The sequence below is a fragment of the Carnobacterium sp. genome, assembly GCF_040274945.1.
Taxonomy (GTDB): domain Bacteria; phylum Bacillota; class Bacilli; order Lactobacillales; family Carnobacteriaceae; genus Carnobacterium_B.
Genome location: NZ_JBEMAR010000002.1, coordinates 230686 through 286186 on the forward strand (window position 1 = coordinate 230686; position 55501 = coordinate 286186).

Annotated in this window: 71 protein-coding genes, 1 tRNA gene and 1 pseudogene (2 of these 73 running past the window's edge); 20 read left to right on the plus strand and 53 right to left on the minus strand. The window is 33.5% G+C overall.

Translation table 11 applies throughout. The features are described from left to right. From ABS916_RS03465 to ABS916_RS03475, 3 genes and pseudogenes are all read right to left on the minus strand, one after another. Window positions 1–559, minus strand: partial view of an N-acetylmannosamine-6-phosphate 2-epimerase gene (locus tag ABS916_RS03465; RefSeq protein WP_350450582.1) — the 5' portion only. It extends 134 nt beyond the left edge of the window; the window shows 559 of its 693 coding nt (coding positions 1–559); the start codon lies at window positions 557–559; its stop codon lies beyond the left edge, outside the window. 1 nt (window position 560) lies between these two features. Then, window positions 561–2099, minus strand: a complete 1539-nt coding sequence (gene ptsG, locus ABS916_RS03470; protein WP_350450583.1) for a glucose-specific PTS transporter subunit IIBC — start codon at window positions 2097–2099, stop codon at window positions 561–563. Window positions 2100–2408: 309 nt separating this feature from the next. After that, a pseudogene (locus ABS916_RS03475) lies at window positions 2409–2726 on the minus strand (YrhK family protein); the annotation flags it as partial. A gap of 202 nt (window positions 2727–2928) precedes the next feature. Here ABS916_RS03475 and ABS916_RS03480 point away from each other — a divergent pair. Next, window positions 2929–4587 (plus strand): peptide ABC transporter substrate-binding protein, encoded by a 1659-nt coding sequence (locus ABS916_RS03480; protein ID WP_350450584.1) that lies wholly within the window; start codon window positions 2929–2931, stop codon window positions 4585–4587. 70 nt (window positions 4588–4657) lie between these two features. Here ABS916_RS03480 and ABS916_RS03485 read toward each other — a convergent pair whose 3' ends face one another. From ABS916_RS03485 to ABS916_RS03495, 3 genes are all read right to left on the minus strand, one after another. Continuing rightward, window positions 4658–5593 carry a dipeptidase gene (locus ABS916_RS03485; protein WP_350450585.1) on the minus strand — a complete coding sequence of 312 codons (936 nt, stop codon included), beginning with the start codon at window positions 5591–5593 and terminating at the stop codon, window positions 4658–4660. A gap of 131 nt (window positions 5594–5724) precedes the next feature. Next, entirely contained in the window at window positions 5725–6999 is a 1275-nt protein-coding gene (locus ABS916_RS03490) for an MFS transporter (RefSeq protein WP_350450586.1), read from the minus strand. A 4-nt stretch (window positions 7000–7003) separates the two neighbouring features. Further along, a complete protein-coding gene (locus tag ABS916_RS03495; protein WP_350450587.1) occupies window positions 7004–8281 on the minus strand; it encodes an alkaline phosphatase family protein in 1278 nt (425 codons plus the stop codon). Window positions 8282–8923: 642 nt separating this feature from the next. Here ABS916_RS03495 and ABS916_RS03500 point away from each other — a divergent pair. After that, window positions 8924–9349, plus strand: a complete 426-nt coding sequence (locus ABS916_RS03500) for a hypothetical protein (RefSeq protein WP_350450588.1) — start codon at window positions 8924–8926, stop codon at window positions 9347–9349. Window positions 9350–9432: 83 nt separating this feature from the next. Here ABS916_RS03500 and gloA read toward each other — a convergent pair whose 3' ends face one another. From gloA to ABS916_RS03515, 3 genes are all read right to left on the minus strand, one after another. Further along, a complete protein-coding gene (gene gloA / locus ABS916_RS03505; RefSeq protein WP_350450589.1) occupies window positions 9433–9813 on the minus strand; it encodes a lactoylglutathione lyase in 381 nt (126 codons plus the stop codon). 77 nt (window positions 9814–9890) lie between these two features. Continuing rightward, window positions 9891–10271: an SMU1112c/YaeR family gloxylase I-like metalloprotein gene (gene gloA2 / locus ABS916_RS03510; protein WP_350450590.1), complete on the minus strand. Its 381-nt coding sequence runs from the start codon at window positions 10269–10271 to the stop codon at window positions 9891–9893. 22 nt (window positions 10272–10293) lie between these two features. Then, window positions 10294–10830 carry a GNAT family N-acetyltransferase gene (locus tag ABS916_RS03515; RefSeq protein ID WP_350450591.1) on the minus strand — a complete coding sequence of 179 codons (537 nt, stop codon included), beginning with the start codon at window positions 10828–10830 and terminating at the stop codon, window positions 10294–10296. Between the two features lie 206 nt (window positions 10831–11036). Here ABS916_RS03515 and ABS916_RS03520 point away from each other — a divergent pair, with 206 nt between their 5' ends. The 4 genes from ABS916_RS03520 to ABS916_RS03535 all read left to right on the plus strand — a co-directional run bounded on the left by ABS916_RS03520 (window position 11037) and on the right by ABS916_RS03535 (window position 14017). Beyond that, window positions 11037–11960, plus strand: a complete 924-nt coding sequence (locus tag ABS916_RS03520) for an AEC family transporter (RefSeq protein WP_350450592.1) — start codon at window positions 11037–11039, stop codon at window positions 11958–11960. Between the two features lie 958 nt (window positions 11961–12918). Further along, window positions 12919–13182 (plus strand): hypothetical protein, encoded by a 264-nt coding sequence (locus ABS916_RS03525; protein WP_350450593.1) that lies wholly within the window; start codon window positions 12919–12921, stop codon window positions 13180–13182. 88 nt (window positions 13183–13270) lie between these two features. Beyond that, window positions 13271–13582 carry an ssDNA-binding protein gene (locus ABS916_RS03530; protein ID WP_350450594.1) on the plus strand — a complete coding sequence of 104 codons (312 nt, stop codon included), beginning with the start codon at window positions 13271–13273 and terminating at the stop codon, window positions 13580–13582. A 78-nt stretch (window positions 13583–13660) separates the two neighbouring features. Beyond that, complete coding sequence (locus tag ABS916_RS03535; protein ID WP_350450595.1) at window positions 13661–14017, plus strand: helix-turn-helix domain-containing protein; 357 nt, start codon at window positions 13661–13663, stop codon at window positions 14015–14017. Between the two features lie 48 nt (window positions 14018–14065). Here the strand turns inward: ABS916_RS03535 and ABS916_RS03540 are convergent, their stop codons facing one another. Together ABS916_RS03540 and ABS916_RS03545 are read right to left on the minus strand one after the other, a co-directional pair. Continuing rightward, window positions 14066–14779, minus strand: a complete 714-nt coding sequence (locus tag ABS916_RS03540; protein WP_350450596.1) for a lysozyme — start codon at window positions 14777–14779, stop codon at window positions 14066–14068. A gap of 125 nt (window positions 14780–14904) precedes the next feature. Next, window positions 14905–15765 (minus strand): lysozyme, encoded by an 861-nt coding sequence (locus ABS916_RS03545; RefSeq protein ID WP_350450597.1) that lies wholly within the window; start codon window positions 15763–15765, stop codon window positions 14905–14907. A 381-nt stretch (window positions 15766–16146) separates the two neighbouring features. On the opposite strand from ABS916_RS03545, the gene ABS916_RS03550 reads away from it, so the two are divergent. After that, window positions 16147–16341 (plus strand): glycine zipper domain-containing protein, encoded by a 195-nt coding sequence (locus ABS916_RS03550; protein WP_350450598.1) that lies wholly within the window; start codon window positions 16147–16149, stop codon window positions 16339–16341. A gap of 29 nt (window positions 16342–16370) precedes the next feature. After that, window positions 16371–16592, plus strand: a complete 222-nt coding sequence (locus ABS916_RS03555) for a glycine zipper domain-containing protein (RefSeq protein ID WP_350450599.1) — start codon at window positions 16371–16373, stop codon at window positions 16590–16592. Window positions 16593–16634: 42 nt separating this feature from the next. Here ABS916_RS03555 and ABS916_RS03560 read toward each other — a convergent pair whose 3' ends face one another. The 26 genes from ABS916_RS03560 to ABS916_RS03685 all read right to left on the minus strand — a co-directional run bounded on the left by ABS916_RS03560 (window position 16635) and on the right by ABS916_RS03685 (window position 38671). After that, the gene (locus ABS916_RS03560; protein WP_350450600.1) at window positions 16635–17648 is read right to left on the minus strand and encodes a peptidoglycan-binding protein; all 1014 of its coding nucleotides are present in this window, start codon (window positions 17646–17648) and stop codon (window positions 16635–16637) included. Then, window positions 17648–17932 (minus strand): phage holin, encoded by a 285-nt coding sequence (locus ABS916_RS03565; protein ID WP_350450601.1) that lies wholly within the window; start codon window positions 17930–17932, stop codon window positions 17648–17650. The genes ABS916_RS03560 and ABS916_RS03565 overlap by 1 nt, the downstream gene beginning before the upstream one ends. Further along, a complete protein-coding gene (locus ABS916_RS03570; RefSeq protein WP_350450602.1) occupies window positions 17919–18395 on the minus strand; it encodes a hypothetical protein in 477 nt (158 codons plus the stop codon). Before ABS916_RS03570 ends, ABS916_RS03565 begins: the two co-directional genes overlap by 14 nt. Further along, window positions 18388–18813 carry a hypothetical protein gene (locus ABS916_RS03575; RefSeq protein WP_350450603.1) on the minus strand — a complete coding sequence of 142 codons (426 nt, stop codon included), beginning with the start codon at window positions 18811–18813 and terminating at the stop codon, window positions 18388–18390. Before ABS916_RS03575 ends, ABS916_RS03570 begins: the two co-directional genes overlap by 8 nt. A gap of 46 nt (window positions 18814–18859) precedes the next feature. Beyond that, a complete protein-coding gene (locus tag ABS916_RS03580; RefSeq protein ID WP_350450604.1) occupies window positions 18860–19330 on the minus strand; it encodes a hypothetical protein in 471 nt (156 codons plus the stop codon). Window positions 19331–19478: 148 nt separating this feature from the next. After that, window positions 19479–19883: a YomK family phage-derived protein gene (locus ABS916_RS03585; protein ID WP_350450605.1), complete on the minus strand. Its 405-nt coding sequence runs from the start codon at window positions 19881–19883 to the stop codon at window positions 19479–19481. Between the two features lie 70 nt (window positions 19884–19953). Then, a complete protein-coding gene (locus ABS916_RS03590; RefSeq protein ID WP_350450606.1) occupies window positions 19954–20196 on the minus strand; it encodes a hypothetical protein in 243 nt (80 codons plus the stop codon). A gap of 1 nt (window position 20197) precedes the next feature. Further along, a complete protein-coding gene (locus tag ABS916_RS03595) occupies window positions 20198–20638 on the minus strand; it encodes a DUF1617 family protein (protein ID WP_350450607.1) in 441 nt (146 codons plus the stop codon). Further along, window positions 20638–24966, minus strand: a complete 4329-nt coding sequence (locus ABS916_RS03600; RefSeq protein ID WP_350450608.1) for a phage tail spike protein — start codon at window positions 24964–24966, stop codon at window positions 20638–20640. Before ABS916_RS03600 ends, ABS916_RS03595 begins: the two co-directional genes overlap by 1 nt. After that, window positions 24967–25662 (minus strand): distal tail protein Dit, encoded by a 696-nt coding sequence (locus ABS916_RS03605; RefSeq protein ID WP_350450609.1) that lies wholly within the window; start codon window positions 25660–25662, stop codon window positions 24967–24969. Window positions 25663–25665: 3 nt separating this feature from the next. Next, complete coding sequence (locus ABS916_RS03610) at window positions 25666–29250, minus strand: phage tail tape measure protein (RefSeq protein WP_350450610.1); 3585 nt, start codon at window positions 29248–29250, stop codon at window positions 25666–25668. A 221-nt stretch (window positions 29251–29471) separates the two neighbouring features. After that, complete coding sequence (locus ABS916_RS03615) at window positions 29472–29819, minus strand: hypothetical protein (RefSeq protein ID WP_350450611.1); 348 nt, start codon at window positions 29817–29819, stop codon at window positions 29472–29474. Window positions 29820–29883: 64 nt separating this feature from the next. Beyond that, window positions 29884–30543, minus strand: a complete 660-nt coding sequence (locus ABS916_RS03620) for a phage tail protein (protein ID WP_350450612.1) — start codon at window positions 30541–30543, stop codon at window positions 29884–29886. 17 nt (window positions 30544–30560) lie between these two features. Next, window positions 30561–30971, minus strand: coding sequence for a hypothetical protein (locus tag ABS916_RS03625; protein ID WP_350450613.1), 411 nt, complete (start codon window positions 30969–30971; stop codon window positions 30561–30563). Beyond that, window positions 30972–31325, minus strand: coding sequence for a hypothetical protein (locus ABS916_RS03630; protein WP_350450614.1), 354 nt, complete (start codon window positions 31323–31325; stop codon window positions 30972–30974). Next, entirely contained in the window at window positions 31288–31662 is a 375-nt protein-coding gene (locus ABS916_RS03635) for a phage head closure protein (RefSeq protein ID WP_350450615.1), read from the minus strand. Before ABS916_RS03635 ends, ABS916_RS03630 begins: the two co-directional genes overlap by 38 nt. Then, window positions 31655–31963 carry a hypothetical protein gene (locus ABS916_RS03640; protein ID WP_350450616.1) on the minus strand — a complete coding sequence of 103 codons (309 nt, stop codon included), beginning with the start codon at window positions 31961–31963 and terminating at the stop codon, window positions 31655–31657. Before ABS916_RS03640 ends, ABS916_RS03635 begins: the two co-directional genes overlap by 8 nt. Before the next feature lie 42 nt (window positions 31964–32005). After that, window positions 32006–32254 carry a hypothetical protein gene (locus ABS916_RS03645; RefSeq protein ID WP_350450617.1) on the minus strand — a complete coding sequence of 83 codons (249 nt, stop codon included), beginning with the start codon at window positions 32252–32254 and terminating at the stop codon, window positions 32006–32008. 24 nt (window positions 32255–32278) lie between these two features. After that, window positions 32279–33421: a phage major capsid protein gene (locus tag ABS916_RS03650; RefSeq protein ID WP_350450618.1), complete on the minus strand. Its 1143-nt coding sequence runs from the start codon at window positions 33419–33421 to the stop codon at window positions 32279–32281. A gap of 1 nt (window position 33422) precedes the next feature. After that, window positions 33423–34148 (minus strand): head maturation protease, ClpP-related, encoded by a 726-nt coding sequence (locus ABS916_RS03655; protein ID WP_350450619.1) that lies wholly within the window; start codon window positions 34146–34148, stop codon window positions 33423–33425. Next, window positions 34117–35361, minus strand: coding sequence for a phage portal protein (locus ABS916_RS03660; protein WP_350450620.1), 1245 nt, complete (start codon window positions 35359–35361; stop codon window positions 34117–34119). Before ABS916_RS03660 ends, ABS916_RS03655 begins: the two co-directional genes overlap by 32 nt. A gap of 19 nt (window positions 35362–35380) precedes the next feature. Continuing rightward, the gene (locus tag ABS916_RS03665; RefSeq protein ID WP_350450621.1) at window positions 35381–37036 is read right to left on the minus strand and encodes a terminase TerL endonuclease subunit; all 1656 of its coding nucleotides are present in this window, start codon (window positions 37034–37036) and stop codon (window positions 35381–35383) included. After that, complete coding sequence (locus ABS916_RS03670; RefSeq protein WP_350450622.1) at window positions 37017–37334, minus strand: P27 family phage terminase small subunit; 318 nt, start codon at window positions 37332–37334, stop codon at window positions 37017–37019. The genes ABS916_RS03665 and ABS916_RS03670 overlap by 20 nt, the downstream gene beginning before the upstream one ends. 110 nt (window positions 37335–37444) lie before the next feature. Then, complete coding sequence (locus ABS916_RS03675; RefSeq protein WP_350450623.1) at window positions 37445–37768, minus strand: HNH endonuclease; 324 nt, start codon at window positions 37766–37768, stop codon at window positions 37445–37447. Window positions 37769–37795: 27 nt separating this feature from the next. Next, window positions 37796–38023 (minus strand): Gp49 family protein, encoded by a 228-nt coding sequence (locus tag ABS916_RS03680; RefSeq protein WP_350450624.1) that lies wholly within the window; start codon window positions 38021–38023, stop codon window positions 37796–37798. A 192-nt stretch (window positions 38024–38215) separates the two neighbouring features. Continuing rightward, window positions 38216–38671, minus strand: a complete 456-nt coding sequence (locus ABS916_RS03685; RefSeq protein WP_350450625.1) for a DUF722 domain-containing protein — start codon at window positions 38669–38671, stop codon at window positions 38216–38218. 367 nt (window positions 38672–39038) lie between these two features. On the opposite strand from ABS916_RS03685, the gene ABS916_RS03690 reads away from it, so the two are divergent. Both ABS916_RS03690 and ABS916_RS03695 read left to right on the plus strand, forming a co-directional pair. Continuing rightward, complete coding sequence (locus ABS916_RS03690) at window positions 39039–39281, plus strand: hypothetical protein (protein WP_350450626.1); 243 nt, start codon at window positions 39039–39041, stop codon at window positions 39279–39281. A 114-nt stretch (window positions 39282–39395) separates the two neighbouring features. After that, window positions 39396–39695 (plus strand): hypothetical protein, encoded by a 300-nt coding sequence (locus ABS916_RS03695; protein WP_350450627.1) that lies wholly within the window; start codon window positions 39396–39398, stop codon window positions 39693–39695. Window positions 39696–39735: 40 nt separating this feature from the next. Here the strand turns inward: ABS916_RS03695 and ABS916_RS03700 are convergent, their stop codons facing one another. The 9 genes from ABS916_RS03700 to ABS916_RS03740 form a co-directional block, all read right to left on the minus strand. Continuing rightward, entirely contained in the window at window positions 39736–40017 is a 282-nt protein-coding gene (locus ABS916_RS03700; RefSeq protein ID WP_350450628.1) for a hypothetical protein, read from the minus strand. Beyond that, window positions 40014–40226, minus strand: coding sequence for a hypothetical protein (locus ABS916_RS03705; protein WP_350450629.1), 213 nt, complete (start codon window positions 40224–40226; stop codon window positions 40014–40016). The genes ABS916_RS03700 and ABS916_RS03705 overlap by 4 nt, the downstream gene beginning before the upstream one ends. Continuing rightward, window positions 40223–40405, minus strand: a complete 183-nt coding sequence (locus tag ABS916_RS03710) for a hypothetical protein (RefSeq protein ID WP_350450630.1) — start codon at window positions 40403–40405, stop codon at window positions 40223–40225. The genes ABS916_RS03705 and ABS916_RS03710 overlap by 4 nt, the downstream gene beginning before the upstream one ends. A 13-nt stretch (window positions 40406–40418) precedes the next feature. Next, a complete protein-coding gene (locus tag ABS916_RS03715) occupies window positions 40419–40622 on the minus strand; it encodes a hypothetical protein (RefSeq protein ID WP_350450631.1) in 204 nt (67 codons plus the stop codon). Window positions 40623–40648: 26 nt separating this feature from the next. Then, window positions 40649–41245, minus strand: coding sequence for a Holliday junction resolvase RecU (locus ABS916_RS03720; RefSeq protein ID WP_350450632.1), 597 nt, complete (start codon window positions 41243–41245; stop codon window positions 40649–40651). A gap of 111 nt (window positions 41246–41356) precedes the next feature. After that, on the minus strand, window positions 41357–42304 hold the full coding sequence (locus ABS916_RS03725) for a DnaD domain protein (RefSeq protein WP_350450633.1): 948 nt from the start codon (window positions 42302–42304) through the stop codon (window positions 41357–41359). Window positions 42305–42423: 119 nt separating this feature from the next. After that, entirely contained in the window at window positions 42424–42579 is a 156-nt protein-coding gene (locus ABS916_RS03730; RefSeq protein ID WP_350450634.1) for a hypothetical protein, read from the minus strand. Further along, the gene (locus tag ABS916_RS03735; protein WP_350450635.1) at window positions 42560–42790 is read right to left on the minus strand and encodes a hypothetical protein; all 231 of its coding nucleotides are present in this window, start codon (window positions 42788–42790) and stop codon (window positions 42560–42562) included. The genes ABS916_RS03730 and ABS916_RS03735 overlap by 20 nt, the downstream gene beginning before the upstream one ends. A gap of 54 nt (window positions 42791–42844) precedes the next feature. Then, window positions 42845–43141: a hypothetical protein gene (locus ABS916_RS03740; protein WP_350450636.1), complete on the minus strand. Its 297-nt coding sequence runs from the start codon at window positions 43139–43141 to the stop codon at window positions 42845–42847. 100 nt (window positions 43142–43241) lie between these two features. Between ABS916_RS03740 and ABS916_RS03745 the strand changes: the two genes are divergently transcribed. Continuing rightward, complete coding sequence (locus ABS916_RS03745; protein ID WP_350450637.1) at window positions 43242–43406, plus strand: hypothetical protein; 165 nt, start codon at window positions 43242–43244, stop codon at window positions 43404–43406. A gap of 109 nt (window positions 43407–43515) precedes the next feature. On the opposite strand, the gene ABS916_RS03750 is transcribed toward ABS916_RS03745, so the two are convergent. Beyond that, the gene (locus tag ABS916_RS03750; protein ID WP_350450638.1) at window positions 43516–44238 is read right to left on the minus strand and encodes a Rha family transcriptional regulator; all 723 of its coding nucleotides are present in this window, start codon (window positions 44236–44238) and stop codon (window positions 43516–43518) included. A gap of 20 nt (window positions 44239–44258) precedes the next feature. Further along, window positions 44259–44513 carry a helix-turn-helix domain-containing protein gene (locus tag ABS916_RS03755; protein ID WP_350450639.1) on the minus strand — a complete coding sequence of 85 codons (255 nt, stop codon included), beginning with the start codon at window positions 44511–44513 and terminating at the stop codon, window positions 44259–44261. Window positions 44514–44657: 144 nt separating this feature from the next. On the opposite strand from ABS916_RS03755, the gene ABS916_RS03760 reads away from it, so the two are divergent. The 7 genes from ABS916_RS03760 to ABS916_RS03790 all read left to right on the plus strand — a co-directional run bounded on the left by ABS916_RS03760 (window position 44658) and on the right by ABS916_RS03790 (window position 49767). Continuing rightward, window positions 44658–45047: a helix-turn-helix domain-containing protein gene (locus ABS916_RS03760; protein WP_350450640.1), complete on the plus strand. Its 390-nt coding sequence runs from the start codon at window positions 44658–44660 to the stop codon at window positions 45045–45047. A 3-nt stretch (window positions 45048–45050) separates the two neighbouring features. After that, a complete protein-coding gene (locus ABS916_RS03765) occupies window positions 45051–45482 on the plus strand; it encodes an ImmA/IrrE family metallo-endopeptidase (RefSeq protein ID WP_350450641.1) in 432 nt (143 codons plus the stop codon). Between the two features lie 259 nt (window positions 45483–45741). Beyond that, window positions 45742–46275: an Ltp family lipoprotein gene (locus ABS916_RS03770; protein ID WP_350450642.1), complete on the plus strand. Its 534-nt coding sequence runs from the start codon at window positions 45742–45744 to the stop codon at window positions 46273–46275. 107 nt (window positions 46276–46382) lie between these two features. After that, the gene (locus ABS916_RS03775; protein ID WP_350450643.1) at window positions 46383–47360 is read left to right on the plus strand and encodes a ParA family protein; all 978 of its coding nucleotides are present in this window, start codon (window positions 46383–46385) and stop codon (window positions 47358–47360) included. Further along, window positions 47353–47751 carry a hypothetical protein gene (locus ABS916_RS03780; protein WP_350450644.1) on the plus strand — a complete coding sequence of 133 codons (399 nt, stop codon included), beginning with the start codon at window positions 47353–47355 and terminating at the stop codon, window positions 47749–47751. Before ABS916_RS03775 ends, ABS916_RS03780 begins: the two co-directional genes overlap by 8 nt. After that, window positions 47751–48416, plus strand: coding sequence for a hypothetical protein (locus ABS916_RS03785; protein ID WP_350450645.1), 666 nt, complete (start codon window positions 47751–47753; stop codon window positions 48414–48416). The genes ABS916_RS03780 and ABS916_RS03785 overlap by 1 nt, the downstream gene beginning before the upstream one ends. Before the next feature lie 169 nt (window positions 48417–48585). After that, window positions 48586–49767, plus strand: a complete 1182-nt coding sequence (locus tag ABS916_RS03790) for a tyrosine-type recombinase/integrase (RefSeq protein ID WP_350450646.1) — start codon at window positions 48586–48588, stop codon at window positions 49765–49767. 97 nt (window positions 49768–49864) lie between these two features. Here ABS916_RS03790 and ABS916_RS03795 read toward each other — a convergent pair. Together ABS916_RS03795 and ABS916_RS03800 are read right to left on the minus strand one after the other, a co-directional pair. Beyond that, window positions 49865–49948 (minus strand) — tRNA-Leu (locus tag ABS916_RS03795). 152 nt (window positions 49949–50100) lie between these two features. Beyond that, window positions 50101–51012 (minus strand): nuclease-related domain-containing protein, encoded by a 912-nt coding sequence (locus tag ABS916_RS03800; RefSeq protein WP_350450647.1) that lies wholly within the window; start codon window positions 51010–51012, stop codon window positions 50101–50103. 723 nt (window positions 51013–51735) lie between these two features. Between ABS916_RS03800 and ABS916_RS03805 the strand changes: the two genes are divergently transcribed. After that, a complete protein-coding gene (locus ABS916_RS03805; protein ID WP_350450648.1) occupies window positions 51736–52047 on the plus strand; it encodes a hypothetical protein in 312 nt (103 codons plus the stop codon). A gap of 99 nt (window positions 52048–52146) precedes the next feature. On the opposite strand, the gene groL is transcribed toward ABS916_RS03805, so the two are convergent. Next, window positions 52147–53772 carry a chaperonin GroEL gene (groL, locus tag ABS916_RS03810; RefSeq protein ID WP_350450663.1) on the minus strand — a complete coding sequence of 542 codons (1626 nt, stop codon included), beginning with the start codon at window positions 53770–53772 and terminating at the stop codon, window positions 52147–52149. A gap of 52 nt (window positions 53773–53824) precedes the next feature. After that, complete coding sequence (groES, locus tag ABS916_RS03815) at window positions 53825–54109, minus strand: co-chaperone GroES (RefSeq protein ID WP_013711397.1); 285 nt, start codon at window positions 54107–54109, stop codon at window positions 53825–53827. A gap of 348 nt (window positions 54110–54457) precedes the next feature. On the opposite strand from groES, the gene ABS916_RS03820 reads away from it, so the two are divergent. Continuing rightward, window positions 54458–55108: a CPBP family intramembrane glutamic endopeptidase gene (locus ABS916_RS03820; protein ID WP_350450649.1), complete on the plus strand. Its 651-nt coding sequence runs from the start codon at window positions 54458–54460 to the stop codon at window positions 55106–55108. Between the two features lie 259 nt (window positions 55109–55367). Here ABS916_RS03820 and ABS916_RS03825 read toward each other — a convergent pair whose 3' ends face one another. After that, window positions 55368–55501: the final stretch of a redox-sensing transcriptional repressor Rex gene (locus tag ABS916_RS03825; RefSeq protein ID WP_350450650.1), read on the minus strand. It continues 508 nt past the right edge of the window; only the last 134 of its 642 coding nucleotides appear in the window; its start codon lies off the right edge, out of view; its stop codon occupies window positions 55368–55370.

The window sequence follows — 55501 nt, forward strand, 5'->3', positions numbered from 1 at the left end:
CTTCAGCAATGACAGGAACTTTCACGGATTCTAAAATGATCTTTAAGCGTTCAAAATCATTATCCGCAATATTGTCACCTTGTGATTCTTTAGTATACCCCATTAAAGTAGTAGAGACACAATCAAAGCCTAATCGTTCTGCTTCAATCGCTTCATCAATAGTTGCAGTGTCAGCCATTAATAAAATTGAAGGATATTTTGCACGAATAGCTTGAACAAATGACTCTAGTGTTTCGCCATTTGGTCTAACACGACTTGTAGCATCTAAAGCGATCATATCGCATTTAGATTCAGCTAATTCATCGATTTCTTTCATCGTTGCCGTAATAAAAACTTCTGAATCATCATAATCTCTTTTTACAATTCCGATAACTGGCAACTCAGTATTTTTCTTAATTTCAATAATATCTTCTTTTGAATTTGAACGAATGCCTTTTGCTCCGCCTTCTTCAGCAGCGACTGCCATTCTTCCCATAATATATGAGCTATGCAGAGGTTCATTATCTAACGCTTGGCAAGAAACAATTAATTCTGATTTAACTTTATCTAACATATTCATTTTATTCGTCTCCTAACATTTCTTCAATTTCATTTTTTATAACCGACACTTGTGGACCATAAACGACCTGAATACCATTTCCTCTTTTGATCAGTCCTTGACTTCCAGTTTCTTTTAATAGTTCTTCATTCACTAAAGATTCGTCTTTAACTGTAACACGTAATCTTGTTGCACAGTTATCAACATTCACTAAATTTTCTTCGCCACCAAGACCATTAATAATATCTAGCGCACGACCTTCTACTTTAGTTTTGTTTCCAGCTACTTCTATTTTATCTGTTCTACCAGGTGTTTGGAAGTTGAACTTCTTAATTAGGAATGTGAATGTAAAGTAGTATAAGAAGAACCAAACTACTCCAATAACTAAAACCATGATCCAATTTGTTCGTTCATTTCCTTGCAAGACTCCGAATAAGATAAAGTCAATAAATCCACCTGAGAAAGTTTGTCCAATCGTGATTTCAAAGATATGCGCTAACATAAATGCAAGTCCGTCAAATACAGCATGTACAACATATAGTGCAGGTGCTATAAATAAAAATGAAAACTCAAGTGGTTCTGTGATTCCTGTTAAAAACGATGTTAAGGCAGCTGATAACATCAACCCACCAACTACTTTTTTATTCTCTGGTTTTGCTGTTCTATAGATGGCAAATGCAGCACCAACTAAACCAAACATCATTGTGATAAAACGTCCTGACATAAAGCGTGCTGTTCCGCTAAAAAATTCTTGTGTTGCTGGATCAGCTAATTGTGCAAAGAAAATATTTTGTGTTCCTTGAACAAGTTCTCCGCCAATTTCCATTGTTCCTCCCACAGCTGTTTGCCAAAAAGGAAGATAAAAAATATGATGCAATCCAACAGGTCCAAGCATACGTAGGATAAATCCGTATAGGAATGTTCCTAAATATCCAGTAGCATTAACCACATCTCCTACATTTGTAATCAACCCTTGGAATACAGGCCATACAAAGTACATAATAGCGCCTAAAATAATTGCTGTGAATGACGTAATGATTGGAACAAAACGCGAACCACCAAAGAATCCAAGATACGTTGGCAATTCAATTTTATTAAAACGATTGTGTAAATAACTTGCTAAGATCCCAACAATAATCCCACCAAATACTCCTGTTTCAAGTGTTTGAATACCTAATGTGCTTCCTTGACCAACAGCAGCAAGATTATCTACAGCTAATGATCCAGTAATAGTTAAAATAGCATTTATTGTCGAATGCATAACCAAGTAGCCAATCAACGCTGCTAATGCAGCTGTCCCTTTATCTGATTTTGCTAACCCGATGGCTACCCCTACTGCAAATATAACAGGTAAATTACTAAAAACAATATTTCCAGCACTACTCATAATGGTAAAAACAGCTTGTAACCAAGCTACATCTAAAACGGGATAAGCACTAACTGTATTGGGATTAGATAATGATCCCCCAATTCCTAAAAGTAATCCTGCAGCAGGTAAAATTGCGATTGGCAGCATAAACGATTTTCCAAATTGCTGTGCTTTCTCAAAAAACGTTTTCATTTTCTCATTCTCCTCTTCTCTTTTAGATTTACAGTTAGTTTATACTATGAAAACATTTCCGTCAACATTATTTTAAAGAAAATATTTCCATTAAGACAAAAAGACCTTTCTATCAAAGTTGATAACAAAAAAAGATTGAACACTTTTAAATTTAACTTCAGTGTTCAATCTTTTATTTAGTTACTTTTCATCATTTTTTTGCTCTTTTTCTTCATATTCTTGATCATTATCTTTGCCATAATATTCTTCATTGTATTCTTGCTCTTCTTCTGGGTCATTTTCTTCTTCATCTGCTTCTTTTTCTTCTTTTTCCTTTGCTTCTTGCTCCTCTTTTTGAGCTAGTTTTTCATCGTCGTAAATAAAGACATTATGGAAAATTTTCAGAATTGGTCGCGCGGTCAGAAAAAATCCGCCTATTAGATAAAGATAAGTTCCATAAACATCTGGAATAGGTGTTAACGTTGCTAAACTTCCTATCATATAAAAGATACCTGTTAAGATATCATTTGTTAATGATATCAATGTGTAACGATTTTGAAAATACAAGCGAAATCGTCCACTTTTGATTTCAATATCTTCTTCTTTGTCAGGAATAACGTCATGTTCTTTACGTTCTATTTTCGGCATGTTGATTTACCCTCACTTTTTTCATGTTCGTATAATAAGTAGTATACAAAACTCCGTATCACCTTTCAAAAAAAACGAATCAGAAACCATTGTCATTAAAAAATGCCTACTGAATAATGAGAACTTGCACGTTTTTTATTCTAGTATTAAAATTGGTAAGTTGAGAAATAAACTGTTTAATACGTTTTTGGAGGAAATAAATATGAATACAAAGAAACAAACATCACGCTTGATAGTTTTTACCTTACTATTTTTTTTAAGTGCTTGCGGATCAAACGAAAAACTTGCTGAAAAGAAAGAATCGTCAGAGGCTGTCCTTGCTTCTGAACAAGTCATGCACTTAACTGTAGAAAGTGAATTAGCAACAACAGACACTGTTTTAGTTGCTGAAAATATTACTTTTGCTGGCGTTAATCAGTTTATTGAAGGACTTTATCGATTAGATGAAAATAATGAGCCAATCCCTGCCTTAGCTGAAAGTGAAGAGATTTCAGAAGATGGATTAACCTATACCTTTCATTTAAGAGACGATGCTAAATGGTCAAATGGCGAACCTGTTACTGCACATGACTTTGTGTTTTCGTGGCGTAGAAATGTTGACCCCACTTCTGGTGCAGCTTATGCGTACTTATTTGAAGATATAAAAAATGCTTCTGACATCATGGCAAAACAACTTCCGCTTGAAGAACTTGGAGTTAAAGCATTGGATGAGACAACTTTAGAAGTCACACTTGAAACACCTATTGCTTACTTCCCTTCTCTTATGTCATTTGTGTCGTTTTTTCCACAAAATGAAGCATTTGTAAGAAATGCTGGTGATCAATATGGCACTAGTAGCGAAACAACTCTAACCAACGGCCCTTTCTTACTATCTGATTGGGATAACGGATTGGATGAAAGCTGGAATTATGAAAAAAACCCAGCTTATTGGGATGCACAAAATGTTCATTTAACTAAAATTACGAATCAAGTCATTAAAGATGTGTCCACTGGAGTAAACTTATTTGAAAAAGGCGATGTAGACAATGCGTTATTATCTGGTGAATATGCTAAACAATTTCAAAAAAATCCTAGTTACACAGTTGAGTACTTTTCAAGAACCAATTACCTAGAAGTCAATCAATCGGACAACCCCTATTTAAAAAATGAAACCTTCAGAAAAGCATTAGCACTAGCTATCAACCGTGAAGAATTGACTTCAGTCATCTTAAATAATGGTTCTTTACTCATCACTGGATTGGTTCCAGATCACTTTGTTAAAAATCCAGAATCAGGTACTGAGTTTGCTGAAGAAGCCGGAGATTTTTATACTTATGACCTGCCCAAAGCCCAAACGTTAGTAGAGGAAGCAAAATCTGAGCTTGGAGTAGATACGATTGAATTGGAATTACTTGGGGATGATGATGAAACCAGTAAGCGAGTTATGGAGTATCTACAAGGAGAATTACAAAATAATTTAGAAGGTGTAAACATCACCCTCCTAAATGTTCCCTTCAGTGCTAGACTAGCTAAAGCTGCGGCAGGTGATTTTGATTTGATTTCATCTGGTTGGAGCGGATATGTTTCAGATCCAATGATCATGTTAGACGTATTGTATAGCACGTCTTCTTATAACAATGGAGGCTACTCAAACGCAGAAGTGGATCAATTAATTGATGATGCTAAAGGAATTCATGCAAATAAGGCTAATTTAAGATGGACTGACATGTTGAAAGCTCATCAAATTGCTTTAGATGATGTGGCACTTATTCCCTTATATCAAAAAGGTGAAGCCATGTTGCGAAATCCTAAAATCAAAAATATCAACATTAATTCAGTAGGTGCTAGATATAGCTATAAAGATGCGTATGTTATCGACTAATTTACTATTCTAATTTAATCCTATATCTATACAAAAAAGTTCAACAGCATTTTTTGCTGTTGAACTTTTTTTATTTTGGTAAATGGTTCAAGAAGTTTTTAGAAGCAAAACCCTGAACTTCTTCTTCAGTAAACCTTTCAAGTAATGCTTGTATAAAATTTTGGGTTTCTCCAGCATGCGACAATCCTTCAATGTACGTGCTGATGCCGTCAAAATCTGAACCGAAACCGATAGTGTTAACGGCACCTAACTCCACCAACCGTTCAACATGAGGAATCAAATCTGCTATTGTTACTAGATTGTTTTCTCCATCTTCAATCGTAAATGTTGGATTAAAAATAACATGAATCATTGCATCCCGTTCAACCATCGCTTTGATCTGATCATCATTTAAATTTCGCACATGACTACATAAAGATAAAACATTCGAATGAGTAGCAATAGGATAACTCGCATGCTTCATGACATCCCAAAATCCTTGAACACTAAGATGAGAAACATCAGTGAAGACTTTCCTCTCATTCAAGCGTTTGACGATTTCAAAGCCAAATGTTGTCAATCCACCGCCTCTTGGTTCCCCAACTCCATCAGCTGCAAGATTAGCTGGATTCCAAGTCAATCCTACTGATAGTATTCCCGCATCCAACAAATACTCTAACTTATCCAAATCATTCCCAATAGAAGACACACCCTCAAGAGTGAGAAATGATCCTATTTCATTCTCTTTCAACTCATGAATATCCGACCATTTTTTTATTTGTTTTACTTCAGGATGTTTACCAAGTACGTCATTTTGATAAAATGCAATTTGTTCTAAAACCGCTGCAAATTGCTGATCTGATGGCAGACTTGGTTCGATAAAAATAGCAAAAGCCTGAACTTTAACCTTTCCTTCTTTCAAGCGTTTAAGATTTACTTCTAATTGATTTGAATCTTTAAAATCTAAGCTACCTTGGTTCACTTGCATTTTATAAAGAACATCACAATGCATATCAATACTATTCAAATGGATTCCTACTTTCCGCTTTTACGCACTCATCTTATATTTTCTCATCATACTTTAACCATAATAGAAGTGCAATATAAAAAAATGATTTTAAATAGCTAAAGTGGCTATCTAAAATCATTTTGTATCGATTAATTTATTTCACGAACAGGTTCTTCCACAAAGTAAAGAACGGATCCTCCAATAATAAAAAGAACGATCAATGCAAATACACCATTTAATGAATTTCCCGTTAGTTGAGAGATAATTCCAACTAAAAGCGGTCCGACCACTGCTGCAAATTTACCAAAAATATTATAAAAACCAAAGAATTCATTTGCATTTTCTTTAGGAATCAACTGACCAAATAAAGAACGGCTAAGCGATTGAATCCCACCTTGTGCTGTTCCTACAAGAACAGCTAATATAATAAACGTTAATAATGAATCTAACGATAATGCAAAAATACAAATAAATGTATAGGTAGCTATTCCTACATAAATCATTTTTTTATTGCCAAATCTACCCGCTAATACTCCATATAAAATAGAAAATGGGAATGCTACAAATTGACAGATTAGCATCACCACAATCAAATCATTGGCCATTAGTCCGACATCTGCACCGATAGCAGTTGCCATTTTAAAAATAGTTCCTACTCCATCAATATAGAAAAAATAAGCAATTAAAAATAAAAAAACATTACGATACTGACGGATATTCCTAATCGTCTCCCACAATCTCAAAAAACTATTTTTAACAACATGTGGTTGTTTTTTTATATACGTTTTTTGTTCGACATTTTTCCAATAAGGAATGGTAAATATAAACCACCAAAGAGCCGTTGCTGCAAATCCACCTTTGATAAGAGCAGTTTGTGAAATAGGAAGAATTTGGGTTAATTGAAAGAAAATAAAAATAACAAATGGAATGGAACTGCCAATGTAACCCCATCCGTATCCTGCACTAGAAACACGATCCATTCGATTTAAGGTTGTAGAATCAATTAAAGATGCATCGTAAAAAATGTTGGCTGCACCAAAGCCAATCGAAGATACCGCGTAAATAATCAATAATAACAACCAGTTCTCATCTGGAATAAATGCAAAACTAAACGTCGCAATAATACCCAATCCTGTAGCTAAAGAAAACATTGGATTTCGGTAACCTTTATAATCAGCAATTGCACCTAATATAGGCGCTAACAGCGAAACGGCTAAAGTTCCAATTGCATTAGCATACCCCAAATAAGCAGTTGAATTTACCGCACTCACACCCGCTCCTTCAGAAACTGCTTTGAAGAACAACGGAAAAACAGCTGTAGTAATCATAATCGAATAGGCTGAGTTAGCCCAATCTTGTAAAATCCAACTTTTTTCTATTTTTGTGTATTTAAACCGTTCTTTTCCTATTTCCACTGCTCTCACCTCGCTAATTAAATAATCCCTTTAAAACCTTTCCATCAACAGCCTGTGGAAATTTCAACCCCATTGCATGCAAAAAAGTTGGTCCTTCATCAATTAAACGAGCTACAGGTATTCGTGCATCCGCATTTATACTTGGTCCAGAAATAAATAATGTGGTTTCGTAGTTTTCTTTTTTGGGGCTATACCCATGTGTTCCTTTATGAAAAGGAGTTTCTTCATTAGTTTTAATTTCTTCTAAAAATGAACCGTTACTATTGCTAATAAAATAATACCCTTTCTTTGCTTCAACTAAAAAACTGCACGTCTCATCTGCTCCTAAACGAGCGGCTTCTTCTTGAGTATAAATCGTTTCGATTTGTTCCGAATGCTGTGCTAAAAGTTGGTGTACTTCAGCTAGGTCTACTTCCGGTTTTGTATAAATATAACAAGAACCATCTGCTCCCTTAGCTAAAACATCCCACTCTTGGATCAGCCCATCTTTAGTTTCTTTTAGCCAGCCCTGTGCTTTGAACAATTGATTTAGCCTAACCACAGTGTGCGTGTCTAATTGGTAGTGATCACCAAATAGAGCTAACACGGTTTCTTCAAAGATACCTTTTTCTTTCATAGCGGTAATGATTTGATTCAAATGATCATCCATGCGTCTAATAGCAGCCTTTGCTTCTTGAGAATCAACACCAAAATGATGTCTTGTACTGTCTAAATCAACTAGATGTATCGCCATTAAATCAGGGTTTTTAGAGTGAATCGTGTCTACAATTCCAGCAGTCAAAAAATGATCTAATTCTGGTTGCTGAATACCTTTACGAATTTTGCCAAATTTACGCTCTAAATCTAAAACGAATTTTGGTGAAGATGACCACAACGAGATTAGTGCTTGTGACTGCCAAGGACGATTGGCGAAAATTTCAGTTAAATTATACTTTATGGCTTTGTTTCGTCCAGTAACCGGCCATAAAAAGGAAGCAATCGTATATCCTGCTTCATGAGCGATATCAAATAAAGTTGGAACTTTGATATCTTTAGCATACCAATGCCAATCCGGTGACTCTCTTTTTGGTTGTACATATGTATTGTTTGTAATACCGTGTTTATTAGGATATACTCCCGTAACAATTGATGTATGAGCCATATAGGTTAAAGATGGGTAAACCGTTTCTACTTTTTCCACTCTTGCACTTCGATCCAATAAATACTTAAATGTTGGAAGCGTTTGGGCATATTCTAAATCTTTTGCACCAAAAGCATCTAAAGAAATCATATATAGACGTTGTTTCTGCATTCATTCTTCCCCCTTAATTAATCTATTATCCCACAAGCTTACTTTTAGAGAAAGAGCATCCGTGTTATTTTTAAGTAAAGAATTTTATTTTTTTGTATAAGTAGCTTGGCTAACAGTTCATTTTATCTATTTTTACATAAAAAAAAACACTGATAAAATCAGTGTTTTTTCCGACAGTATTCATTTACATAAATAGGTCCCGTGAATTCCACAAAACAGAGGGGTCCAAACACCTGCATCTTGCAGTTGTACCGAAGTACGGTTGTGCCCTGTCTAAAGTTCCAATCACTTGTCGCCGCAGCGAAATGACCGAAGTCACCTGATTGGAGGTCAACTCATCGCATGTATGTACTTTACCATGTCTATTCATTAAACACAAGTTGTTTTCAATTATTTATTCATAGAGTTATCAAAAGAGTTATCAAAAGAGTTATCAAAAGAGTTATCAAAAAAAGTTGAATTTTCTTTACTACACTAGAACAAAAGGAACTTTCTCACCTTTATGACTCCCTCAGATCTTTCTCTTGACGCTCTCCATGCATATCATTGGTACTTACAAAAAAGCTGTTCTATAATAGGGTTGATTCATTAGAAGAGTTTTTCTCATTACTAGGCAAGACTTTAATTTAAGGAGGCCTTTTTATGAAAGAAGAAGTCATTATAAATTATCTACAACGTCATGGCTTAGATGCAAAAACAGGTGATACCATTTTGGTTGAAAGAAAAACTCGGAATCGAAAATGGTATGCTACATTGTTAGGTAAGCATGAAACTGAAAAAATTTACCTGAATTTTGCTGAAAGAGAATTCGTTATATTGCCAATTGAAAAAGATTCTATGACTCCTATTGAAGGCGATTATGCCCAAGTTCCTTTAACAGAAGTTAAATCTATTTATTTCAAAAAGCAATCCAATTTCTATAACCTACTCATTCAGTACAACGACGCTACTGCTACCGATGATCGCATAAAAAAATACAAAGTTCCTAAAGAAGTTGCCGATTGTTCTTGGCATAAAGAAAATCTGGAACGATTAATTGAACGCTTTGGTTTTAAGGAATCTAAGTAACACAAAAAAACGATTTTTAGACTTTATTGTCTAGAAATCGTTTTTTTTGATCCTTAATTTAGTTAAAAGTAAATTGTTTGATTCTAGTTTTGGATAACTTCGATTTTATAACCATCTGGATCTGTAATAAAAAAGAAATTCGCTGCATTATCTGGGAGAGCTTTTAAATCAGTAACTTCATAACCACTAGCTTTATATTCTTTTTGTGTTGCGGCTAAATCATCCACACCAATTGCAATGTGACCATATCCATTTCCAAGGGTATAAGCTTCTTCTTGATCATAGTTATATGTCAATTCCAATTCATAGTCATCTCCATCCAAAGCTAGATAAACTAATGTGAATTTAAGTTCTGGAAAATCTAATCTCTTCGCTTCTTTAAATCCTAATACAGTTGTGTAAAAATCCATTGATTTTTCTAAATCCATCACGCGCACACAAGTGTGCAACATTTTTTTTGCCATCTATCCTTCATCCTCTCATTACAATCATTTGTACATTCTTATCTTAATGCATTTCTGCAAAGAGTTCAAAAAATAAGTCATTCATGTAATTCTAATGGCAAATTATCTGGATCTTTAAAAAATGTAAATCTTCCACCTGTGTACTCATCTATACGAATTGGCTCTGTTTCAACGCCTTTTTCATTCAATGATTGAATGGCTCCGTCAAAATCGTCTACATAAAAACACAAATGTCTTAAACCTGCAGCTTCTGGTTGAGTTGGCCGCTCTGTTGGATGAGGAAAAGAAAATAATTCAATTTCACTAGTCCCTAACTTTAAATCTAATTTGTACGAATCCCGCTCTGAACGGTAATTTTCACGTATGATTTCTAAACCTAAAATTTCAGTATAAAACTGTTTTGATTTTTTATAGTCAGATGCAATGATTGCCACATGATGAATGCTCTTAATATTCATACACCACTCCTCCCATTAGTTTTTAAATATCGCGGATCATTTCAATACTCGTAAATTCTACATTTTTAGTATCCTCAATATCTTGAAGATAGTGAAATCCAAGAGCTTCATAAAATTGACTACTCTCTTTATCAGACTTAAGGAAACTAACCAATTGAGTACTGTTTCCTAGTAACTGCTGCATTTGTGTTAAGTGATTTACTAAACGCGTTCCAATACCTTTTCTTAAATAATTGACATCAACATATAAAACAAAAACTTTCCCCACTTTAGAATCAACTATTCCTCCGCCGATAACACCAATTACTTTTTCGTCTAACCGAGCCACGATCCAGCCACTCCATTTAGCCGATACTTCTTCAATTTCATTTAGGATTCTTTTAGGATTATAGTATTCTTCAACTTTTTCTTGAACTTTTTTTTTATCCTTTACAGCTTCAGCGGTACAAGCATAACCTTGTGTACAAATCGCAACAATTTCATCCACATCTTCAGCAGTTGCTAATTCGATACGAACTTCTTCAAGACCTGAAGATTCTCCAACTTTGATTGGTTCCATAATTTTGCTCCTCTATTCAAATTCCTAATAAAGTATCCAGCTCTTACCCTTTTCTCAGCTGTACTTTCTTGGCTATTCTAAATTAGCATTAAATAACTCATTTGTCACTAGCTTACTGTTTTAGTTTAAAACATTTTTTTGCTGTAACAGAATGATTTACGGTATACTTCATATAGTTTACTTTTTATAAGGAGGGATATGCTCAATTGACGATTAGTAATATAATCTTGCAACAGTTAGGCAGTATGTTTGTTCTTATTTTTTTCGGATACATACTTGTTAAAAAAAATGTCCTAAATGTCTCTGGTACAAAACAAATTGCTAACATGCTAGCAAATTTCATTACACCGGTACTTTTATTTATGTCTTTTCAGCAATCATATGATTCTACTCAATTTAAATGGTTTTTAGCAACGATTGCCATTACAATCTTGTTAATGGCAGTGCGCATTTTAGTCAATTATTTTTTCTTGCGTAATGCGTCTCGAACAGACCGCTATGCAACAACCTTTACAAATGCAGGATTTATTGGGATTCCACTAGTTCTTGCCGTTCTTGGTTATGAAGGAGTTTTTTTTGTGTCCGCTTATAGTGCTGTGACAAATATTTTACAAAGAACTTACGGCATTTATATTATTTCAGGAGATAATTCTTTAATCACTCCTAAGCGCGCTTTATTAAACCCCGCAACACTAGGCTCACTTACTGGATTGATTTTTTATTTACTACAAATACAGCTGCCAACTATTTTAAGTGATTCTCTTTTTACTATTGCAGATTTAAATACGCCATTAGCTATGATTTTATTGGGCAGTTATGTGGCACAGTCTAAATTAATGGATGTATTTACTCATCCACGAGCGTATTGGACTACTTTCTTATCGTTGATTCTTTCTCCACTTATCAGTATCTTTGTGTTATGGCTACTGCCTTTAGATAACTATTTAGTCTTTTTTGTACTAGCCATTGCAACTGCTGCTCCTATTGCTGTAAATACGGCTTTATTCTCACAACTCTATGGTGGAGACTATGAATATGGCGCACGCTTAGTGGTTTTATCTACTTTGCTCTCCATCATCAGTATGCCTATGGTCTTACAAATTGCTGAATTTGCATTTTCAACAAACTAAAATGAGCATCAAAAAAGAAGCCACACTGAGAAGACTGTCTTCTCAATGTGGCTTCTTTTTCGCTATGTACTAACGTATTTGATTCGATGCGGCCGAGAAGAGTCGAACTTCCACCAGGGTTACCCTGACCAGCCCCTCAAGCTGAAATATGAATTTTAAATATTCTCTAATACCTTTTAAATCTTGTGTTTATTGAGTTTCTGAGTTTTATTTATTTTATAAAGTGGATATGAATTGATTGGTATTTATTTTCAGTCGGAACAAAGTCGGAACTTTTTAACATAAGCCGGGCGGGCTTATTTTTTTTACATTCAACCAGAAAGGGAATAACTTTATTCTAACATATAAAAAGCAAAGCCACTTGCCGGCTTAGAAAACATTTTTACATCAATTAATCATTAGCTTTAGTTCAAAATTAGTGCAAAATGTTTCTAAATAGTAGACGATTTAAAATGAAAATGATTTCCATAAAAAAAGAACCTTCCTATTATATAGGAGGTTCTAATCCTTAGCGAGTAGGATGATAAAATAATACTAACATAAATAAATCATTTGAGATACTTTGCATATATTATAGATACCCTACCCCTCACTTCTCATCCAGTGAGGGTATTTTAATATAAAAAAATAACCCCTAACCTTTTTGCTGGAGTTAAGATTAGGGGTTATCGGTAATCTATGTGCCAAGAATACCGGATACTCTTGCAGTCTCATCCGTTAAGATGATCTATACGGTTAAAATATTACAAACAAATTCCAATTAATTATAACGATCAGGTAGCTATCTCATCGCAACTAACTAACTGGAATTCATATAACTATAATATTTTAACATCTTTATTATAACTATAATCATTATACTTTGAAAGCGATATCATACGTTCTTTTATGAAATTAATCGTTCTATTCGCTTTACAAAACAAACATACGTTCGTATAATAAACACGAGGTGACCGAAATGAAGAAAATGAATATTCAAGAATTTAACCAAAGCTACATGATGATAGATGAAAAAGAAATGTTTTTTGAAGAAGAATATCCGAGTAGAGATCAATTCGATTACATAACGGATAAGGTGTGCCATGAAGATATTAAAGAATATGATATCGAATATTCAGCTATGTTACAGACAATTCGCATGGGTGGAATTGGAAAGTATCGAATGGATGGCGTTCCTTTTGGAGTTAATGCATTTATCATTACTATCGAATTGGAGGAATGATTTTGGATGATGTTTGGGGTCTTGGCGAAAGTAGCTTGTTACTTATAGAGGATGACTTAGAAGACTATTTGAAGGAGGATGAAGAATTATGAACGCTGCTATGTTTACTGGTAAAGTAGTTTCGGACGTAAAAGTGATCAACACTAAAAAGGGTTATCCATTTTGCTACATTGCTTTAGAGGTTAATGGACAAATCCATAACTGTCTGATCGCTGGACGAAAAGCTTTTAAATTTGTTTATGAAGTTGAAAACGGTACTGGTTTAACTGTTGATTGTACTATAAATGAGCGTAAGCAATTAGTTATTCAAGAATATAAAATTGAAAGTCAGCCTACTCTTTTAGGTCAGTTATGGGATTATAAAGGAAGAAGATTGCCGTTTATGAAAAATATGTTTTAAGTTTATTTATAATACATCATGTCTATTGTGTTATTATGAAATTGTATTCAAAACCATATAAAATGGAGGCAATTAAACATGAGCGCAGGCATGAACTTGTACGATAACGTTAAATCACTTGCTGCTAGAAAAGGTATGTCCTTACCAGAATTTTCAGAAAAAATGGGGTTATCGAAAACCGCAATGTATACTTGGCAAAGATCCACTCCTGGTGTCGAAATCATTGACAGAATAGCTAAATATTTCGATGTATCAATTGAGTTCTTAATAGGAAGTGATCATATTCCTGAATGGTCCAAAGGTGAAAAAATATTAGAATTTGATTCAATTTTAAAAAGCAACATTCCTATAAGTTACGGCGAATTAGAATTAACTGACGTTGAAAAGAAGCGTGCTAAAACAGTTTTAGATGCTTTGTTTTGGGATAAAATTTAATACATAAAAAAACCCTACCTCAATTAAGAGATAGGGTTTTGTTGTGTCTTATAAATTATTACTTTTATCTAAATACAATTGGTCAATTTTAGGAACAAAATCACCAGAAAAAGCGAATCCACCTTCTACTTTATACCACCAAATGTTATTCCCATAAACTGCTTCTCCATATACATAGCCTTCAACAGTCATGCTACTATCTTTGGTTTTAGTTTTCAATACATTAGATGTTCTTGTTGGTTTTTCGTAAATCGTTAAATAGTTGATACATTTCATTACCTCTTTACCTGCTTTAGCCATACCCTCATCATCTCCTGTTTGTGTTTTTAAAAACAATTCTGTTTCAGCATTACGTCTACGAATTAGTCCAGCACTAGGACTCCCATCAGCGTTGATGTATTCTTTCATTTTTGCTGCAGCAGCTTGCCATTGCTTATTATTGATATAAGTTAATAACGTAGAACCTTTCAAAATATATGCACCCAAGTTAAAATGAAAACTTACAAGAGCATCAAATTGATTTTGATTAAGCTGTACAGTCACATAATTAAAAATTCCAGCAGCATGGGATTCAATGTCACCATCTAGAAATGCAATAGCCTGAGCTTCTGTAATACTCATTCCTGGTTTAACATCTTTTGTATGACCATAACCGATTGTCCAAACACCAACTTGATCTTGATAAGCTTGTAATTTTAAACCCTCAAATTCTCTAATTAAATTTTTTCCATTATGTGAAATTTTCATATTCTCATTTGCCATGAATTGAACCCACTTCCAGTCATATGTTTGCGTAAGTAAAATCTGTTTCGCAAACAGCTATTTTACTTAGCTATATTCTTTATATAATATAAAGATGATAGAAAACAAAAAAATATTATTATTTTTTATACTTTGACTGCATCCCAATCGTAGACTAATCCTCGGAATTTACCATTGTCAATATACAGACGGTTACCATCAGTTCTATAACGGACTGAATATTCAATACCTTTCATACCAGAAGTAATTTCGGCACCTCCGACCCAATTGGTTGCTTGGTCTCTAAGTTTGATGATTTCATCTTTTTGAATATCGTTATTTCTAACAAATTCAATATCTGACTCTAATACATTTCCACCCCAGTCTGCTCCTACTGGTTTAATGTAAATAGTTCCATCTGCGTTTAACCAATCGACAACATAAGTTGATTTAAAGCTTCCAAGATCAAATCCAGTGCTTCCTTTCCACTGTTTAGCTGTTGCAGACAAGCGAACTTTATCCCCTGTTTTAAATTTTTTCGAACGCCCAGAATCATCAGACTCTGCTGCTTTTAAGAACAAATCAGTTTCAGCTTTACGTCTACGAATTAACCCATCGCTAGGTTTTCCATCAGCATTGATATATTCTTTCATTTTTGCTGCCGCCTCTTTCCATTGTTTATTATTGATATATGTTAATAAGGTTGAACCTTTTAGAATATGTGCGCCTAAGTTAAAGTGAAAACTTACAAGTGCATCAAACTGATTTTGGTTAAGTTGTACAGTTACATAAGTGAAAATTCCAGCAGCATGATCTGTAATATCATCATCTAAATACGCATTAGCTTGCGCTTGAGTAATACTCATTCCTGCTTTAACGCCTTTTGTATGACCATAACCAATTGTCCAAACACCAACTTGATCTTGATAAGCTTGTAATTTCAAACCCTCAAATTCTTGAATCAAATTTCTTCCAGTTTGAGAAATTCTCATGTTCTCATTTGCCATTAAAACCCCTTCTTTCAGTTGTTTTCTTCTAATTATGACACGTCTGCCACGAACATACGTTCTTTAGTTATCATACCTTACTTATATAAAAAGTCAGAGTTAATACTAACAGTTTTTTTATTTTTCTATAAAAAAATAACCCTACCTCAATTAAGAGATAGGGTTTTGTTGTGTTTATATATAATTGTAAATAAATAAAAATAAGAACAAGCAGTTTCCGCTACTCGTTCCAATTAAGTATAAAAGTCTAAGTACAAATAAATGTTATCATTTTTTCTGATTTATCACAATACAATTACTTATATCTACTTAATAGTTTAATTTCAAATAATAGCTTATCTTTCCTATTATGGTAAAATTATTTATAAGGAGACGATGTTTATGGGAGATTTAGATAATAATAAAGAGCAGAAAAAACATGGTAAAAAAACAGATAACATCCCTTTTCTTGCTATAGGCATATCGCTAGGAGCTGCTTTTGGAATGCTTACAGATAATCTAGCTCTTGGAATGGGTATTGGAGTAGCAATCGGTGCAGCATTAGATAGTATGAAATCTAAGGATAAAGAAAAATAAGTATCTAAAATACAGGGAGGAATTTATTTATGAGTGACTTAGATAATAAAGATAGCAAGCAAGAACGTAATGAAAAAAATACAAATCAAGCAACTCACACTGTTTTAGGTATGTCTTATGGTCTTGCGTTTGGTGCTGCTTTAGGACTAGTATTTGATAATTTGGCTGTAGGAATCGCTATAGGTATTGCTTGTGGAGCTGTAATTGGTGCAGCTATGGGTAGCCAAAAATCAAAAAATAAATCAAAATAAACAAAAAAAGCCACCTCAATTAAGAAGTGGCTTTTCTCTCGTCTATTTATTTACTAACGAACTCAATTTAGCACGTGTAGCTGGTCCAAATACGCCATCAACTTCAAGTCCATAAACTGATTGGAATCGTTCGACAGCATCTACAGTTAGAGTACCATACCAGCCATCTACTCCATTGTTCTTACCACCTTTATCAGGATAAAAGTAAATTGATGCTAATGCTTGTTGCATGACTAGTACATCTGCTCCATGAGTTAATGGGCTAGTTAATCTCAAAATTTTGTTAGCAAATGAATAGGTGACTTTAGCAGGAACTGCTACTGGTGCTTTAGCAGGTTCTTTTTCTGTTACTGGAGTTAAATCCTTAGCACCTTTAAGAACTAGTTTCTGGTCAATGCTAATCGTATCAGATGTTAAGTTATTCCATGCTTTCAAGTCTTTAACCGTAGCATTAAACTTACGTCCAATAGACCAAAGCGTATCGCCTTTTACTACCTTGTAAATATTTTCAACTTTTACAGGTTCTTTAACGACTGTTTTAGCATTGATGATGGCTTCAACTAATTCTTTAGCATATTTATCACCATTTTTGAACATATAGTCCATCTCATTTTTATTCGTGATGAAAGCTAGTTCAGCCAATCGATAAGAAATACCCCTTTCAGCAAATTTATTTAAGTTATAAAGGTTATTGCGCTTAGAAACTCCTCCATAACGAATGCCTACGTTGTTCTTAATTACGTTAACTGAACGGTTATCAATGTTATCTGGGTTAAATTTACTGTAAATAATAATGTGGCCATCTTCTGCTGAACTAACTCCAGCATCTAAATGTAATTCGATCACTTCATCGGCCATAATTGTTTTAGCATCTTTCCATGCAAACACGTCACGTCCAGTGTGGAACCTCATATTTGAAGGTGCGTATTTTTTCATTGATGGAACAAATACTTCACGTAAGAATTTAGCTTCATTCGTTCCATTGCCTACTGCCCCTGGATCAAATCCGTTTGGTCCTTGTCCATGTCCTGTAATTACTAAGATATCTTTTGTCATTATTTACCATCCTCTCTAGGTTCTGTATACTTCAATGCTTGTTTGCTATCTGCTAACCCTTTTGTTGTTGGGTCTACCACCGCGTTATAAACGGCTAACAAAATAGTGACAAGTACATATGGATTACTAACTGCAGCTAGAATTAAATCAAATAAAACAGCCCAAGAAGTAATGTCCTGAGCTGTGATTCCTGCATAAGCTAAAATTGGTCCAAATACTGATACGATTAGCTGAATAATGAATTGTGGATTTTTGAATCGGACTTTCCAGTTAATTGTTTTCATTTAAATTCCTTCTTTCAATTTTTTTATAATTTTCATTTTGTAGTTGATTGTACTTGTCTTTCCATCTTCTAGCTTCATTTCTTGCATGTTCTAAAGCCGTTTCTTTTTTTACTAATTCATTTTTCAATATAGTATTTTCACTATCAAGTGACTTGACAGTTACTTTAAACTCAATCAATTCTTCACGCATATTAAAGTAGGCATCTCTTAATTGATCTAAATCAGACTTCATTTTAGCGTAGTCAAGGTCTTTTTCGCTTCGTAATCGTCTGTTCTCTTCTTCTAAGCTTTCAGTTTTTTCTTGTCTTGCTTGAACACTTTTATCGCTTTTCGATTTAAAGTAATTGATAAGTAATCCTAAAACCTTAATTAACTGTGGTAAAAATGTAGCACTGCTGACTATAGCCAAAACGATTAATACCCATCCATTTTCGCTTGCTTGTTGTACTTGTTGACTATCCATCTAACTCTTGCTCCTCCCCATAAGCGGCAATTAAGACTGAAAGAACAATAAAGCAAAATAGCCAACCATAGTTTGAACCGCCATTATTATTTTGCACGATAAAATTAATTAGTAACATTCCCCAACTGATTGATAAAGTATGAAGGAACAACTTCTTTATCTTCCAATCAAAAACAATCGACAACATCTTTAATATCCCAACTATTATGAGTAAACTTGGAAAAATTGCCTCTCCTAAATACTGTCCTATTAATTTTATGAACCCGTAACTTTCTCTATACTTTATGACTTGTGTGTTTTTTAATAGTAGCCAACCATATACGGACGTCCAGAAAGAAATAGCGAATGGCACAATTCTTAAAGCTATCCTTTGCGGATACTCTTTATAATTAAGTACCTTTTTTTGAGATTTACTCATCTTTCACCTTCCTTTTCTCAAATTAAAAAGGCAGCCGATTTCTCGACTACCTTTGTTTCGTATTCAGTTTTTGTATTTTTATCTTATTCGACTTATAAATTTTTCCATCAATATCCTCAACGAAAAACCTAATTTTTTTACCAATAAGCTTAGTAGTATACTCTGGTAGTAACACCAATTTTAAAATATACTCACTAGAAATCACAAGCGGAATCCTTTTATTTACAGCGGAATCTTCTTCATTCAAAACTTCTACATCATTTACTAAATCTGCGTTATAGTAATTTTTTCTAAAATAACCGTAATACCCGAATCTAACTATGGTAAATACGTCTGTAGGGTTTTTTATTAAGACTAAGTTGTAATAACGATGGAAAAAACTTTCTATAGATACTCTCACTTTTAAATCAGGTTTCGATTCTCTAAAAGCTAAAAACAATGATACTATTACTGCACCTATTGTTCCTATTGCACTAAGCATTTCCCATACACTTCCTAAATTTATATTTACATTCACAATAAAATAACACTCCTGCCTTTTTTATTAATTATATCAATACGAAAATAAAATAGACAGGTTTCTTTTACCGCACAGTTTGGTTCATTCTTCACCTTCCTTTTCTCAAATTAAAAAAAGCAACCAATTCTGACCATTCTCGTGTTCGTTACTTAATTGATTTTAATATGTCTCTAAAGAACATAAAATTTATCCATATACTTCTTGTCTTAGTGTATTCTTTTATTACACCAGCAAATAGCAATCCAAAGACAACAAACATAATGAATGGTGTAACTTCTTTTAATCCTGTTAAATAATATGATGTTAGAGTACTTAGTACAGTAAGTATTATTGAAAAATCTTTAACAGTAGAAAAGTGGTTACCGTAAGCGTTCATTCTATTATTAGCATAATCCAATACATTTTTATCCATTTGTTTTAACAAATAAATCTTATTAATATATGAATGATAATCGTTATCTTTAATCTCATAAAAATTTTTTTTGATAAATTTACTCAACTCCTCATTATTTTTAGTGAAAATAGCATCTATCAATTCTTCTTTTTCCATTAATTTACTCCTTTAACAAAATCTTTACTGTTAAAGTATCGGTTTATTAAAGGAGAACTTTAAGTGAAAGCTATTCAGTTACTTCAACTTCTGCAGCAATTTCATCTTCAACTTCATAAACTGCAGTTTGGAAGTCTGCAATATCTTTCCGAACAGTAGCTTTATTTTTCTCATACAATTCAGCGCTTTGGATATACTGATTAATATTTCCAACTCCCGTATTGTCTGGAATTGTAGCAGACAAATTAACCACCGGTTGACCATCAATTTCTGAATTACCATTTAACGTGATTGATTTAATTAGTTTTAACATATCAGTTTTCCTCCCCTGTTTTATCTTCATTTGCTTCAAAAGCATCCATTAATTCATTATATCCAAGTGCTTTTTGACCGCTTAGCCCTTCTTCATAGCTATCTAACGCAGTAAATAATGCATCATATTTGGTTGAATATTCACCAAATTGTATTTCACACTCTTCTTCATCTAATTCTTTAATTTTTTTATCTAAATCTTTTTTATCTGCTTCACTTTTGAAAACGTATTTTCCATCTTCAACTTTTAATTCGCCTTCTTTATCTAAAACAAAATATTCTTTTCTAATATCCGTTAAAACCTCGTTGAACTCTTTACTCTTTTCTTCCAAACGTTTTAAAAATTGATTACGTCCACGTGTGGCTTTTCCTACTAATGTAGCATCTTGCAAGAATTGAAATACCGGTATGATCATTTGATTTTCTAGTTTGATTGTTTTCATTAAGCTGCACTCTCCAATTTTTGTATTCTTTTCTCTAATTTTTGTATTCTTTTCTTCAATTTTTTTATTTCTTGTTTTAATTGATCCGCTTCACTCGCTGTTCTAACATCTAATTCTTGAACTGCTTTAACCAGATGAGCCGTTATGTGACTATCATAAATTCCTTTTCCATCTGTTGTGGCCACATCTGGACTGTCCTCGGATATGAACCCTTTTTCAATTTCAATTATTCCATCATTCAATTTAGATAGTTTGTAATAGGTTATTGCTGTTAACCGATTAATAGCGGTTAGACCTTCTTTTATAGGACCAATAATTTTCTTAGTGGTTCTAGAAGATTGTTTAACAAAGTCACTTGCCACCATGTTGTAACGAACACCTGAAGAGTTACCAGATATGACTGATCCAACCCCTTGTGGTACAAGGAATATATTTCTCGCTCCATCTCTAGGTGTCGAGATTGAATCACCAGCAATCCTTAATGAGACACCTGTAGAATGTCTAGTTTCGTAAACACCAGATATAACAAGACCTGAGTTAGGATTATCACCATATTTCGCTACTTGGAATGCTCCATTACCGCCATGGTACGCTGTCATATATTGACCTTCAGTTTCTAAACGTTGAACAATATTATCACCAGAAATAAATTGAATATATTGATAAGATCCTGTTCCACCACCTTTTAGATGTAAAGAGGTGTTTAAATCCGTACCTGTACCTGCTGTCGGTCTTATAATTAAACCTTCAGATATCGCTTCTAAAAGTCTGGAACGACTTATAACACCGCTCGTGTTATAAGATGAAAAAGAAATACCTGCCCCAGTCAAATTTATATCCGTTACTTTTTTAGCTGATTTTGGATCGCTTCCTGCAAGAACTTCTAATGACAATGAACCAGATGACAATACTGCTCGTTGAGGTTCTAAATAACTATATGTCGTTAAATTACCTTTAGAGATATCTACAGCAGAAACTTTCATTTGTGTACCAACTTCATTAGCTTGGTACTGAGTAGATTCATACGTACCTGTATTTAAATTAAGAGACATATTAGACCCATTCAACGTTCCAGTTGTCATACTATTTGCGTTCAAACCGACAACATTCATTAGCGCTGCATTAAACACGCCACCTGTAATTTTATCTGCTGCAATATCTACCGCTTTAATGGAGTTGATAAAAGCAGTTTTAGCCGTTAACCGTTGAACATTTGCATCAGTCGCAAATAATTTATCAATCAAAGCTGTGTCAGATTTGAGCATAGTTGAAGTAATGACATCCGCGGTTAATAATCTTGTTTTTAGTGTAGAGATATCTGCATAAACGGCATCTAATGAATATGCAGACATTTTAGTTACGAATGCATTGTCCATCTTAGTTTGACCGTTTAAATAAATATAATCTCCTTGGATTAAGACTCCTTCTTTTGAAAGGTTTATTTGAGTGATTAACTTTCCGGATTCAGCGACTTTATCCCATGCTAACCAAGCTCCACCGTTGGAAGTACTTGTTCTTTGGAATACTCCGTCCGAACTTCTAAAAGTTTGAGTAATAACTACCCCAAAAGCAGCATTATTATTCCACGGAACCGTAGTGGTAAGTTGACCAAAAGTAGCTGTTCCGAGTATTCCTAATGCTACTCTAGTTTTGAATTCTTCAACTGTTTGTCTAGGATAGTTTGTGTAGTACCAGTCAGGTAGCTGATTATCATTTCTGGTGTCTTTTACGGTTTTATCCGCTAAAATAGCCTCAGTTACTTGACCTGAGGTAACTCTTAAATTGATTTGGGAACCAAGATTACTAATTTGTCCGGTGTGACCATTGACCAACTCAGTTGTTTGAGTCCATTGATTAGCCAACTGAGCGACTCTTGTCTTATCCTCTTTATTAGCTACGGTTATTTGAAGGCCATTGGCTTGCAATACCAGAGCAGCTATTTGATCTTCGCTGTTGCCAACTCGACCACTTATTGAATTTACTGTTTGATTAAGTTCAGTGAACTGAACAACCGTAGTCATATCTTCTGGCGCTGGTGACCAGCCTGTAGCTTTAGTACCTTCCTCTACTTGAATTTCATAGTAGAATTCTTGATTACCTGAAACAACGTTCTGGTCTGCACTATAAAAAAGAATAGCGTCAATTTGCTGATTGGAGTTTGTAAATTCTTTTGTAACACTACCACCTATCGAAACGGTAAATACAGAGCCAACAGCATCTCCAATTCCTGATGTTCCTTTTCTATCTCTGGGAGAAACCAGTACCGATTCATGTTTCATCACTTCTGTGAAATATTTTCTATAACCAATAGAGATAGTAAACTTTTGATTTGGTTTTATCGGCTTCGCTAGATTTTTTTGAATATACCTAGTAGAAGGAGTAATCTCTATTGATTGAGAACTCAGCAATAAATTCCGCCCACCAATTTTTAAATTAGCCAAATCAATCTCCACACCAGTAATCAAACTAGTGAGAGCACCACTAGTAGCTGTCAATTGATTGGTAGTTGCATAACCTTTTTGAGTGACTAAGGTGTCCACTTGGGTTGATGTCAATCTTAAATCAATTTGCTGAGCATTAGCTGCAATGGCTAATGTTTGTTGTTCAACTTTTTTTGATACAGCATCGACGACTGTTTTCTCTGCTTTAAAGCCAACAGTTTGCGTTAGTGCATCATAATTAGTCGTTAACGTGTTAACATTGGTAGTAGCGTTCTTGGCCAAACCTAATGCTTCCAATGCACTTCCTGAAGCTGCAGAAGCTGTCTGTTTAGCAGATGCGGCATCAACCTTAGCAAATCCTGCGTCTTCTACAGCTTTATTCGCTTGAGTGACTGAAGCATTAGCTACATTGGTTATTGTCGTAACGTTTTGATTGACCACTACTAGCTTGTTATCAAACTCTTGTGCCTTTACTTCAGTGTAGTTTTTTGCATCAATTACAGCTTGATTGATATCTTGTTCTGCTTTTGTTCGGTCTTTGTCAGCTTGTAGAATAGCGTCCTTTATTGCGGCTTTTAATTCTTCTTGTGTTGCATCAGATAATTCAACTACCCACTGCAATAATCCATTAACAGTACGAAGGATCCACAACTCTGTTTTATCGCCATTCTTTTTAAACCACAAATCACCTTCAGTACTATTCTGATCAATAATAGGTTCCGTTTCACCAGAGTAGATTTTATTCTTGCCATCAGCGGACAAGTAAACCAACTCAATTTGAGTATGAATATTTTTAATATCCGATTGAATTTTATCTAGTTGATTGATTGTAGAAGTAAAATTTCTTTCATAATTACCTAAAGTTAAATCAATGTATTCTTTTAACAATGGATTCCAATTGTATTCGACCATTTGAGAACGGATATTTATGCCATCTTCTTCATGTTCTACGGCTACAATGTCGCCTGGTAAAATTTGTTTTAAAGGGGCAAAATTTTTATACTCTTCCGTTTCCTTTAAATTCACAAAATCGACTTTATAAATACCTCTTGGTACATCAATTTTATTTTGGCTAAACTCTAATTTTGCTAATCGTCTTAGTTCTGCATAAGCTAAAGAAGCTGTTGCAAACTCACCTTCACCATTACCTACCTTTACATCGGAATACGTGTACTCTTGTATTCTTGGTTCTGGATAGCTACTGATTAAAGGACTATCAATATATATTTCAGGTAAAAGTAAACCATCATAACCAACTGGTCTTATTCGAGTAACAACAGTCGTTTCATCAATTGTTGCTTCATAACCAATTAAGTCCTTTTTGTGCTGAATTTTATACCCTTTATTGCTTCCGTAACTTTGATTCATACGAATATTGAAACCATGTCGAATAATATGGCCACCCCAGCGGTTAATAAACGAGTTATCCAAATTACTATCCAATAAAATTTCTACTGGATTTTTTCGAACAACTCTTGAATTAGCACTAGTTGTTAGATCACTAGTAAACTGGAACTTGTGTGGATATTGAGTTGCTCCAGCTAATTGTGTTAGAGCACCTTGTCCATTTTTCCCAACGATATTCGTATCATTGATTGTATTAAATGCAAGTTTATAAAAAATATGGTAGCAGTAGACCTTTATATAGCCCATGCTAGGGATGACTTTATAAACAAAAAACAAGTTGTCCTGTTCAGGATCCCTTGCTTTAATGATTGAGCTATTGGTTATTTCTAGTCCATGTTTTGCAAATAACGGGTAGTCAAATTCAAAAGAAAAGATACCATTATCAATCCAATGTATTTTAGGGTCAATAATGTCTTGCTCTAAACTTCCAATACCGTTATGTTCAAAGTTCGTTTCTGATTTATCATATAAAGTAATCATTTACAAATAGCGCCACCTCTCATCTATTTCTATTTTTGTGACGGCTCCTGTCCAGCTAATACTATTTTTACCAGGAACAAATAGTGGAAATGGTCCGCTCATATTATCATTCATATTAGATGTTAACCCTTTATATGCCTCTCCTAGTTCGCTATCCACTATGATTTCATCTGTTAAGTTTTTAAGAGTTATCCCCACGTTATTCACAGTTAGTACAACTGTTCCTGTACCTATAATTTTTATCAAAGGTTGGCTGAAATAGGTTCCAGGGTTCATTAATGTTATGGGTGAAGTAGTATATGTTTTAGTAACCGTCTTTTGATACTCAAATGGACCAAGTAAAAAGTCTGCTGTAAAGGCTCCATAAAATTCAACTTCATTATCAATATTTCCAATGTCGATATTTTTTATCTTTCTAAAATAATTAGGATCATCAGAAAATGTAAGCACCGACTTATTCATAAGCCATCCTTTGATTTTCCTGATATCCCCCTTAATATTACGGTCTTCTAAAATATTGAAATCAATTGGCAACGAAACGTCTTCATAACCCTCAAATTTTGTTAAGTCTCCGTCTCGCCCTGGTACGGGTATTTTTTTAAGTTTTCTTTTAGCTGTAGGAATGGCAGGTCGGTTAGCTACAGAAAGAAAAACTGTCTCATCTTTTATTCCATCTAATAAAACATTTAATCCCATTTGCTAAGGCCTCCCTGTCGTTCCAAAGTTTAAACTGCTTGATTTATTATTTAGTCCTACATCTATTGGATCTAATAGTTCATTCCCTAACATTTTCCCGTTTAGTATACTTTGGACAGTGATATAGATAGGACTACTTGTTACGGTAGAATTTAAGTGTTTATCTGTATTTTCTTTATTTAAAGCTTGCAAAATACCCATTCCAATTCCACCAAGATTTTTATCATTAAGTGGAAGTATAGCTTCGCTTTCTCCATTAACTTCTCCTCCACCCATCAAGGTATTACCCATAGAACCAAAGATAGTAGGTTTATTCATAATCCCACCTTTTGCATTCCATTTAACGTTAATTCCTGAAGGATAAGTTATCTCTTTACCTAAAACCGTTTTAGAGGATGTTTTCAAACTAAAGCTTGGCATACTTGGCATACTTGGTTTTGGTATTTTCAGTTTTAAATTGCTGAAGAAACCTTTGATACTTTCAATGAATCCACTCACTTTATCTTTTGCTTCACGGATTGGATTAATGATTGAGTTTTTAATTGAATTAAATTTTGTAACGGTTGAACTGCGTATTTGTTCAAACTTTGAAGTAAGACTTGACCAAATACCGCTTGCTACACTAACTACAGTATTCTTAGCAGAATTTAGTGGTTCAGTAACTGCTGACTTAATTCGATTCCATTTCTCAATAGCAGAATTCTTTGTTTGATCAAACTTAGCAACTACAGATGACCAGATAGCAGATGCTATTGAAACGACTGTATTTTTTGCTGAAGTAAACGAATTTGAAATGGAGTTCTTTATTTCATTCCATTTTGCAATCGTTGAATTTTTTATTTGATCAAACTTGGCTACTACATTAGTCCATATCTCAGTTGCTATCTGTACTACAGTATTCTTAGCCAAAGTGAAAGCCATTGCGATTGCTGCTTTAATTTCATTCCATTTTGTAAAAGCTGCCGTTTTAATTTCATCAAATTTGGTAACAATTCCTAACCACATTTCTTGAAGCTTTCCAGAAACAACAGACCAGGCTTCTTGAATGGGTGTAATTATTGCATTTTTTATGAAGCCCCATGCTGCACTAGCAGCGATTTTTAAAGCTTCCCACACAATGGTTGCACCAGCCACAAGTAATAACCAGATTGCTTGTAGTCCTACTTGCAATAAAGATATAGGAACCATAATGACATTGATAAAATTTTGAATAATTGGTGTAATAAGCTCAATCAAATGATTCCATACTTCAATTGCAAAAGTAGAAATATTTGTCCATGTTTCAGATATTAGATTACCTAAATTAGTAAAGATTTCTGACATTGTAGAAGTAAAGCTATTCCATATCTCAACTGCATTTGTAGAGATACTAGTCCAAATTCCTGCGAAAAACTCAATAAAACCAAACCATAAACTTGCTGCTCCTTCAGTGAATCCAGTCCATATTTCAGAAATGGATGTTGCGAAACTAGTCCAGCTTTCTGAAGCATTCTGAATAATGGTAGACCATAAATTACTAAAGAATTCACCTAACGACGAAAAGACCTCTCCAGCTTTTTGATAGAGAAGTTGCCACGATTCGGATATCCAATTTGTAAAAGTACTCCATTTTTCAGAAAGCCAATCAGTGATAGCTCCCCAATTTTTAACGGCCATAATAATAGTAGCTATTACGCCCACTACAAATAAAACTGGTATGGCTAAAGATCCTAGTAATGCTATTATCCCTGCAACAGCTGCTGCTATAGGTGCTATTACTAATGCCAGTCCTGCAAATATACCAACAAATTCAAAAATAGCTTTTGCGTGGGGTCCTAAATTTTTAAACCATTCAACCATTCCCTTAATACCGTTAATTACTTTAGGCATATATTCAATAGCTAACTGCATAATCTGTTCTCCAATTGGAGTTAACATCTCTTTTAATTCACGCCACATTGAAGTTATATTCTGACTGTCTGCAGATTCCATTAATTTGTCTGAAGCATCTGTTGTTTCGTCAAACATCGTTTTTACGCCGTTAACTTCATTTGCTGCTGAGCTCATAGCTTCAATAACTTTAGTACCTGCATCTTCACCCATTGATCCAAATATAGCTGATATAGCTGCTGCTTTTTCTTGTTCACTGCTCATTCCAGCTATTTCTTCACCTAACATTGAGAATAGTTCTTTATTCGTTCCTCCGCCTTTTTCCCAAGTGCTAAATAGTGATTCAAAGTTTCCTCCTAAATCACTTACTGCTGTTTTGATAGTTCCATCAGATACCCTTACACCAAATTCTTTAACAAGATCATTGACCTTATCTAAGTTATAAGCTCCACCATCAAGTCCAGCATGTAGAATATTAAACATTTCAGAAGCACTATAACCGTTTTCGTCAAATAAAGTCGCATATTCAGCTAGGTTATCACCTAACTCATCTGTTTTATTTAAACCATTTTGAGCACCTACAGTCATTAAATCAAAAGCTTGTTCTGCACTCATTCCGTAAACATTCATTAATGAGTTAACCCCACGTAATGTTTCTGGTATATCTGCATCAAATGTTTTAGCAAAAGAAACAGCTCTTCTAGAAACATCATCAAGTGATTCTTCATTAAGACCACTAATTTGTTCTCGTGTGTTAATCAATACATCAGTAGCTTCTTCGTAACTATCAACGAAACCAGATTTATAAAGAGAGACAATTTTATCTTTAGTTTTTTCTGCTTCAGCACCAGTTAAGCCAAAAGCAAGATTGTACCGACTGGTAAGGTCATCAATAGTCATTGCGGAATCAAATGCTGCAGTCGCTATTTCAGTTACTTTGTCAGCTACTCCGCCTAAAGCTTCCGCACCTTCCAAAAGATTACCAGCGTTTATTTTATCGCCCATATCTTCTAATGCATCGGCTGTTTTATCTGATTCAGTAGAAAGTTCTTTTAAGTCTTGGCTTACTGCATCAATAGAACTTCCATTGTCTACATGGTCCAATGCGTTTTTCATTTTACCTAAATCAGCATCAGCACCTAAAGCAGACTTCCCAATTTTATTAATGGCCAACTCTAATTGATCACTACTTGCTTCGCCTTTACGGATAGCATCAACTAAACGAGTACCTAATACATCTGTATAGTCATCTAAGCTTTTTCCTGTAGCTTCAAATAAAGTGTCTAAACGTTTAGTATTTTGCGATAGTTTTTCTTGTTCTGCAGACAATTGAGATTCTGCTTGCTTGGCTTTATCCAAAGCTTGATTTGTCTCGAGTAAAGAGTTTTTTAAATGTTCTTGGTTCTTTTGCGCATCAAGTAATTTATTCGACCACTGTTGTGTTTCTTTAGAATTTTCTCCAGTAATCTCTTTAGTATTTTGTAAAGCTGATTCGACCATTTTTGTTTTTTGTTCAGCCATTGTGTATTCTTGATTTAACTTACTAACACTTGCTTCTAACTTTTCAGATTCAGAAGCAGTATTTTTCATTTGTTCTTTTTGAACTGCAAACTCTTTATTCAACGTTGTTGTTTGACTTTGCATTTCTTTAAGACCTTGATTGAATGCCTGATTCACTACTTTATACTCAACTTTTATTTCTGGGTTTTTTCCTGCCATTTCCTACCTCCTTCCTTTATTGGCATCTTCCATTGCTTGTGCTTCAACTGAGTTCTTCCAGTTTTTTAAAGCGGATCTATTTTCAGCAACATGATTAACTTCTACTAAAGGAAATTCCAAAACGAAATTAGAATCTAATTCATAGACATCTACATAAAAGCTGTAAACATCGGCCCATGAAGAAATTTTGAATTCAGGATTTTGGTAGCTTCTTCCTGTTCCTACTTTTTTTTGATAACTTTTTCGACAGATTTTTTGTAACTGTCATTCTTTTTTTGAGTGAAAAGTAGTTCTGTATATGCCTCTAATGCTTCCGACATATCAAATGTATAGTTATCGACAAAATCATCAAACGGCAAAAAATTTGTCATGTTTGCTTGACGGTAAGCAATATAAATTGCTTGATACCCTTGATAAAGAGTGATTGTCATTTCTTCTTCTTTTTTTGTATTCATGGTTAATGTTGCAAATTCATCTGTATTGAAATCCTTGTTGATCATTAATAATTTTTTGATATTGAGTTTTGTATCGAGTTTTGCAATTTGACCATCATTTAAAATAATTTCCATTGTCTGTTTTCCTCCTAATTGAATAAACAAAAAAAGAGAGGATTTCCTCTCTTTTGGTTTAGCTTTATTCTGTTTCTGAATCTTCTTCAACGACTGTTTCTAAGTCAGTTGATTCTGGTTCTACCATTCTAGCCATTTGTACTGCTGCACCTTCTGCAGTTGCTTTAACTAATTCTGGTGTGAACTCTTCGCTCCATTTAGTTTTTACAGCTTCATCCGTAATTTCAGAATCAAAACCTTCATAGTAAAATTTACTATTCGTATCTTTTAAGGCTTTAAAACTAGTTTCAATCATGGCAATTTCTTCACCGCCATTTTCAATTTGCCAATTCATTCCACCAGAAAAAGTTAGATTAGGAAACGCAATTTTCTTTTTCAATTCTCCAAAGAGATCTTCTACATCAAATGCAACGATTCCAGTTGAAGGTCTTGAATTAGTACCATATGAATAAACACCTGAAGTTAATCCATCATTGGATAGCCCAAAGGCTTTTCTAAAAACTGGTACTGGCATGTGTAACACTAATGTGCCGTTAACTCTAGTAGGAATATCTACAGACATTACTTCGTCACCTTCACATGTTTTTGTAACAGTTTTTAATTCGGTTTCTAATCCTAATGTACCCACACATCCTAGTTCCTGGAATGTGTCATAAGAATCTGCTGTTTTCCAACGGACAGTTCCATTTGTTACTTTATATTGATCAAAAGTTGTTACTACCATGTTTTGTTTCCTCCTATTTAGTTAAAATTATTTGCTTCTTCCAAAGCTTTTATGACCTCTGTTAGTATTCTTCCGTTTGAAGCTTCTGCTCCCTTTTCAAAGAAACGTTGAGCAATTGGGTTATGTGGTCCTCTTCCTTCATTTGGAAAAACTAAATAACCAAACGAATTTGAGTTTTTTGCTGCCCCACCTTTTGTCGTAATAACAAATCCTAGATTTCCCATTGTTCCTTTTAATGGATTACTGTTTTTTGCATGTCTTTTATTTGAGTTACTAGTTGGTATAAATCGAATAATTTCTTGAATCATCAATTTCATACCTTTAGCTTTTAATGTCTCATTAACTAAGCGCTCCGCTTTACCAGGTATTTCTTTCATAGCATTTGCTAATTGTTGCGATTGTTGATCATCAAGAGAATATTTAACCAATTAGCACACCACCAATGACTGGTGAAAGTAAAAAGTTACCATTTTGGCTTCTTGATTGGTTTCTGCTATACGTCCATATTCTTTTTGAGTTTCTCTAAAAATAAGCCCACATGGTTGTAGGCCCATAATCAAATCAAACTCATTCACTTCAATGTTCTCACGAGTGACAAATGAAACCACAAAATCCTGTAAATATTGATTCGCACTAGAAGCTTTACGAATGTCTCCTTTATCGTCATAAATTAGAAAAGTAGGATTATTAGTTACTTCGTCTTTAGTCATGTCCGTTGCAAACACTGGGTAGCCTGTTATACCTTTAATTTGTTGAATCGTCTTTGATAAACTGAATCCCATCAAATACACCCACCTTTGTTAAATACCAATACATATATTTTCTTTTTACATCTGGATTTATAGCAATCACTTCATAGACTTCATCTTCAAACTTAACTTTATGAGATTTTTGAACGTCTTTAGCAAAGAAAGTTTTAACTTTCAAATCTACAGTCTTATCTAAGCTCCCATAAAAATCTATGTCACCTTGTCTGATTCCAGCAAAATTAAAAAAGAGGAATCCTAAACTAGTAAATTCCTCTCCTTCTTTTTTACCTTCGTTGTTTCTTTTAGTTTTAATTGAACCGTACTCAACTACACCATCATTTAGTAATTCGTCTACTCTTCTTCTAGCCATTAGAGAATGCCTCCTGCGCCACAAGGATTTGAAGAGCAATAATTTCGCTTTGATAGTCTGTTCCAAAAAAAGCTGTAGTACCATTCCAAGCATACTGACAGTATTCTTTTAACAAACTTCGTGCTTTTATGCTTGAAAGAGTATGAGAATCTTTTGAAAAATCAATCTCACCAGCTTTCTCACGCAAAAAGGCTCCACCTTCTTCAATGAAGTCTTTTATATCATCATCAACTTGAGTAAATGTAATACGCAATCTCTTTTTTACAATAGGCAACAAAGCATCTATTTGATCTTCAGTCATGACTTCTCCTTTCCAAAATAAAAAGGTCAGCCAATTTTAGGACTAACCTTTTGCTTTACTTTGTTTTGCAGTTTCTTTTTGCGCGGTTTCAACGGTTTCTTTTAGTGGTTGAATTTCATCTGAATTACCTGAAAAATTTTCAACTACTCCTTGTAGTGCATCTACTTTTCTTTTTAATGCATCAATCTCATCACTCTTATCAGAAGCCTCTTTAACTGCTTCCTCTAATTTATTTAATCTAGCAATGCTGATTTTGTCGCCTTTTTCCCAAACTGTTGGTTCGTATGCCATGATTGTTATCCTCCTTTTGTTTTGTTACTCAGCTACAGTTGCTCCTACTTCGCTAGTTGTTGCAGGTGGAATTACTAAGTTCCATAAAGCAGCAGCTTTGTTGTCTTTAGCTTTACCATAAGCAAATTGTTTTCCAACGTATAAATTCAAGTCTTCTAATGCAAGAGTTTGATCATATCCTAAAATGCTAATTCCGCCACCGATATAGGCATCATAACGTTTTGCCACTAATGAAATTACTTCTCCAGCATCAACTGCAGGTGTTTCAGCAATAATCAAATTAAATGGTAGAGCTGTTACATAAACACCATTTGCATTTAAGCTTGTATATTGCTTTTTAACATCCCAAGCATCTAATGGGTTTACTAACAAGACCACTTGGCCATCAACGGATAATGGTTTGTTATTTTCTTTTACTGAATGAAATTTATAAACCTCAGTCAATTCATTAACAGTGGTTTGAGAATTTGCAAATGTTAAAGTTCCTGAAGGTTTTTTTTCTGGATATACACCATCAACAATTGCTGCATCTTTAGAAACATTTCTGTTAAGTCCTACAGGTTGGTCTTTTCCTGTACCAGCAACGAAAGCTAATTCTAAAGCAACTGAAGCTGCTTCTTCAATTTGTGTTTTAACAAACTGTTTGATCCATGTAGGTCCAAAGTCTTCTAAGTCCTTAGGAACGACAACAAAACAAGTTAATTTATTAGAAATTTCTTCTTCTTCACTAAACGCTGCATCCAATTGTCCTTTGATATCTCCAAAGATTTTACCCCAAACGGCTACACCACTTGTTTCAGATTTTAAGAACTTCAAACGTAAACCAGCGTTTTTCAAACCAAGTGCAGCAAGTACTGGGTAATCTCTAGTTAAATCTTCAAAAATTTCATCTACTGTTGTTTGCGGCAGTAATTTTTCTTCTTTGTAACCAACATCCGTATTGATAGCATTAAAGAATTTAACTTCTTTTGCAGTGATCCCTTTGCCATCAAAAGCGCTGAACTCTTCAGCATAGTTTTTAGCAGCATCTTTAAAGATATCTTGTAATCCATTTACAAATGTTTCAAAGCCTTCTGATTGAACTTTTTCATCTTCTGACTTTAAAGCAGTAAACAAACCTTCTCGTTGTTCTTTTAATTGATTTTGAAATAGATCTAAATTTTTCATATTATTTTCCTCCTAATAATTTAACAAAATTTTGTATTGGATTTTCTTTCTTTTCATTAGCTGGTAGTTCATCTTCATTTTTTGGTTTAGCTTTTGCAGCTATCTTTCCATCCAAATTATTGGTTACTGGATCAACCAAGTCTTCTACTATTGTTGCTTCATAATTCAAAATTTCATCGGCTAACCCACAACCCACTGCTTCTTCAGCAGTAAAGAAAGTCTCGTTTGCCAAATAGTTAATGAGCTCTTCTTCCGTTCCTTCAAATTTTTCCATATAGGAAGCAATCAAAGAAACTTTGATTGAATTTAAAGCAGCAATTGCTTTTTCAAAATCTTCTGCATAACCCCAAACACCTGTCTGCGCGTTGTGAATCATTAACTGAGTGTTTTTAGGCATAAGCCTTTTGTTTCCACCCATAAAAATGATAGATGCTGCACTAGCTGCAACTCCATCTACTATGGTGTTAATTGTTTTATCTGACTGTTTAAAAACGTTGTAAATAGTCAATCCCTCAAAAACATCTCCACCATAAGAATTAATATGAACATTAACTACATCCGTTGTAATTTGTTTTAACGCATATCGTACACTTGAAGCTGTGATACCATCGCCCCAATAGCTCTCTCCTACGTCTCCATATAGAATCAAATCTGTTTCAGTTGAATCTACTTTATTTTGAATTTGTACCTTAGTCTTAATTTGATTCGTCATTGGTTTTCGCTTCATTTGTTTTATCACCACCTTTCAAATCATCTGTCCGTTCATAATTTTTCGTAACATAATGCTCATCTGCCCAATCTTCATCAATAGGTTCTTCTCCTGTTTTTTCTAAAATCATATTAGTAGAGTAAGCTCCTATTCTGAAGAAGGCTTCTGCAGCATTCGCAAACTCAACAGGATCATGAGTATTAATTGTGTTCGTTTGGATTTTCAGTTTGTTTCCGTTAAGAACATTTGCTTTTTTATAATACTTGCGATTAATTTCATTCTGTAGGTTATCCGCTAAGGATCGGACTGGGTAATTTACAAACATCTTATGCATGCCTTCGTTATCAGCTGTATCACCTTTCAAGATTCCTCTGGGTATACCAAAAGCATCCGCAACCATATCGCGGATGTCTTCAAATGTAGCGGATATATCTCTAGTAGTAACAGAACCACTTTTTGTATTACCAGGTGTTGCAGATATCTGATCTAAATTTAAGCCTTCTTCAAATGGCGTTACAGAATCTTGATCAGTGAAAACACCCTTAAATCTATTTTCAAACAAGTCATTCATTGTTTGATCATATTCTGTAATTTTTGTTCCATCTTCTTTTTCAATTATGTTGTTTTTAAATTGTTGAAATAGAGCTCCAATAGTCAATTTCATTTTGATTGCATTTCCACGATTATAGTTACGAATTGTTCCAGCAATCAACTTTCCGTAGTCATCGTAAACCGAGCTTACTACTTCTTTAATTTTTGAATTATGCAATTTAAAGTGGAAGACTTCACTTTCAGTCCTAGTCCCTATTAATTTATAATCACCAGGCAAGACAATGTTAGAATAAATGTTTTCATAGAATGCAAATTCAGTAACATCATAATCATCTACTACAACCAACTCATCATCTTTGCTCCAAATGACTAATGCTCCATTATCGTCATACACCATCTTATAGATGACTTTGCTCCAAAATTCCGACTGATTTTGATTCTTATTAGGCTCAACATTAAACAAATACCAGTTATCTTTTTTTACCGGCTTACCCTTTTCAAAAGTCTGAAATTCACACAATGCCAATGCATCAGCTAATTTGTTAATGGCAATCTGCAAAGCATAGTTTTTATATTTAGCATCATTCTCATAAACCATAGTAAAGTCTTTTAACGTAATACTTGATCTAGGAGACGGCTCTCTTGAAGCCAATACCTTATTAAAAAATGGCAACTTCAATATTTATCACCCCCTTTACTTAGTATGTGTATGTTTTAAGTCCACTATCAAAACGCATAGTAGGTGTGTTCAAAACATCTTTGTGCTGTAGAGCATGTAAAAACATATGAAACCCATCGGTCTTTCTTAATTTTGGTTCGATCTTCAGGTATTCAATATTTAATCGTGCATCCCTATCTTTATAGGAATTGTTTGTATACCAACGCATCATAAAATCATCATCACAAAAGATGATATTTTTATAACTAAATAAGTCATCTACAATCGGTTCTAATTCGGTATGGGTTTTAATTCCTTTTCTTGCTTTCTTTAGTTTGTCGCCAATACCTACTTCATCAAATGCTGTCTTTAAATAAGTTAATCGGAAGTCATCTGCTGCAATTACTTTTATTTGGTAGTAACGGCCCATTTCTACAAACCAATTCGCAATAGTTTTTGGTTTAATCGTTTCATCATTTATGATTGTGATCAAACCTCTATCTATACCAACATCAATAGGTACTTTATAGGAACGTCCAACTAAAGCTTTTTTATTAATAAAGGTATGTTGTTTAAGGTAATACTTTTCACCAATCTTAAATAGCAATCCCACACTAACAAAGTCAGTTGTTTCCGCGTAATCAATCCCACCAACCGCAGCCATTCCTTGTAAATTCGGTGTTGGTTGATTGGTGGCCAGAATGTTATCCCAGCTCGTAACTTCATTCCAACTATCTGTTGTTGGTATATTCATACGTTTAGTCATAAATTCAATTCTTGCACTTGGACGGTCTTCTAATTTTTCATATTCATCTAACATTTCTTGTTTTAAATCCGGAAAATAATTAACAGAAGGATTAGCTTTTTCCCAATTTTTAGGATCGTTCACTTCTTCTGGATCATCTAATTTGCAGATGAAAGGAAACATTCTTCTCTTCGGCCTCTCACCTGTTAATACAAGTTTTGCTTCTTCTTTAAATCCATCTAAAAAACCACCGCGGATATTTCCGTCAGTGGTAAAATGCAATCTTCTTGGGTGTTTCTTTTTACCTAAACCGGATGTAAATACTTTTACGGATTTATCATCTTCATAGGCGTGATCTTCATCAAATAATACTGCACCTTGACGACCACCATCTTTTGTTTTCGCATTGTTTGTTCTATAGCGCAGCATTGAATTAGTTTTTCTAAAGACAATTTTTTCTAAGGTCCATTTAAAGAATTTTTTATACTTAGGTTTATTGCCTTCTAAAATGCTGTGAACTTCCATGACTGATTCTTTCGCTTGATCTTCTGATGTGGCCACAACATCCACATGGTATTGTTTGATTCCTTGTTTCGAGATCATCCACCATTCGATAACAGACATGAATCCAGTTTTACCACCGCCACGTCCCATCATAATCAAGAACTCATTAAAGACTAAACTGCCATCTTTATAGAAAACACCGGCTACAAAAGCCATAATAAATTCTTCCCACTCCATTAACTCAAATGGAAAATGTTTTTTAATATTCTCTAGGGCATCATCAATAATATCTTGTTTTATCACTACTTCTGGATCCGATAAACGGTCATCCAAGAAATCCATTAATTGGTGAACTTCTATACTAGCTAATACTTCACCTGTTCGAACCATATTCATGTAGCGGTCAATAACTACATGGTATCTAACATTAGAAGTCATCGTTATCATCGTCGCTTATTGATTCATCCACTCTTAAATTCAACTGCTGCAGTATTTTCAGCATTTGAGCACTGACCTTTAATAGCTCTGTAACTGAATCATTTTTTTTAAAACCAAATTGAGTGGGGGAGTTTTCCCAATAGACAGAAACACCACGCTCTTTAATATCATTGATTAGACTATTTTTGATATCCCATAACTGGAGATAATCTTCAATCAAGTCATAAAAGTGTCTCCCTATTACTCCTTGATTTTCCAGTTGATCAACCAAAGCATCTTTGATAATCGCTCGTTTTCCTTTTGCCAATTTTACCCCACCCCCCCTCATGTGATTTTTCGATATTTTTGTCTAGTCTGGAACCCTATCCGTTTCGCGCCCCCCTTAAAAGAAATTGCATTTGGTTTTGACCGGGGGCTTTACCAGCGCTCTTCATTCGTAAACTCCTTTTTTTTCTCTAATTTTTCCGGATGTTCTCGATTATGATTCGATTTTGAGATAGATTCTAAATTACTTAGCCTTAAAGCTAGTCTAGGGTTCTCTCTCACTGGAATAATATGATGGACTGTATCAGCTTTAGTTACTATCCCTAATCGTTTATCATACTGACACTTGTAATCGTCTCTGCGTAAAGCAACAAGCCTTAGCACTCTCCATACTTTCAATCTATAAAACTTATCTACCTCATCGTTTAATATATATTGATGCAGCTTCTTTAGTAGAGCTGTTGTCATTAGATCCATATGAATTAATCATCCCTAAGTTGTAGCTTACTTTTTATCGTGCAATTTATATCCTTCTAGTTCCCATAATTTATCTTCAATTCGTTTCATACAAATGTTTATACCAATCTCTATATCAAAGTCTTTAGGATTAATACAAGCACTTGATTCAACAATGATGAATCCATTAGGAAGTTTTACAGAGACAATTAAGCACTTATCAAATACTACTTGCTTATCAATCAAAGATTCATTCAACAATTCTTTTATGTGCATACTATTCACTCCTTTAAATTTATGTACAAAAAAAGCACTCACATTTAAGTGAATGCTTTTTACCAATATAGCTTTGCAACTCGCAGCATGTGCATGTCAGTTGTGTTATCTAAGAGAGCTGTAAAGAACAATAAACGAGTAATGTGATTTCTTACGCTCTCTTGATACTAACATTATAAACCCTTATTTGTTTCATGGTGTTTCAAGTTTCCTTTGTTCTCTCTTCTCGTTTTCTTTTCTTTCTAATTCTTTCAACTCTTTTTTATATAAGTTGATGATTTCATTCTTCCATCTCCATAGAGTTGAGCGACCGATATGTAACCGCCTTGCAATCTCGGTTTCATTAATCGTATAGTCTCGTTCAATAAAGTATGCCTTCATCATTTTCTTTTTATCATAAGGAAGCAAAGCATAAGTATTTTCAATGGCTAAGCCAATGTTTTTAATATCTTTCAATACATCATCATCAGTTAATCTAATAGCTGTCATTTCTGTTGGATTAGATATCTTATTAGAACTTCCTCCACCAGTATTTGTATCAGTTATTGTGTATGGTGTCATGATATTCTCTCGCACTGCTTGAAGCTGCATTCGTAGTTGATTGTAATTACTAATCATGATTTCTAGTTCTTTATCTGTATATTGCAAATAGGTCACCTCGTATTTTTCAGTTTCATAAACTGTTCTTGATTCATCAATATCCCTAAGATGTGTTGCTTGTCTGCAAATCTTTTGTGACCTATTGATTCTGCTTCTAGATAGTGATCATTACATAAACACATCAGTTCATGTCTACCTTATATCTTCATATGGACGTGTACCTTAAATCAAGGTCTTTTGTTAATCTTCCGACTAAAACTGTATTATTTATCATTTTTTTACCTCATTAGTGTTTTTTTTATATAATTAATACATGAATTCTTTTGAGTATAATAATTTATTATTTTTAATTAATAGTTTATACTTTTAATAAATTAAATATGCACTATCAATTAATAGAATAGGAGATTATAGTATGTTGAATACAAATCAAATGAAAAGACTATTACTATTGGTTCGAGAAGGAAAAACTATCTATGAGACTTATTTTTCTGATTTAAAAAATGAAGAACTTTATTCCTTGATAGAACATTGTGAGACACTAGGATTTATAAGCACTCCAATGAAAAAAATAATAATTAGATATTCAAGAGAAGCCATAATTGCTCAACCCCTGATAGTAACCGAGAAAGGTGTTGCTTTCTTGGAAGAATGGTAAAAATCAAAGTAATTTGTTTGACATAATATGCCTTCGTTATTCTACATTTTCATGTGCATATCAGTTCTAAATCTTTTCTCATTATGAGATAATTTTAAAAAGGGAGGTTTTATTATGAAGCTAGTTATTACATTTATTGATGGAGAGCAACTAGAGCTAACTTCATCTTCCATAATAAATGGTTATATTAATAGTCATAAACCGGATAAAAATTATGAGTTGAAAAGAGTATTTTCAAATTCATTTGATGCCATACATACAAATGAAAGTTCTCAGATAGCTACCATTACTCCTCAATTGGGTTATGCAAGTTTAATCAATGAAACAGACTGGATATCAATTGGTAAAGACACTCATTTCGCCACTTTCTATAAAACTTCGTCTATAAAATCTATTTCACGAAAATTAATGTAAATTTGATAGTTTAAGGGACGTTTTATAATTCGTCTCTTTTTTATTTGTCCTCTCCAAAATATTCATCATTGATTTGTTCGAGTTGCCATTTATAACCATTAGCTGTATTTTGCAATTCCACTAAGTCGCGTTTAACGTCCTTAAGTTCTTTCTTTGCAGAATCAATTTCCTCTTCTTTTTGTTCGATTCTGTACTCAATAACGGAATTAACGAATCCCAATCGTGTATTATTAATTAAGAGATAGATTAAACTGATAAACATGCCTATTACTATGAGCGCTGGTACAACAGTAATTAATATATTTTCTATTTTTAATCTCATAATTTATTAGCAACCTCCTCTGCTTGACCGCCAATATTATTTGCATCTAATTTAGCTTCATGTAAATTGTTATAAACAATTCTTCCATCAAGCGCACCAGGCATATCGTCTATCACATATGTTACTTTCGTTTCGTCATAACCTGAAAAATATCCTTTACCTAATTTTACTACCCATTTATGTTCAATCAATTTGTGATTTTTCTTCATTCCATTTCCACCTCCAATTCAATAGCAATTCTTCTATTTCCTTTATTTTGATTTTCTTGAGTTATTGAAGCATAGGCATAAATAGTTTGAGCAACTACACCCAACTGCTTACCACATTCTGGAGCAGTACCTATTGCAATTAAATCTTCGCCTTTATAAACTGCATATTGTTTTTTCATTGATTTCACCTCATCAATTAATAGTCGACCACTTAGCATGTATGAATATCTTAATATCGCCTTTTGGTGTGATACGGAAATAATTCATTGATCCAAATTCATTTTTAGCATCCATTTGAAGTTCATCTTCAATCGGGTAAGATGTTACTGGAGTATAAGCATTTAATATTAAGTGATCTTCTAGCGTTTCTTTCATTTCTTTCTGTTTAAGTACCATCTGACTAGCTCCTTTTAAGTTAGTGTTTACTTCAATTCATTCTTGTTAGATTTATAAAGAAAATTGATGATGCCACTTTCAAACTTCACTCTAAATTCTTGAATGTCGCTTTCTTTTAAATGTTTACGTCCATATAGTTCTTTCATATCTCTCCAATTGACCCAAGGTATGCGGTAGAAGTTTTTGAAATTAAAACTTACAAGGATGAAGCAGACAGCTCCGAACTTGTCATAGCTTCTCAAGTTATTAATTTGTTCTGTAGATAATCGACCATAAGGCATTGTTTCTGTGTTGGTGTGTTTTGCTTCAAACATGACTGATTTACCGCCCATCAGGATTCCTTTATAATCTGCTTGCGCTTGTTTTATAAAGACTGCGATAAACTTACCTGGTTGACCTGGTGCTGAACGTAATGGCTTCATTGGCTCTGGTGTCTTTTGGATATCTGCTATTCCAATTCTCTTGTAGTACTCAAGTGTTGCATCAATATATGTTTCAAATGCAGAGCCTGTTGCCTTTGCTTTTCTCCCTTGAGCCACTCTTTTAGGACTCTTTATTTTAGTTAAGGCTGCATGTGCTGTTGGATCCGGATAATGTTTTGCGTTGTATTTATCTATACTCATTTGTTTTCCACCCTTATAAAGATTAAATTTTGTTGATTTCGATAATCATCATCATGTATTTTAGTGAAGCGATAGACTGAGCCATCTAGAAAATAGATATATATACATATCTCAAGCTTCTGCTCTACCTCCATCATCTACTCTAAAGTTATTAATTCTTTCAAGCCTTTTACGGAAATGAGCTTTTTCTTCTTCACTCATTGGTTTTTCTTTAACTTGCTGATTTTCTTCTTTTGCCCAATCAGGTAATGTTTCTTTTCTTAATAGTGGTTTGTTGAAATTACTTTTAGGTGCTGCTTTCTTAGCTTGTACCTCTGCTTCACGTTTCTTTTCTAATGCATCAATATCCTCAACTGACTTAACACCTTTGTCTTCCCAATTCTTTAAGATAGTATTTACATAAGCGTATTTTCTAACTCCTTGATCACTTGCAACCTCAATTGCTTTTACAACAATTGATTCATTACCTTCAAAGTCTTTTACCCAGTGTTCTAATTTTTCGATTGTCAAAGGTGGAATCATTCCGAATCCAGTTTGTTCCCAGGTGGTAATGAAATTTAGCTGTTTCTCTGAAGCGGGTTGTTGTTGTTTATTTTTAAGACTGTTATTAATAGAACTGTTATTATTAAAACTGTTATTATTAGTGCCGTCATTATCCATGGTTGGATGTTCCAACGTTGGTTCATCCATGCTTGGATAATGACGTGTTGGTTCATCCATGACTTCATTTTGAAGTGTTGGACTGTAATTAATAACAGAATTAATTGTATAAACATTACTTCCCCAAATGCCTCTACCATCACGTTCTCGTTTAACTTCAATGTATCCTTTTTCAATCAAAACTTTTTTATGTTTATGAAATCTATTCTCTCCAATATCTAAGTCTGTACAGATCAAACCGACACTTGGAAATGCTGTATTTCCATTACCAGCGTAAGAACTGATATAGGCATATATCGCTTTAGCCTCAATCGTTAAGTCTTTATCTTTCATAACTAACTTAGGTATGATTCCATAACCTTGAGACAGTACTCCTTCAATTTTCAACTTGTCATCCACTTGATAACACCTTCTCTTTCAAATTTTGAGTAATAATGGTAAAATGTCTGTAATGTTATTAATTAAATCTTTTTTACCTTGCCTAGCAAATACGCCATATTTGTTAGGCTTTTTTCCGTTTAAAATATCAAAGCTAACACTAAAATTATTGAGCTGAATACAGCTCCTTTGAATAACAACCCGTACCAAAAACTGCTTTCTTCATAAATTTCTTCAGCTCCCCAAAAATAAAGAGTACCTGCAATAATCAATTTATTAATGACTTTCGTACTCATTTGAATCCCAACCCTTCTCAATATCGTTTAATATCTCTTCTGCTAACTGTACTTTTGGACTTTTTTTGTCTTTATCTGAAGAGGTCACTCCATGTATTTGAATGACCCTCATGCAGGCGCTTTCTACTTTCATCAATGTGCTTAACATCTTTTGTTTAGATTTCAATAAAAAGTTATTTGCTTGTTTGATTTGCTCCAATTGTTTACTCATATCAAGTTCCTTTCGAAGTAAATGATTAATACCTCTTTTTTGCCCGCCCGGCAGTTAATTAAATTTAGTATTTGTTCGAATCCATTCTTCTACTTGTCTTTTCGGATACCTTCTCCCATTCTTTCCAAATTCAACAAAGGGAAATCCTTTCTTATATAAAAAGAACTCATCAGCGGTTTTTGTATCACATTTAAGGATTCTTTCGCACAAGTCTTTTTTTGTAAGAAGCTCATCATCACTGTATTTAGTTTCAATTGAATTTTTTATCTGAGGTAGCGACACTTCTAAAAACTTACTGGCCATCCATTCAAAGAACTTGTTTGTAGACATAGAATCAAATTGAATTTGCATATCATCCCTCCTTCTTTTCTATTTCATTTGTTATTTTTTAATGAGATAATCTCCTTATCAGCAAGTGGCCTGTTGAAGTAAATTTAAGGTGGTGATATATATGATAAAAAGCAATAAAGAGTTAGCCGTTGAATTAGTTGTCGCTATGTTAGAACACAACTCAGTTTTGAAATATCAAACCGGAAAAAATGTAGCTGATTTTGTTCAACCTAGCTCTATAGAAGATGCTCTAAAAAAATTCACAAATACATTGGATGAACTGTAATAGAATTTTCTACAATTGATATTTTTTACTAGAAATACTATACTTTGGTTTATCACTCTCATGGCTACTCCAATAGCTGTGAGGGTTATTAGTGTTCCTATAAATTTTTTCATCGTTTAGTCTCCTTTTCTGTTGGAAAAGCCTCTTCATCTACTATGTTATGAATAAGCATTTTAGTTGCTGTTGAAGGCTCCCAATCATCAATCATGTCCATAACATTGTCAAAATGCTTTTCTCTTAGTTGTGATCTAGTTTTTACTCCTGAAACTTCTGCAACTGCTTTATTCAAATCTTTATATAATAAAGCTAACTGATCTTTATTCATGGTCCATTTTCTTTCTTTGCCAACTTGTCTTACCTTTTGCGAGATCCGTCTTCCGATGTAGCTATACTTACCTGGATTAATTGATGTATTTTCTTCTAGGTTGATGACTCTACTTTTAACTTTTTTAACTTCATCTTTAGTTTGTTTAGATGCAGCGAACATCAAACTCAATGTATCCCATGGATCATCCGAAACACTTTTTACTAATTGTCCTTCCATGTAATTGAATGCTTGAATATATTTAACTTTGAAGTCTAATGCTTTCTTTCCGTTGTAGCCCATTGCTAGTAAAGTAAAACCATCACGGTTCATGAAATAAATTTTTCTAGGCCGGCCATAAGAGTCTGCTTCAATACCTTCTAAAAACATCTCGGAAAAACTTCCGACATCTTCTTTTAATTTGTTTATTGACTTAATTACATCATGGTGTTCTTTTTCGAAATCATCAGCAATTTGTAAAGAAGTAGTTACAGGCTGTTCATCTTTTATAATTACTAAATTAGTCATGTAATTTTTCATCCTTTCTTTCAACTAACTTCTAACTTCCTTTTTGTATAACTTAAAGTTGACTCAGAATTAAAAAAAATATGATCCTTTGAAATACCATAAATTTTACTAAATGCATCTGCATATTTTATTGGTGTTTCATCAGGCTTCTTTTCGAAATATGCTACACGCTGTCTAGTGACTCTCTCCTTTAAAATCTCATCTAGTTTTTCTGCAGCTTCTTTTTGGGTTAGTTTTGCATTTATTCTTGCAGCCTCCAAAGTTATTCTAAGCATTATTATCACCTCCATACACACATAATAATATAACTTTAAGTTATAGTCAACAACTTTGAACTACTTTAGAATAACTTTCTGTTGTATTTTCCAATCTTTAAGTTATACTAAAATTATATTATGATACTTACAAGGGGTGACATTATGACTAATGATAAAGAAACTAAAATACCACAACAAATCACTTTACTACGTTCAAGATTTGGATGGACACAACAAGAGTTGGCCGACAGAATTGGGTTTACTAAACAAACTATTTCTAACTGGGAAACTGGGTTAAAAGTCCCTCGTATGGGTGCCATCCAGAAAATGGCTGATTTATTTGGAGTATCAATAAGTTTCATTATCGAAGGAGACGAAACTACTCCTGAATGGGCTGATGAAAATGATATTTTAGATTTAAAAGAAATGTTAGAAAATAACGTTAATATGGCTTATGGTGGAGAAGAATTAACGGATGAAGAAAAACAAAGAGTTAAAGATGTATTAACAGGAATATTTTGGGAGAAAAATAAACAAAGAAAGGATAAATAATTTATGGATCACCGACATTTAAAGCTTATTAAAAATTTATATTTAAAATGTGGGTCATACAATCCTTTCGTTATATCTGAATCTTTGAATATTGAAATTAAATATGTACCTTTTGGAAAAAGTCCACTTGGTCAAGTTGCATACATTTATGAAACACCAATTATCCTATTAAATGAAGATTTAGATGATAGTAATGAAAGATTTTTTGTATGCGCTCACGAGTTGTATCACGCTTTAGAACACACATCTCTATCGAGTTATTATATTTCAAACAGAGTTGCAAAAAGTAAGATGGAATCAGAAGCTAATTCGTTTGCTACATTTATTTTATTTAATGATTTCATAGAGACAAATTCATATCTTCCTGAATCTTTTGATGATCTCGAACACTCATATGGTTTGCCAGAAACTTCTAAAATGATATTAGGAATATAAATTATCAAACTAAGTTTTAATACATATAATATTAGGATAAAAAAAGAACACTCCCCCACTGACCAAAGCTAAGGATTGTTAAACGAGACATCAACTTAAAACATATTACAAAGATAAAATTGAAATATGTTTTGAAGGTAAACTTCTTCAGAAGTATAAGGTTAATTAGAGTTATCATTAAAAAAAAGTATAATTAAATTTTACCTACCTTTTGTCAAATGCTAAGGATAAAAAAATACATATTATTGGAGGAATAAGAATGAAAAATTTTAAGTTATTAGCTATTGTTGGAATATTTAGTATTGCTCTTGTAGCTTGTGGCGGAGAAGATAAAGTTGATGAAACAAATTCAGATAATACACAAACTGAAACAGTAGAATCAACCCCTAAACCAACTGAAGCTATTGAAGTAACAGAAACTACAGAAGTAACAGAAGAATCTTTAGAATCCGAAGTGGTTGAGAGTGAGCCTGAATCTAGTGAACAACCCGCCGTTACAGAACCCTCACCTGTATACTATAGTGCTTTAAGTAGCGCAAACTATTATATTAGTATTAAGGGAATGTCTCAAGGAAGTTTGTATGATCGGTTAGTGTTGGATAGAGTTCCTAAAGCTGCAGCTCAATACGCAATAGATAACGTAACAGCTGATTGGAATGAAGAAGCTTTAGAATCTGCAGAAAATTATCAAAATGCAATAACTATGTCATCGCAAGCTCTTTATGACCAATTAATATATGATCAATTCACCCCTGAGCAAGTACAATATGCAATAGATAATATTTCTCAATAAATAAAAAGAACACTCCCCTACTTTAGACGGTTAGGAGTGTTCTGGATAAAAGACATTATTAAAATTCAATGCCTTTGACTATTATATCATAGGACGGAGGATTTATAATGATTTCAGAAGAAGAGATAAAAGGTAAAATAATATCTGTATTAAATATGAAAGGCGGAGTAGGTAAAACAACGATAACAAAAGAGGTTGGTTTCCACCTTTCAACGTTACGAGAAAAAAAAGTTTTATTAATTGATATTGATCCGCAACTTAATTTAACACAATCGCTTTTTCGATTTTACGGATTTGCACAAACTGAGGAATTAGCAAAAAAAATACTTGTAGAAGAAGAACAAATTCAGGAAGAGCAAGTTCAGGAAGAACCTACTGAATTAGCTAATGACGAAACTAGATTAACTAAAGAAAAAAATAAAAAGGTCACTTTGAAAATATCTAATTCAAGTATTGAAAAAGTTTTTTCAAGTACTACTTCTTCTCCTGCAAAAGAAAATGATGCGATTCAAATATTAACACCTAATTTACATATAATTCCTGGTGAGCTCGGAGTTGAATTCACTCTCAGAAATCTTAATAGTGGTAAAATTGAGAACGGGATATATGAATTTATTAAAAAACATAACTTAAGAAGTAAGTATCACTATATACTAATAGATTGCCCACCTACTTATTCTTCGTATACAATCGCAGCTTTAAAACCAAGCGATTATCTACTAATTCCAGTTAAACCAGAGGCTTACTCTATAACTGGAGTAGATATGCTAATGAATGTTATAAAAAGTGTTGTCGATGAAAATAATCTTTATTTTGAAACTAAACCGTTAAAAAACCTTGGTATTATTTTTACTGATATAAAGCAATCACCTTCAACTGGAACAACAAAATTAATTCAGGATATAACTGATAGCGATAAAATTTCCAAGCATCAGATACCTATTTTCGAAACTCGATTCCTATCTAATGCTTATATGAAAAACAGATTAGATTATTTTATTAATGCATCTAGTAGCGAAAAATCTAAATTAAATTTAGAAGTATTAGTTGATGAAATATTAGAAAGGATTGATGAGCTTGGATAAAGAGACAATATACATTAAAAACCTTTTAGTCGTTTTAAACAAAAAATCAAATGAAGATAAATTAAGAATTAATCTATATACAATAATGATAACTGCAATACTATCACAAAAAGTATTTGAAAAAAATTCTGATATACCAAAATTTATATCAAAACTCAATATAAATTATAAAGACTACGTTTATAGAAGTAGAACGCTAATAGTAGCAAGAATGATTAGAGAAATTGAATCATCTGATAAAAATAAGCTTTTATTTTTTGTTAGTGAGTTAAAGAAATTACTTTTTGAGAGTAACAATGATAACAGTAATGTCAAAAAAAATAGTTCTCAAACGAAATCTGCGAACAATAACTCTGCTGATGATATACTAAGTCAATTTGGTAGAGATTAATGGATTATAAAAGAGAGATTGAAGATTATACTCTATTTATAAATAGTTACTTTCCCGAAAGTTTATTTAACAAACAATTTAATTTTGTAAGAAAAAAAACTGATTTACTTTTTCGTTCAATTGAAATGACTGATATAATTTTAGACTATACTTCTTACAATGAAAATATCAATAAAATTTTATTAAATGATTATAAACACTTATTATTGAAACTATTGTATATATCACCAGTTAATGACTCTTACTTTTTAGCAATGACCTTTAGAGGTCTTTCAGAATCATTATTGAGGATATTTTTATCTATTAATGTTGGCAGTGACTATTCTTTATCCCATATAAAATCATTATCTTATAGAAATTTATGGCCTGAATGCAATCAGATTGCTAAGCAAATCGGATGTAAACAAAGTTTAGATAAATTAAACAATATCTTTAAAGATAACTCGATTGTTATTCACAATAAAGATTCTAAGCAAACATCAATTAATTATCTAGAGAATATAATGGAAAATGAATCATATTCATTTTCTTTAAAAGCATATAATCGCATACTTAATGATATAACTACTTTTACTCTAGACTTTTTTCCTATCATATTTGATCTTAACTATGATTTATTTTCAATGAATCAAAAACATGCTTATAAAAAAATTTATAAATTTTAATTTTTTCTACAAAAAAGCACCACTCTCCCCGACCAAAGGTTAAAAGTGGTGCAACAATTAAAGACCCCTATTCAAAGTCTTTTTGTCTTACAAATATATTATCATAAAAAAGATAGCGAAACCATCCTCTTTTTGTAAGCCCCGCCCGGCGACCGAAAGGAGAATAAAAATGGTAAAAACTATTAGAACAAAACACCAAAACATTTTTAAATATGAAACAAAAAAAGGAATTAAATATCAAATACGCTTTAGCACTTTAATAAATGGAGTAAAGAAAGAATTTTCAAAAGCGGGTTTGAATAGTATAACAGAAGCAAAGTCTTTTTATAATGATTGGATTTATAAAATTGAAAACGACTTATTAACGGATCTAAGGTCTACCAAAGAATTTACCTTGAACGAATATTACGAAAAAATGAAAGAGTTTAAATTAGCAGCATCACTTTGGAACGCTAATACGCTAGAGACAAACGACTATAGATTTAATAAAGTAGTTGAACCTTTTGGAAATAAAAAGCTATCTGAAATCACAAGAATCGATTATCAAAAATGGATTAATGATCAATATAAAATACATGATTATAGCCAAGAAACAATATCAGGTTTTCATCGAGTGTTTATGTCTGTACTAAATGATGCAGTCGCTGAAGATTATCTAGATAAGAATAGATTACTAAAGGTAAACTTAAAAAAAGAAAATTATGCTCCCAAGAAAAAGATAGTAAATATTGAAGATTATTATACGTTTATGGAAACTGCAAAAACCGTCCTGCCAAACGATACCTATACTATGCTTTATCTTGGAACTTACGGGGCAAGACGTGGTGAAATATATGGAGTAAAAATAAACGCTATCCATTTCTTTGAAAAAGACGGAGTAGAAATTGCTCAAGTAGATTTATTCACTTCAAGAACAAAGAGATATAAAAATGGAAATAAAACTAAATCTAAAAAAGGTGAACGGATAATTATCGTAGATCCATATGGTGCAATGTTATTAAGAAGCCAAATTGATTACTCTAAAGAGATTAAGAAAAATCTTAATTCTATTATGCATAAAGATGACTTTATTTTTATTGATGTAGAATCAGGTAAACCGGTTCACATGGATAAAATGAATGATGCAATGAAAATAGTATCTAATGAATGCGGCATTAAGATGCATCCTCACATGCTTAGACATTTGTTTGCTAGTGCTTCAGATATCGTTGGAGTTGACGGAGAATCGCTTAGAGCTTTCATGGGACATGAAGATGAAGCAATGACAAACCATTACACTCATGCTACTAAAGAATCTGCTATAAAAATAATGGAGCAAACTTCTTCAATATTACACCCAAACAGACAATAATATTTTTTAGTCGGAACTTTATCGTAACTTTTACAAAATAAAAGACATCTAAGAAGATTGGACCTTCTTAGATGTCTCACAAACCTTGATATATCAATGCGGTCGAGAAGAGTCGAACTTCCACGGGAGATACTCCCACCAGCCCCTCAAGCTGGCGCGTCTACCATTCCGCCACGACCGCTGATTGTCAACAAAGATTATTATAGCAACGTTTATTAGTGTTGTAAAGAGCGATTTTTTTGTTTGAATTACTCTGAAAATAAAGTTGTCTAGCATCTTTTCAAAATCAAATCAAAAAATTTACCGTTAATAAAATCTCGCAGCTTTAAATAATCACTCAAAATACATCCATCTACCTGTCCCTTTAGCTTTATAATAGTTATGAAGAATATACCAAATCCTTTTTGCTGACAATCTGTCGTCACACCATTTACGAATCACAGATGTTGTTATTTTTTGATTTGGAAACAGTCTCTTATATTCTTGAGCATGCCGAATAACAATTTCTGAAATTAGTTCTACGCGACCGCAATGTTTGCATGTACAGGTCCATCCTCTAGTAAAATCATCCATAAATGTGCCACACTGAGAGCAAGTCATTCCTCTTTTTAATTTTTCACTTTCATAATTTGGGACGTCATGAAAAGGTGAATCCTCCATATGTAGTGCTTTCAACTCCTCAGCAATACGTCGGTGATTTTTGGTCAAACGAGCTGAGATAGAGTTTAATTGCACAAAATGTGTATTTAATAAAGTAGGCAGCACCAATTCTTCTAGAGGTGGTGCCTGATATAAAGTAAATTGCGGGTTTACAAACACTACATAAGCTTTAACTGAAAAGTTAAACCCCAATTGCTCAATCAATTGACGAAGCAACGTCTTACTACGATTTATTTGAATCAAGGGACTCATTACTTCTCTCTTGGTCGACAATTTGTACATTTTCTCCGCTTCAAAAAAGTATTCACCTTCAAAATTTTTCACTTCGTATATATAGATACCATTTGCCATAATCAACAATGAGTCGATTTGAAATACTGTTCCATTTATTTTCAATAGCAAATCATTTAATACTAGACAATCACATTTGAGCATTTCTGTCCTTCGATCTAAAATCTTCTCTCCTTCCAAACCTTTCACTAAATAAGCATAACGATTGCGATCGTCTTTCGATAAATTCGACCGATTCATCAAAGATTCCATTATCAACAAATTAGACGATTTTTCTCTTTCCTTATACACCATTCTTTTCTAAACTCCTCGCTTTGCAAATCTCTATAACCTATAGTACGCAAAAGCATCCAATTTCTAACTTTTATTTATAAACTATCGACTTGAGGGGCTTTACTGACTATTCTTTACCTTCTCAGTGAGCATTTCTCCTCTGTGACATTTCTACCCGACATTCATTGCAAAGATTCCTCTTCAACTATCGACTAGGATTGCTTTACTGATTCTTCTCGACTATTTCTAGAGCGCAAATCTCCTCTATGCCTCTTCTACCCGACTTTCCTTGCAAATTCCACTCAGGAATTGTCGGCTTGAAAGGTTCTACTGACTATTCTTTGAATTTTTCAAAGAGCAATTCTTCTCTATAACACTTCTACTCGACATTCCTGACACATTCCTCTCAGCAATTGTCGACTTGAGAGGTTATACTGACTATTCTCTCCCTTTTTCAGTAAGTAAATCTCCTCTATTACCCTTTCTGTGAAAATTTGATAGTAATCACAATGATTGTAAGGTTCTTTAGCTAATTGAAAAACATTCTATTTAAATTCCTGTAACCTTTCTATTGCTTTATGCTTTATGGTATGATTAAAGATACCTACTATCCTTGTTGAGAAAGTTGCAAAGGATTGAAGAAGTTAAGTTTAGCGACAGACACCACTATTAAATTCTCTGATAGATAGATGAGTAGAATTAGGTATGAAGGTTAAAAAAACGAGTGTTAGAAAGGTGATATAATTGAATTTTAAAGAGTTCGAAGAGTATTTAGACGCTAATTTGGGAAGTAAAAGTATCTTTTTCGAAAAAGCTATGGACGATCAACTTAGACGTAACGGCAGAAGACCCCCCGCAAAAAGATGGAATGAAGCAAAATTAGAACGAGCTGTTAATAGAATGTGGACAGATATCGTTAGAAGTATCTATGATAAATTTAAAACAACGATTAACACTAAGTCTTCTGATCCTTATCAAGCTTGGATTGAATTTTTTGAAAAGAATGAAGCTTTAGAAAACTTAGATGAAATGATGAATGATTTAGAATTTGAATAATTTGACGGAATCATCATCTGCATAAAAAAAGAGTTCTGACATTTGTCAGAACTCTTTTTTTTATAATTTAATTTTTGTTTAAGTCTCAAGATAACGAGCTTACATCATGCCGCCCATTCCAGGATCCATTCCCATTCCGCCCATTGGAGCGTCAGGTTTTGGTTGGTTTGCAACAACTGCTTCAGTTGTTAACAATAATGCTGCAACACTAGCTGCATTTTGCAAAGCTGAACGAGTTACTTTAGTTGGGTCAATGATCCCAGCATCAATCATGTTTACCCATTCATCAGTAGCTGCGTTGTATCCTACGCCTAAGTCTACGCTTTTTAGTTTTTCAACAATTACAGATCCTTCAAGACCGGCATTTGTCACGATTTGACGAACAGGTTCTTCAAGAGCACGAATCACAATTTTCACACCTGTTGCTTCATCGCCTGTTGCTTCAATTTCTGATACTTTACGTTGAACATTGATTAAAGCTGTTCCACCACCAGAAACGATTCCTTCTTCAACAGCTGCACGAGCTGCATTTAAAGCATCTTCAATACGTAATTTACGTTCTTTCAATTCTGTTTCAGTAGCAGCTCCAACTTTGATAACTGCAACTCCGCCAGAAAGTTTAGCTAGACGTTCTTGTAATTTTTCTTTATCAAATTCAGAAGTTGTTTCTGCTGCTTGAGCTTTAAGCAAGGCTACACGGTGTTCAATAGACTCTTTTGAGCCAGCTCCTTCAACGATTGTAGTAGCATCTTTCGTCACAACTACTTTACTTGCATGTCCTAATTGACTGATTTCAGTATCTTTCAATTCAAGACCTAAATCTTCAGTAATAACTGTTCCGCCAGTTAAGATAGCAATATCTTCAAGCATAGCTTTACGACGATCACCAAATCCTGGAGCTTTAACTGCTACAACATTAAATGTTCCACGTAATTTATTCAATACTAATGTTGGAAGAGCTTCTCCATCAACATCATCAGCAATGATCAACAATGGACGTCCTTGTTGTAAAATTTGTTCCAATAAAGGAAGAACTTCTTGAATATTCGAGATTTTTTTATCGGTAATCAAGATATAAGGATTTTCTAAGTTTGCTTCCATTTTATCGTTATCTGTTACCATGTATTGAGAAAGGTAACCACGATCAAACTGCATTCCTTCAACTACGCCTAATTCTGTTTCGATTCCTTTAGATTCTTCAATTGTAATAACGCCATCTGTTCCAACGCGTTCCATTGCTTCTGCAACCAATTCTCCTGTTTCATTGCTTCCTGAAGAAATAGCAGCAATTTGCGCAATTGATTCTTTTGAATCTACTTTTTTAGAGATAGCAAGCAATTCTTCTACAGCAACTCTTGTTGCCATTTCAATTCCACGACGAATCCCAACTGGATTAGCTCCAGCTGTTACGTTTTTCAATCCTTCGCGAACGATAGCTTGAGTTAAAACAGTTGCTGTTGTAGTACCATCTCCAGCAATATCATTTGTTTTAGAAGCAACTTCTGAAACAAGCTGTGCTCCCATATTTTCAAAATGATCTTCTAATTCAATTTCTTTTGCGATTGTAACACCATCGTTTGTAATAAGTGGTGAGCCATAAGATTTTTCTAAAACAACATTTCTTCCTTTGGGTCCTAATGTTACTTTAACAATATCTGCTAAAATATCTACTCCACGTAGCATTGATGCACGTGCATCTTCAGAAAATTTAATATCTTTTGCCATTTTTTCCTTCACCTCATCCATTTAGTTTGTTCATTTGTTTTTATTTATCTGATTAATCTATAACTGCAACGATATCGTGCTCTTTTACCACTAAATATTCTTTTCCGTCATACTTCACTTCTGTTCCAGCGTATTTTTCAAATAACACAGTGTCGCCTACTTTAACGGACAAAGCCAATGTCGATCCGTTTTCTAAAACGCGACCTTCCCCAACAGCTATTACAGAACCTGTTTGAGGTTTTTCCTGAGCTGAACCTGGTAAAACAATACCACTGATTGTTTTTTCTTCTTCTTTAGCAACTTCAATGATGACACGATCTCCTAATGGTTTTAACACGTAAATCCCTCCATCTAAATTATTTCTTCATTTTTAGCACTCAAACATATCAAGTGCTAAACTACTTCTTTATAATAACAAATATAAAAAAGATTGCAAGAATTTTCACCTTGATTTCTATTCCTGTTTAAGTGGTTATTGGTTTAATGTATATGATTTGGTGCCATCTATTGTTATACCCCTTTTTACCCCTTTTATGTTATACTGAAAAACGAAGTTATTTCAGTTTACATAGAATAGAGCCGACTTCTTTATTAGAAAAGTTTTCTATTGGATGCTGTGGTTGCTATTTACTAAACTGTGTATCAATAAGCGTACGCTATCTTGAAAAAAGAAGGTCTTAATCATATGAAGAAACTTACGAGTCACACATCGATTTTAATTATATTATTTTATTTAATTGCTCAATTTTTACCGGCCATCATTATTTCCCTAGCTCCAAAAAATTTACAGACTGAAGCTTCCGTTTATGGGACGGTTTTTAGTTTTACTTTAGGTGCAGTAGTTATGCTTTTACTGAATCGAAAATCTACCATACGAAATTCTTTGACTTTGAGTCCATCATTACCTAGAAAGAGTATTATTTATTGGGGTATCGCCGGGATCCCTCTGGTTCTTTTCGCTCAATACATGGCAAACTTAATTGAAACTTTACTATTAGGGATTCCAATAGACTCCGTTAATACTCAAAATATACTTGTGTTCGTTGACAATTATCCAATTTACATAATTGTTGTCTCTATTATGGGACCAATCATGGAAGAATTTGTCTTCAGAAAAGTTATTTTTGGTTTTTTATATGATCTCACGGGTGGAATAGGCGCAGCGGTGATCAGTTCTCTTATCTTTGCTTTCATGCATTTTGATGGACACATTTTATTGTACTCAGCTATGGCTTTTGTCTTTTGTTTTCTATATAGTAAAACTAAAAATATTGCCACTCCTATTATCACCCATATTATTATGAACACAGTAGTTATATTAGTAAATTTCATATAAGTACGTGCTAAGTGTTAGAAAGGAATTTTCATTTGATAAATAAACGTAATTTTATAATGCAAATTGTTTTTACTTACTTGATGTCAGGAGTATTCATCTGGTTTGCGATTGATTCTGTGGGGAACTCAGGTTGGACATTTTTTTCTGTCCTCTATGTCGTTTTTTCTACAAGTTATTTCGTTAGAGCTTCAAAAATACTTGAAGTTTACTTTAAAATAAAAAAAGGACCCAAACCATAAACGGTTTGGATTCTTTTTTTTTACGCATTTTCAGGTTTGTAATGATCTAAGAAATAAATCAATGTTTGCAGTTCATTTGTCAGATCAACGTTTTGAACTCTCACATTGTCTGGTACAGATATTCTAATAGGAGTAAAATTCAAAATTCCTCTTA

What these genes read in the sequence shown, in the direction of transcription:
- ABS916_RS03740 (WP_350450636.1), bottom strand. Translation starts at nt 43,141, where the DNA reads ATGCAAATTCAATTTGATTCTATGTCTACAAACAAGTTCTTTGAATGG.
- ABS916_RS03600 (WP_350450608.1), bottom strand. Translation starts at nt 24,966, where the DNA reads ATGATTACTTTATATGATAAATCAGAAACGAACTTTGAACATAACGGT.
- ABS916_RS03705 (WP_350450629.1), bottom strand. Translation starts at nt 40,226, where the DNA reads ATGAAGAAAAATCACAAATTGATTGAACATAAATGGGTAGTAAAATTA.
- ABS916_RS03765 (WP_350450641.1), top strand. Translation starts at nt 45,051, where the DNA reads ATGGATCACCGACATTTAAAGCTTATTAAAAATTTATATTTAAAATGT.
- ABS916_RS03620 (WP_350450612.1), bottom strand. Translation starts at nt 30,543, where the DNA reads ATGGTAGTAACAACTTTTGATCAATATAAAGTAACAAATGGAACTGTC.
- ABS916_RS03695 (WP_350450627.1), top strand. Translation starts at nt 39,396, where the DNA reads ATGAAGCTAGTTATTACATTTATTGATGGAGAGCAACTAGAGCTAACT.
- ABS916_RS03560 (WP_350450600.1), bottom strand. Translation starts at nt 17,648, where the DNA reads ATGACAAAAGATATCTTAGTAATTACAGGACATGGACAAGGACCAAAC.
- ABS916_RS03675 (WP_350450623.1), bottom strand. Translation starts at nt 37,768, where the DNA reads ATGGATCTAATGACAACAGCTCTACTAAAGAAGCTGCATCAATATATA.
- ABS916_RS03570 (WP_350450602.1), bottom strand. Translation starts at nt 18,395, where the DNA reads ATGGATAGTCAACAAGTACAACAAGCAAGCGAAAATGGATGGGTATTA.
- ABS916_RS03755 (WP_350450639.1), bottom strand. Translation starts at nt 44,513, where the DNA reads ATGCTTAGAATAACTTTGGAGGCTGCAAGAATAAATGCAAAACTAACC.
- ABS916_RS03770 (WP_350450642.1), top strand. Translation starts at nt 45,742, where the DNA reads ATGAAAAATTTTAAGTTATTAGCTATTGTTGGAATATTTAGTATTGCT.
- ABS916_RS03525 (WP_350450593.1), top strand. Translation starts at nt 12,919, where the DNA reads ATGAAGAAAATGAATATTCAAGAATTTAACCAAAGCTACATGATGATA.
- ABS916_RS03640 (WP_350450616.1), bottom strand. Translation starts at nt 31,963, where the DNA reads ATGACTGAAGATCAAATAGATGCTTTGTTGCCTATTGTAAAAAAGAGA.
- ABS916_RS03700 (WP_350450628.1), bottom strand. Translation starts at nt 40,017, where the DNA reads ATGAGATTAAAAATAGAAAATATATTAATTACTGTTGTACCAGCGCTC.
- ABS916_RS03715 (WP_350450631.1), bottom strand. Translation starts at nt 40,622, where the DNA reads ATGGTACTTAAACAGAAAGAAATGAAAGAAACGCTAGAAGATCACTTA.
- ABS916_RS03530 (WP_350450594.1), top strand. Translation starts at nt 13,271, where the DNA reads ATGAACGCTGCTATGTTTACTGGTAAAGTAGTTTCGGACGTAAAAGTG.
- gloA (WP_350450589.1), bottom strand. Translation starts at nt 9,813, where the DNA reads ATGGCAAAAAAAATGTTGCACACTTGTGTGCGCGTGATGGATTTAGAA.
- ABS916_RS03665 (WP_350450621.1), bottom strand. Translation starts at nt 37,036, where the DNA reads ATGATAACGATGACTTCTAATGTTAGATACCATGTAGTTATTGACCGC.
- ABS916_RS03535 (WP_350450595.1), top strand. Translation starts at nt 13,661, where the DNA reads ATGAGCGCAGGCATGAACTTGTACGATAACGTTAAATCACTTGCTGCT.
- ABS916_RS03630 (WP_350450614.1), bottom strand. Translation starts at nt 31,325, where the DNA reads ATGGGATTCAGTTTATCAAAGACGATTCAACAAATTAAAGGTATAACA.
- ABS916_RS03555 (WP_350450599.1), top strand. Translation starts at nt 16,371, where the DNA reads ATGAGTGACTTAGATAATAAAGATAGCAAGCAAGAACGTAATGAAAAA.
- ABS916_RS03800 (WP_350450647.1), bottom strand. Translation starts at nt 51,012, where the DNA reads ATGGTGTATAAGGAAAGAGAAAAATCGTCTAATTTGTTGATAATGGAA.
- ABS916_RS03730 (WP_350450634.1), bottom strand. Translation starts at nt 42,579, where the DNA reads ATGAGTACGAAAGTCATTAATAAATTGATTATTGCAGGTACTCTTTAT.
- ABS916_RS03775 (WP_350450643.1), top strand. Translation starts at nt 46,383, where the DNA reads ATGATTTCAGAAGAAGAGATAAAAGGTAAAATAATATCTGTATTAAAT.
- ABS916_RS03565 (WP_350450601.1), bottom strand. Translation starts at nt 17,932, where the DNA reads ATGAAAACAATTAACTGGAAAGTCCGATTCAAAAATCCACAATTCATT.
- gloA2 (WP_350450590.1), bottom strand. Translation starts at nt 10,271, where the DNA reads ATGAATATTAAGAGCATTCATCATGTGGCAATCATTGCATCTGACTAT.
- ABS916_RS03545 (WP_350450597.1), bottom strand. Translation starts at nt 15,765, where the DNA reads ATGGCAAATGAGAACATGAGAATTTCTCAAACTGGAAGAAATTTGATT.
- ABS916_RS03610 (WP_350450610.1), bottom strand. Translation starts at nt 29,250, where the DNA reads ATGGCAGGAAAAAACCCAGAAATAAAAGTTGAGTATAAAGTAGTGAAT.
- ABS916_RS03495 (WP_350450587.1), bottom strand. Translation starts at nt 8,281, where the DNA reads ATGCAGAAACAACGTCTATATATGATTTCTTTAGATGCTTTTGGTGCA.
- ABS916_RS03655 (WP_350450619.1), bottom strand. Translation starts at nt 34,148, where the DNA reads ATGAAGCGAAAACCAATGACGAATCAAATTAAGACTAAGGTACAAATT.
- ABS916_RS03750 (WP_350450638.1), bottom strand. Translation starts at nt 44,238, where the DNA reads ATGACTAATTTAGTAATTATAAAAGATGAACAGCCTGTAACTACTTCT.
- groL (WP_350450663.1), bottom strand. Translation starts at nt 53,772, where the DNA reads ATGGCAAAAGATATTAAATTTTCTGAAGATGCACGTGCATCAATGCTA.
- ABS916_RS03690 (WP_350450626.1), top strand. Translation starts at nt 39,039, where the DNA reads ATGTTGAATACAAATCAAATGAAAAGACTATTACTATTGGTTCGAGAA.
- ABS916_RS03820 (WP_350450649.1), top strand. Translation starts at nt 54,458, where the DNA reads ATGAAGAAACTTACGAGTCACACATCGATTTTAATTATATTATTTTAT.
- ABS916_RS03790 (WP_350450646.1), top strand. Translation starts at nt 48,586, where the DNA reads ATGGTAAAAACTATTAGAACAAAACACCAAAACATTTTTAAATATGAA.
- ABS916_RS03650 (WP_350450618.1), bottom strand. Translation starts at nt 33,421, where the DNA reads ATGAAAAATTTAGATCTATTTCAAAATCAATTAAAAGAACAACGAGAA.
- ABS916_RS03710 (WP_350450630.1), bottom strand. Translation starts at nt 40,405, where the DNA reads ATGAAAAAACAATATGCAGTTTATAAAGGCGAAGATTTAATTGCAATA.
- ptsG (WP_350450583.1), bottom strand. Translation starts at nt 2,099, where the DNA reads ATGAAAACGTTTTTTGAGAAAGCACAGCAATTTGGAAAATCGTTTATG.
- ABS916_RS03480 (WP_350450584.1), top strand. Translation starts at nt 2,929, where the DNA reads ATGAATACAAAGAAACAAACATCACGCTTGATAGTTTTTACCTTACTA.
- ABS916_RS03550 (WP_350450598.1), top strand. Translation starts at nt 16,147, where the DNA reads ATGGGAGATTTAGATAATAATAAAGAGCAGAAAAAACATGGTAAAAAA.
- ABS916_RS03645 (WP_350450617.1), bottom strand. Translation starts at nt 32,254, where the DNA reads ATGGCATACGAACCAACAGTTTGGGAAAAAGGCGACAAAATCAGCATT.
- ABS916_RS03515 (WP_350450591.1), bottom strand. Translation starts at nt 10,830, where the DNA reads ATGGAACCAATCAAAGTTGGAGAATCTTCAGGTCTTGAAGAAGTTCGT.
- ABS916_RS03615 (WP_350450611.1), bottom strand. Translation starts at nt 29,819, where the DNA reads ATGGAAATTATTTTAAATGATGGTCAAATTGCAAAACTCGATACAAAA.
- ABS916_RS03785 (WP_350450645.1), top strand. Translation starts at nt 47,751, where the DNA reads ATGGATTATAAAAGAGAGATTGAAGATTATACTCTATTTATAAATAGT.
- ABS916_RS03590 (WP_350450606.1), bottom strand. Translation starts at nt 20,196, where the DNA reads ATGTTAAAACTAATTAAATCAATCACGTTAAATGGTAATTCAGAAATT.
- ABS916_RS03585 (WP_350450605.1), bottom strand. Translation starts at nt 19,883, where the DNA reads ATGGAAAAAGAAGAATTGATAGATGCTATTTTCACTAAAAATAATGAG.
- ABS916_RS03540 (WP_350450596.1), bottom strand. Translation starts at nt 14,779, where the DNA reads ATGGCAAATGAGAATATGAAAATTTCACATAATGGAAAAAATTTAATT.
- ABS916_RS03735 (WP_350450635.1), bottom strand. Translation starts at nt 42,790, where the DNA reads ATGAGTAAACAATTGGAGCAAATCAAACAAGCAAATAACTTTTTATTG.
- ABS916_RS03635 (WP_350450615.1), bottom strand. Translation starts at nt 31,662, where the DNA reads ATGGCTAGAAGAAGAGTAGACGAATTACTAAATGATGGTGTAGTTGAG.
- ABS916_RS03745 (WP_350450637.1), top strand. Translation starts at nt 43,242, where the DNA reads ATGATAAAAAGCAATAAAGAGTTAGCCGTTGAATTAGTTGTCGCTATG.
- ABS916_RS03720 (WP_350450632.1), bottom strand. Translation starts at nt 41,245, where the DNA reads ATGAGTATAGATAAATACAACGCAAAACATTATCCGGATCCAACAGCA.
- ABS916_RS03680 (WP_350450624.1), bottom strand. Translation starts at nt 38,023, where the DNA reads ATGCACATAAAAGAATTGTTGAATGAATCTTTGATTGATAAGCAAGTA.
- ABS916_RS03605 (WP_350450609.1), bottom strand. Translation starts at nt 25,662, where the DNA reads ATGGGATTAAATGTTTTATTAGATGGAATAAAAGATGAGACAGTTTTT.
- ABS916_RS03595 (WP_350450607.1), bottom strand. Translation starts at nt 20,638, where the DNA reads ATGAAAACAATCAAACTAGAAAATCAAATGATCATACCGGTATTTCAA.
- ABS916_RS03575 (WP_350450603.1), bottom strand. Translation starts at nt 18,813, where the DNA reads ATGAGTAAATCTCAAAAAAAGGTACTTAATTATAAAGAGTATCCGCAA.
- ABS916_RS03500 (WP_350450588.1), top strand. Translation starts at nt 8,924, where the DNA reads ATGAAAGAAGAAGTCATTATAAATTATCTACAACGTCATGGCTTAGAT.
- ABS916_RS03760 (WP_350450640.1), top strand. Translation starts at nt 44,658, where the DNA reads ATGACTAATGATAAAGAAACTAAAATACCACAACAAATCACTTTACTA.